This window comes from Microcoleus sp. B4-C2 (assembly GCF_036705265.1).
In the GTDB taxonomy this organism is placed as follows: domain Bacteria; phylum Cyanobacteriota; class Cyanobacteriia; order Cyanobacteriales; family Microcoleaceae; genus Microcoleus.
This window is the reverse complement of the sequence record NZ_JAUBUB010000005.1, coordinates 31,760-89,430: the sequence shown is the minus strand read 5'-3', so window position 1 is coordinate 89,430 and position 57,671 is coordinate 31,760. Positions and strand designations below refer to the sequence as shown.

At 45.9% G+C, this 57,671-nt stretch carries 45 protein-coding genes (1 of these 45 cut by a window edge); 21 read left to right on the top strand and 24 right to left on the bottom strand.

Annotation, left to right across the window (positions count from 1 at the left end; translation table 11 throughout):
- The 6 genes from QUB20_RS03380 to QUB20_RS03355 all read right to left on the bottom strand — a co-directional run.
- Positions 1-1,563, bottom strand: the 5' portion of a protein-coding gene (locus QUB20_RS03380) for a DUF4335 domain-containing protein (protein ID WP_333244722.1). The gene continues 33 nt to the left of window position 1, outside the view; the window shows 1,563 of its 1,596 coding nt (coding positions 1-1,563); its start codon is at positions 1,561-1,563; the stop codon falls past the left edge of the window.
- Positions 1,469-1,693, bottom strand: coding sequence for a hypothetical protein (locus tag QUB20_RS03375; RefSeq protein WP_333291164.1), 225 nt, complete (start codon positions 1,691-1,693; stop codon positions 1,469-1,471). The genes QUB20_RS03380 and QUB20_RS03375 overlap by 95 nt, the downstream gene beginning before the upstream one ends.
- Before the next feature lie 47 nt (positions 1,694-1,740).
- Positions 1,741-2,346, bottom strand: a complete 606-nt coding sequence (locus tag QUB20_RS03370) for a DUF3038 domain-containing protein (protein WP_333244719.1) — start codon at positions 2,344-2,346, stop codon at positions 1,741-1,743.
- Positions 2,347-2,563: 217 nt separating this feature from the next.
- Complete coding sequence (locus tag QUB20_RS03365) at positions 2,564-3,655, bottom strand: RNA-guided endonuclease TnpB family protein (protein WP_333244714.1); 1,092 nt, start codon at positions 3,653-3,655, stop codon at positions 2,564-2,566.
- 11 nt (positions 3,656-3,666) lie between these two features.
- Entirely contained in the window at positions 3,667-3,855 is a 189-nt protein-coding gene (locus tag QUB20_RS03360) for a hypothetical protein (protein WP_333244712.1), read from the bottom strand.
- A gap of 3 nt (positions 3,856-3,858) precedes the next feature.
- Positions 3,859-6,552 (bottom strand): endonuclease MutS2, encoded by a 2,694-nt coding sequence (locus QUB20_RS03355; protein WP_333244725.1) that lies wholly within the window; start codon positions 6,550-6,552, stop codon positions 3,859-3,861.
- A 614-nt stretch (positions 6,553-7,166) separates the two neighbouring features.
- Here QUB20_RS03355 and QUB20_RS03350 point away from each other — a divergent pair.
- The gene (locus QUB20_RS03350) at positions 7,167-8,414 is read left to right on the top strand and encodes a response regulator (RefSeq protein WP_333244708.1); all 1,248 of its coding nucleotides are present in this window, start codon (positions 7,167-7,169) and stop codon (positions 8,412-8,414) included.
- A 419-nt stretch (positions 8,415-8,833) separates the two neighbouring features.
- Here the strand turns inward: QUB20_RS03350 and thrB are convergent, their stop codons facing one another.
- The 4 genes from thrB to QUB20_RS03330 form a co-directional block, all read right to left on the bottom strand.
- The gene (thrB, locus tag QUB20_RS03345; RefSeq protein ID WP_333244705.1) at positions 8,834-9,865 is read right to left on the bottom strand and encodes a homoserine kinase; all 1,032 of its coding nucleotides are present in this window, start codon (positions 9,863-9,865) and stop codon (positions 8,834-8,836) included.
- A gap of 90 nt (positions 9,866-9,955) precedes the next feature.
- Positions 9,956-10,450, bottom strand: coding sequence for a tetratricopeptide repeat protein (locus tag QUB20_RS03340; protein ID WP_333244702.1), 495 nt, complete (start codon positions 10,448-10,450; stop codon positions 9,956-9,958).
- A 3-nt stretch (positions 10,451-10,453) separates the two neighbouring features.
- Complete coding sequence (locus QUB20_RS03335; protein ID WP_333244699.1) at positions 10,454-11,020, bottom strand: Uma2 family endonuclease; 567 nt, start codon at positions 11,018-11,020, stop codon at positions 10,454-10,456.
- Positions 11,021-11,242: 222 nt separating this feature from the next.
- On the bottom strand, positions 11,243-12,478 hold the full coding sequence (locus QUB20_RS03330) for a VWA domain-containing protein (RefSeq protein ID WP_333055701.1): 1,236 nt from the start codon (positions 12,476-12,478) through the stop codon (positions 11,243-11,245).
- Positions 12,479-12,883: 405 nt separating this feature from the next.
- Here QUB20_RS03330 and QUB20_RS03325 point away from each other — a divergent pair, with 405 nt between their 5' ends.
- The 3 genes from QUB20_RS03325 (at position 12,884) to QUB20_RS03315 (ending at position 15,056) form a co-directional block, all read left to right on the top strand.
- Positions 12,884-13,543: an ATP-dependent Clp protease proteolytic subunit gene (locus tag QUB20_RS03325; protein WP_333055700.1), complete on the top strand. Its 660-nt coding sequence runs from the start codon at positions 12,884-12,886 to the stop codon at positions 13,541-13,543.
- 161 nt (positions 13,544-13,704) lie between these two features.
- The gene (locus QUB20_RS03320; protein WP_333055699.1) at positions 13,705-14,298 is read left to right on the top strand and encodes an ATP-dependent Clp protease proteolytic subunit; all 594 of its coding nucleotides are present in this window, start codon (positions 13,705-13,707) and stop codon (positions 14,296-14,298) included.
- A gap of 131 nt (positions 14,299-14,429) precedes the next feature.
- On the top strand, positions 14,430-15,056 hold the full coding sequence (locus tag QUB20_RS03315) for a DnaJ domain-containing protein (protein WP_333055698.1): 627 nt from the start codon (positions 14,430-14,432) through the stop codon (positions 15,054-15,056).
- Here the strand turns inward: QUB20_RS03315 and QUB20_RS03310 are convergent.
- From QUB20_RS03310 to QUB20_RS03295, 4 genes are all read right to left on the bottom strand, one after another.
- Positions 15,050-15,979 (bottom strand): serine/threonine-protein kinase, encoded by a 930-nt coding sequence (locus tag QUB20_RS03310; protein WP_333244695.1) that lies wholly within the window; start codon positions 15,977-15,979, stop codon positions 15,050-15,052. The genes QUB20_RS03315 and QUB20_RS03310 overlap by 7 nt on opposite strands.
- 115 nt (positions 15,980-16,094) lie before the next feature.
- Positions 16,095-16,415 carry a DUF7873 family protein gene (locus tag QUB20_RS03305; protein ID WP_333233796.1) on the bottom strand — a complete coding sequence of 107 codons (321 nt, stop codon included), beginning with the start codon at positions 16,413-16,415 and terminating at the stop codon, positions 16,095-16,097.
- Between the two features lie 171 nt (positions 16,416-16,586).
- Positions 16,587-17,540 carry a hypothetical protein gene (locus tag QUB20_RS03300; RefSeq protein WP_333055695.1) on the bottom strand — a complete coding sequence of 318 codons (954 nt, stop codon included), beginning with the start codon at positions 17,538-17,540 and terminating at the stop codon, positions 16,587-16,589.
- A 10-nt stretch (positions 17,541-17,550) separates the two neighbouring features.
- Complete coding sequence (locus QUB20_RS03295) at positions 17,551-19,056, bottom strand: MBOAT family O-acyltransferase (RefSeq protein ID WP_333244692.1); 1,506 nt, start codon at positions 19,054-19,056, stop codon at positions 17,551-17,553.
- Positions 19,057-19,061: 5 nt separating this feature from the next.
- On the opposite strand from QUB20_RS03295, the gene QUB20_RS03290 reads away from it, so the two are divergent.
- Positions 19,062-19,214, top strand: a complete 153-nt coding sequence (locus QUB20_RS03290; protein ID WP_333207676.1) for a hypothetical protein — start codon at positions 19,062-19,064, stop codon at positions 19,212-19,214.
- A gap of 149 nt (positions 19,215-19,363) precedes the next feature.
- Positions 19,364-19,618 (top strand): hypothetical protein, encoded by a 255-nt coding sequence (locus tag QUB20_RS03285; protein ID WP_333207675.1) that lies wholly within the window; start codon positions 19,364-19,366, stop codon positions 19,616-19,618.
- A gap of 3 nt (positions 19,619-19,621) precedes the next feature.
- Here QUB20_RS03285 and QUB20_RS03280 read toward each other — a convergent pair whose 3' ends face one another.
- Positions 19,622-20,515, bottom strand: coding sequence for an EI24 domain-containing protein (locus QUB20_RS03280; RefSeq protein ID WP_333244690.1), 894 nt, complete (start codon positions 20,513-20,515; stop codon positions 19,622-19,624).
- Positions 20,516-20,604: 89 nt separating this feature from the next.
- On the opposite strand from QUB20_RS03280, the gene QUB20_RS03275 reads away from it, so the two are divergent.
- Positions 20,605-21,396, top strand: coding sequence for a 2-phosphosulfolactate phosphatase family protein (locus QUB20_RS03275; protein ID WP_333244687.1), 792 nt, complete (start codon positions 20,605-20,607; stop codon positions 21,394-21,396).
- Between the two features lie 351 nt (positions 21,397-21,747).
- Here the strand turns inward: QUB20_RS03275 and QUB20_RS03270 are convergent, their stop codons facing one another.
- The 4 genes from QUB20_RS03270 to QUB20_RS03255 form a co-directional block, all read right to left on the bottom strand.
- Positions 21,748-23,130, bottom strand: coding sequence for a lipid-A-disaccharide synthase-related protein (locus QUB20_RS03270; protein ID WP_333291161.1), 1,383 nt, complete (start codon positions 23,128-23,130; stop codon positions 21,748-21,750).
- Between the two features lie 570 nt (positions 23,131-23,700).
- On the bottom strand, positions 23,701-28,896 hold the full coding sequence (locus QUB20_RS03265; RefSeq protein ID WP_333244681.1) for a PAS domain S-box protein: 5,196 nt from the start codon (positions 28,894-28,896) through the stop codon (positions 23,701-23,703).
- Between the two features lie 419 nt (positions 28,897-29,315).
- Positions 29,316-30,608, bottom strand: coding sequence for an ATP-binding protein (locus QUB20_RS03260; RefSeq protein WP_333244678.1), 1,293 nt, complete (start codon positions 30,606-30,608; stop codon positions 29,316-29,318).
- Between the two features lie 182 nt (positions 30,609-30,790).
- Entirely contained in the window at positions 30,791-33,109 is a 2,319-nt protein-coding gene (locus QUB20_RS03255) for a tetratricopeptide repeat protein (RefSeq protein ID WP_333244675.1), read from the bottom strand.
- A gap of 160 nt (positions 33,110-33,269) precedes the next feature.
- On the opposite strand from QUB20_RS03255, the gene QUB20_RS03250 reads away from it, so the two are divergent.
- From QUB20_RS03250 to QUB20_RS03240, 3 genes are all read left to right on the top strand, one after another.
- Positions 33,270-35,816: a glycosyltransferase gene (locus QUB20_RS03250; RefSeq protein ID WP_333244672.1), complete on the top strand. Its 2,547-nt coding sequence runs from the start codon at positions 33,270-33,272 to the stop codon at positions 35,814-35,816.
- Positions 35,817-35,959: 143 nt separating this feature from the next.
- Positions 35,960-39,466, top strand: a complete 3,507-nt coding sequence (locus tag QUB20_RS03245) for a glycosyltransferase (RefSeq protein ID WP_333244669.1) — start codon at positions 35,960-35,962, stop codon at positions 39,464-39,466.
- Between the two features lie 73 nt (positions 39,467-39,539).
- Positions 39,540-40,868 (top strand): GH39 family glycosyl hydrolase, encoded by a 1,329-nt coding sequence (locus QUB20_RS03240; protein WP_333244666.1) that lies wholly within the window; start codon positions 39,540-39,542, stop codon positions 40,866-40,868.
- Between the two features lie 334 nt (positions 40,869-41,202).
- Here the strand turns inward: QUB20_RS03240 and QUB20_RS03235 are convergent, their stop codons facing one another.
- Both QUB20_RS03235 and QUB20_RS03230 read right to left on the bottom strand, forming a co-directional pair.
- Entirely contained in the window at positions 41,203-41,502 is a 300-nt protein-coding gene (locus QUB20_RS03235; RefSeq protein WP_333244663.1) for a contact-dependent growth inhibition system immunity protein, read from the bottom strand.
- On the bottom strand, positions 41,499-42,038 hold the full coding sequence (locus QUB20_RS03230) for an RNase A-like domain-containing protein (RefSeq protein ID WP_333244660.1): 540 nt from the start codon (positions 42,036-42,038) through the stop codon (positions 41,499-41,501). Before QUB20_RS03230 ends, QUB20_RS03235 begins: the two co-directional genes overlap by 4 nt.
- Before the next feature lie 925 nt (positions 42,039-42,963).
- Between QUB20_RS03230 and rfbF the strand changes: the two genes are divergently transcribed.
- From rfbF to QUB20_RS03205, 5 genes are all read left to right on the top strand, one after another.
- On the top strand, positions 42,964-43,740 hold the full coding sequence (gene rfbF / locus QUB20_RS03225) for a glucose-1-phosphate cytidylyltransferase (RefSeq protein WP_333244657.1): 777 nt from the start codon (positions 42,964-42,966) through the stop codon (positions 43,738-43,740).
- A 203-nt stretch (positions 43,741-43,943) separates the two neighbouring features.
- The gene (locus QUB20_RS03220; protein ID WP_333244654.1) at positions 43,944-45,008 is read left to right on the top strand and encodes an acyl-CoA dehydrogenase family protein; all 1,065 of its coding nucleotides are present in this window, start codon (positions 43,944-43,946) and stop codon (positions 45,006-45,008) included.
- A 197-nt stretch (positions 45,009-45,205) separates the two neighbouring features.
- Positions 45,206-45,937 carry a cyclase family protein gene (locus tag QUB20_RS03215; RefSeq protein ID WP_333244651.1) on the top strand — a complete coding sequence of 244 codons (732 nt, stop codon included), beginning with the start codon at positions 45,206-45,208 and terminating at the stop codon, positions 45,935-45,937.
- Between the two features lie 177 nt (positions 45,938-46,114).
- Complete coding sequence (locus QUB20_RS03210; protein WP_333244648.1) at positions 46,115-46,861, top strand: DUF1995 family protein; 747 nt, start codon at positions 46,115-46,117, stop codon at positions 46,859-46,861.
- A gap of 329 nt (positions 46,862-47,190) precedes the next feature.
- Positions 47,191-47,961, top strand: a complete 771-nt coding sequence (locus QUB20_RS03205; RefSeq protein ID WP_333244645.1) for a metallophosphoesterase family protein — start codon at positions 47,191-47,193, stop codon at positions 47,959-47,961.
- Positions 47,962-48,269: 308 nt separating this feature from the next.
- Here QUB20_RS03205 and QUB20_RS03200 read toward each other — a convergent pair whose 3' ends face one another.
- On the bottom strand, positions 48,270-49,121 hold the full coding sequence (locus QUB20_RS03200; protein WP_333244642.1) for a M48 family metallopeptidase: 852 nt from the start codon (positions 49,119-49,121) through the stop codon (positions 48,270-48,272).
- A 102-nt stretch (positions 49,122-49,223) separates the two neighbouring features.
- On the opposite strand from QUB20_RS03200, the gene QUB20_RS03195 reads away from it, so the two are divergent.
- A complete protein-coding gene (locus QUB20_RS03195; protein ID WP_333244640.1) occupies positions 49,224-49,346 on the top strand; it encodes a hypothetical protein in 123 nt (40 codons plus the stop codon).
- Positions 49,347-49,494: 148 nt separating this feature from the next.
- On the top strand, positions 49,495-50,019 hold the full coding sequence (locus QUB20_RS03190; protein WP_333055675.1) for a DUF4330 domain-containing protein: 525 nt from the start codon (positions 49,495-49,497) through the stop codon (positions 50,017-50,019).
- A gap of 136 nt (positions 50,020-50,155) precedes the next feature.
- Here the strand turns inward: QUB20_RS03190 and QUB20_RS03185 are convergent, their stop codons facing one another.
- Positions 50,156-51,061 carry an alpha/beta hydrolase gene (locus tag QUB20_RS03185; RefSeq protein ID WP_333244635.1) on the bottom strand — a complete coding sequence of 302 codons (906 nt, stop codon included), beginning with the start codon at positions 51,059-51,061 and terminating at the stop codon, positions 50,156-50,158.
- A 529-nt stretch (positions 51,062-51,590) separates the two neighbouring features.
- On the opposite strand from QUB20_RS03185, the gene QUB20_RS03180 reads away from it, so the two are divergent.
- The gene (locus QUB20_RS03180; protein WP_333291159.1) at positions 51,591-52,205 is read left to right on the top strand and encodes a hypothetical protein; all 615 of its coding nucleotides are present in this window, start codon (positions 51,591-51,593) and stop codon (positions 52,203-52,205) included.
- Here QUB20_RS03180 and QUB20_RS03175 read toward each other — a convergent pair.
- Positions 52,173-53,105: a hypothetical protein gene (locus QUB20_RS03175; RefSeq protein WP_333244629.1), complete on the bottom strand. Its 933-nt coding sequence runs from the start codon at positions 53,103-53,105 to the stop codon at positions 52,173-52,175. The two genes, QUB20_RS03180 and QUB20_RS03175, sit on opposite strands and share 33 nt — an antisense overlap.
- Positions 53,106-54,023: 918 nt before the next feature.
- On the opposite strand from QUB20_RS03175, the gene QUB20_RS03170 reads away from it, so the two are divergent.
- From QUB20_RS03170 to QUB20_RS03160, 3 genes are all read left to right on the top strand, one after another.
- Positions 54,024-54,926, top strand: coding sequence for an MBL fold metallo-hydrolase (locus tag QUB20_RS03170; protein WP_333244626.1), 903 nt, complete (start codon positions 54,024-54,026; stop codon positions 54,924-54,926).
- A 234-nt stretch (positions 54,927-55,160) separates the two neighbouring features.
- Entirely contained in the window at positions 55,161-56,375 is a 1,215-nt protein-coding gene (locus tag QUB20_RS03165; RefSeq protein WP_333244623.1) for a bifunctional riboflavin kinase/FAD synthetase, read from the top strand.
- 178 nt (positions 56,376-56,553) lie between these two features.
- Positions 56,554-57,462, top strand: coding sequence for a MoxR family ATPase (locus QUB20_RS03160; protein ID WP_333057199.1), 909 nt, complete (start codon positions 56,554-56,556; stop codon positions 57,460-57,462).
- The last annotated feature ends 209 nt before the right edge of the window (positions 57,463-57,671 follow it).

The following is a 57,671-nucleotide window of genomic DNA, read 5'->3' as shown; positions in this document are numbered from 1 at the left end:
ACCGTTCGGTCGCAAAACAACTCGAATTTTAGGGTTTTTTCCATTAGAAACAGCAGAAACAAACGGCTCGCCGGCTAATGGCATATTAATTTGCTCGATATAATCTGCTGCTGCTTTTCCCATCGGCATAATACTTTCAACTGACCCATTTTCATCGATCAGCACGCTGTATTCCAAAGTTTGTTCCATTCCTTCAGGAGGCTTCCAGCGTTCCTCAAAGTAAGTTCTAGCTTCTGAAACTTGAGGAATAGTATCAAATAAAGTGTGGTTTTTTCTGCTGGCTGCGACCTGGTTGTTGTCCTCGGACTCGGCGGTTGGTTGAGCGTCCTCAAGGGGTGGGAGTTCGGTACTGGCTGGGGGGACAATCGGCTCGATGGGGCGGGGGAAGGGTTGCGGCGGGGGAACGGGAAATCGGGAAGCAGACAGGGATGGAGGCAGGGGGGGCGGTACGGCGGGAGCCAGTCTAGGCGGTAGTGGGGGCAGCACGTAGGGTACTGGTGCGGGTGCTTGGGGGGCGGAAATGGAGGGTTCTTCGGGGGCGGGAATAGTGATTGTTTGCCCTTGAGGGAAAGCTGGGGCGCTCTGTGGGGCGCTGGCTGCGCTGCCGTTGGCGGGAAATAGCAGGGGTGGCTGCTGGATGGGGCTGGGTCTGTTGGTGGGGGGAGTTGGCGCGAGGGCGATGGGGGGCAAGCTGGGGCTGGGAGAGGCGGCGGTGTTGATGGGCGGGGGCGGCAGGGGCGGTAAAGCGGGTGTGGCTGCGGGTGTTGGTGCTGGGGGTGTGGGTAGGGCGGGAACTGGACTGGGGGAAACGCCTGCAGCTAGCTGGGGGTTTCCTGGAGCGGTGTTCAATTGTGGATTGGCGGGGGCTGTGGCGGGGGCTGTGGCGGTTTGCGGGGAGGTGGCGGTTCGATCGAGCATTTTGATAGTTCCTGTCGTCAGACCGGCGCCCGCGACCAGCAATGCTGCCACCTTGAGCCAGGGTGAGGACAGTGGCCGTCGGGACTCGCGGTTGAGGTTGGGAAGCGCCATCACTTCGGCGGCGCAGTCATCTAGTGCTGTGGCCAAGTCAAACAGTTGCAGGGTGCTCAAGGGCACTACTGGCCCGGATTCTGCGGCGCTCAAAGAGCCTAAAAACAAGTTATGGGCAAGCAAGCCGCGGGGTTCTAAGCGGGGGGGAACCGGAAGGTAGGCTGTGTTTGGGGCGGAGGTTGCTAGTTCGGAAGTGTTGACGGCTCGATCGAATATAACGGCATTACCCGCGGCTTGTGGCGAGTCTGGGCCTGCTGCGGTACCATCGGTTTGAGAGTTGAGGTTGCTTTCCCAATCGCGGGATTCGCCGAGCAAGTTTTGGACGTAGTTGCTGACAGCTTCGTGGAGGGTTTCGAGTTGAATTCGATCGCCCCTGAGAGTAACGTGTTCGGTATCTGGCAACCTGGGGTCGTCGAGTCGCAGCTCGAAACTTAAAGATTTAAACACCGGTTGGCCCGCCCAGCGAGATAGAGGCGAACTTTTGGCTGTGATTTCCAGCGTGCAAGTGGGGGGCGTGTACCGTTTGAGAACCATAGCAGCAAGCAAGAAGGAAGAGGGAATAACTATGTTTTATCTGATATTTGGCAGTATTCTCAACAAGCTTTTTTAGCAACAGGCAAGATGCCTGTTCCACAATAAATAAATTTTTTGGTGGAACAGGCATCTTGCCTGTTCCGGATCTTTGTCATTCTCGTTCCCATTATGCTTAGCTTAATTTTTAGCGCGGTCTAGAAGAGCCAGCCAGAGGCGGCGGTGGCCGCCGGGACTGCTGTAAAACAGCAAATCGATCAGGAGTTTGAGGGCCAAATCAGTCAACTCTCGGGCTGATAAATTTTCTCCATCTTCCATGCGCGAGCCATAAGTGTTGCTGAACCTGTCAATATAATCTCCCAGCAAAGCGATGGTGTGAGGTTCGCGGTTTTGTTCTGCCATTTGTTCGAGCAAAGCAACAGCGCGGCGGATTAAAGCTTGGTGCTGTTTTGCCAAATGACAGCTTATCAAAACGAGCGATCGAGCTTCCTCCACATCTAGTTTTTTGCGCCCTCCGTGGCCTTTCCGCAGCGGGTTAGATTGGCGCAGCCGCCACAAAGCTACCCGATCGGCTACCATTGGCTCTAAATTCAGTTCGGCTGCTACCTTGAGCATCGCCTCTGATCCTATTTCTGCCAGTGCTTCTAGGGCTAACAGCACTAAATCCAGTTGGGCTTTAATGTTGTCCAACTGGGTAGGTTCTGGTGCTTTTTGGGTCAATTCTGCCCAGTTGGGAGATGGGCCCGTTTCGTTTGTGGGAGCGGAGGGCTTTACGGTCGAGCGCATGGCTTCAGCACGGGAAATTAAGACAGGTTGAGGCAGGATATCAAACAGTATGCAGTGATGAAAGCTTTGCGGCCTGTGGGCAACAGCATATCTGTTAATTGGTCTGCTTTGTAAAACTTATCTAAACTTGTCTAAACTCATTTTTAGACACAATTTCGTGTTCACTTCCTACGCTGTTGGATAGACGGCTAATCCCAAGGTAAGTAGGCTATCCCCCTCAAGCCGAGGGTTCCCAGTTCAAAATGTTCAGACTTGCATTCAAATCGCGTTCTAAAGATATACCACAAGCAGGACAGTCGAAAGTCCGAACGCTTAGTGGCATATCTTTTTTAGTGCCACAATTCGAGCAAGTCTTAGTGCTAGGGAACCATTGGTCTACCAGCACTAAATGTGCCCCATACATTTTGCACTTATAATCGAGTTGACGCTTAAATTCGTAAAAACCTAGATCCGATATTGCCCCAGCCAGCTTGTGATTCGCCATCATGCCCTGAACGTTCAAACTTTCAATCTTGATTAGCTTGAAAGTTTGGGCTAAATAAGTTGTTAGCTTGTGAAGGAAATCTAAACGAATACGAGCTATCCGCGCGTGAAGTCTGCTGATTTTATTGTAGGTTTTGCGCTGGTTTTGGGAGCCTCTTACCTGTTTTGATGCTTGGCGCTGTAAGGTAGCAAGTTTGGTTTTCGCTTGCTTTAACGGCTTTGGTGCATCAAAGACCTGTTGGTTTGACAGTGTTGCAAAAGATTTAATGCCTACATCAATCCCTACAGAACTTTCAGGCTGCTGAACAGGTAGACGTTCTGCATCAACGCAGAATGAGACAAACCAGCGATTTCCTTCTTTTGAAATCGTGAAAGTTTGAGAGACGAAGCTACATTCTAGAGGTTCAAAAAGTCGAAAAGTTCCCAGCGTAGGAATCTTGATCGTTCTGCCAGCGTTTAGCAAAACTTTGCCGTTAGACGAATCGACCGTAAAAGATTGACCGTCTCTGCGACTAGCGAATTTCGGATGACCTGCTTGAACAGAACGATAACGACTAAACGCATCTTTTAGATCGATTAACGCATTCTGGTAAACTCGACTAGACAACTGGTTCATCCAGCCGAATTCAGGCTTTTTCTTGACGTAGTTGGTGAGAACTTTCTTGACTTCGTTGATGACCTTCGAGTCTGTAAATTGTCCCTCGCCATACATTTGAGTTCGCAAGCTCAACCCAAAGTTGAAAACTACGCGCCGGAATCCTGCGTGTTTTGCCATCAACGTCGCTTCTTTGTTATTTAATTTGAGCGCTCGTTTAATAGCAAACACAAAACTTCCTCTCAATAATCAACTATGGAGAATTTTAGCAAACTATTTGGCACTTTAGTCAAGCTCGTTGCTTTGATTCCGGCCATCCTAACTGCTGGACGGATTTGCGGGTGAAAAGTTGCGGCTTCAAGTTCGATCGATCGCAATCCGCAAAACCCAGATATTTTTACTTTTAACCATGCTACGCCACCGGCTGCCACAAATCAATGTAAATAAACCACCGTCACACCTGCACCTCCTTCTTTTTGACTGGCGAGTTCAAAGCGGGAAACCTGCGGGTGAGAAGCAAGGAACTCGTGAACGCCGCGCCGCAACTGTCCCGTGCCTTTACCGTGAATTATCCATAGCACTCCGTATTCCACGGCTTTGGAAAGAGCTCTGTCTATTTCGATTTCTGCGTCTGAGACTCTCGCACCCCGTAGGTCGATCGAATTATTAGCAGTGCGAATGGCAATTTCGGGATTGGGTTTTGCAGGTTCCGCCGCTGCTTGCTTAGCTTTAGCCGTAGCGAGTGCTTGGGCTTGGGCTGCAACCTTGGCTAATTGAGCTTTAGTTTCCGGTTTTTGACCGTCGAGGGATTCAATTTCTCCTAGTTTGACAGTCATTTTCATAATCCCAAACCGAACGCTCAACTCTTCGTTAGCATCGGGGCCGCTGAGGACTTCGGCTGTTTGGCCCAAGCTGGGAATGCGGATGCGATCGCCCACTTTCGGCATAAAACTCGGTTTGGGTTTAGCCGGTTGCTGTCGAGAGGGCAGGTGTTTTTGGGAAATTTGATTTAAGGTTTCTGTCGCTTGTTGGGCATTTTGAGCCGTCTGGTTGCCCGACTGCAAGCGACGAATGATTTGAGCAATTTCTGATTTTGCCGACCCGATCGCCTCATTTACTGCCACTTCCTGAGCTATTTTTAGTTCTCGCTCCCGCTCTTGCAAAGCGGCTGCTTTTTGAGAAACTTCTCTGTGCAGTTTTTCGGTTTGGTGTAGCAGTTGAGTTGCTTCTCTGGCCTTGGTTTCCTGTTTCCGGCGCTGTGCTTCGAGTCCAGCAATCACTTGATTGACATCTTGAGAGGCTCCCCCGACATAGGTTTGAGCTTCTTCGACAATTTCTGTTAGCAAACCGAGTCTTTTGGCAATGGTGAGGGCGTTGGAACGTCCGGGAATTCCCCACAGCAAGCGATAGGTTGGCTGCATGGAATTGTCGTCAAATTCTACTGAGGCATTTTCAAAGCGGGAGTCTTGATATTTGAGGGCTTTGAGTTCGCCAAAGTGGGTAGTTGCAACTGTTAATAGGGAATGTTGGGCGAGGTATTTCAACAGGGCGATCGCCAATGCACTGCCTTCAGATGGGTCTGTCCCCGCTCCTACTTCGTCTAACAAAACTAAAGATTTGGGAATTGGTAATTGGGAATTGGTAATTGGGATTTGGGGTTTGGGAATTTGTAATTTAGGTTTGAGAATTGGGAGAGCAGAAACAGTGTTCTGCGTATCTGTGGCTTCTTCGTCTTGCTGTTGGGAATTAGTAATTTGAAGGTTTGAATTTTCTTCCCCTTGGGCCTGCGATTTATTTTGTAAAACTTCTAAAATGCGGCTGATGCGGCGGATATGACCGGAGAAAGTAGACAAACTTTGCTGCAAAGATTGTTCGTCACCAATATCGGCCAAAATATTGTCGAACCAAGGCAATTCTACGGGTTCGCGGGCAGCAACAAACATTCCTGCTTTCGCCATTAAAGCTGCCAAGCCCAAGGTTTTGAGGGTGACAGTTTTGCCGCCTGTGTTGGGGCCTGTGATGGCGACGACGCGGATGTGCGGCCCGATCGTTAAATCGACCGGCACGACTGGAAAGCCTTGCTCGTGCTGTTGCTGCCAAACTAATAACGGATGGCGCAACTGGCGCAGGGTAATTTGCGATCGCAGGTTGCGAATTAATAATTGACTGTTTTCTGAGTTTTCCTCATCTTCTTTTTCCTCATCTTCTGTTTCGGGATTTTTGGGTGCTAATTCTGGCTCTCCCAATTCGATAAATTTCGGCGGATTTGCTTGCAACCAAAAACTATAACGCGCTTTAGCGGCCGCTAAATCTAAAGTTGTAACTACCACCACCAATCTGTCTAAATCGGGTTTTACTGCTGCGACTTGCTCCGTGAGGGCGCGGCGGACTGCTTCTTCTTCGGCTTGTTCTTGCCGGAGCAACTGCCGCATTTGGTTGTTAAGATTGACTGTGCTGTGGGGCTCTACGTAAAGAGTCGCGCCGCTGGCCGAGGAGTCATGAACGATGCCCGGTATGGCATCTTTTTGGGGAGCTTTGACGGGAATGACAAAGCGTCCGCTTCTTTGGGTAATTAGCTGTTCTTGTACGGCGTTGGATTGGCGCTGCAAAATCCCCTGCAATATTTGATAAATGCGATCGCGCAACTGTCGCATTTGAACTCGAATTCCTGCTAATTTAGGAGTGGCTCTGTCTGCTACTTGAGCGCGATCGTCTATACAGCGATGGATTTCTTGCTCTAGTTCGGGATAAGTCCGCAATTGGGCTGCCAGTTCTTTGAGCGCCGGCACATCTGCCTGAGAGTCAATTATCCGGCGCAATTGCCTTGCTCCGGCCAGGGTAGTAGCAATTGCCAGCAATTCTTCGCCGCTGAGCAAACCTTGAAGTTCGGCTCGCTGCAGAGAAGTGCCGATGTCTTGGATTCCTTCAAAACTCAAAGCACCGCCAGCGCGGCTCTCTAACTGATAAGTTTCCTGAGTTTGGGCGAGGAGTTCGGCTGTTTGAGCTTGAGTTGCCGGGATTGCGAGGTCAAGGGCGGCGGCGACGCCGAGTTTGGTGGCCGCGAAGGTAGCCAAGTGCTGACACAGGCGCGGCCATTCTAATAGTTCTAGTGTTTCGGCTTGAATCAAAGTTGAGGTGGTGTTGGTAATTGGCATTCCCAGGCGCTGACCGAGAAGGTGAATTTAACGATACTATTAATTAATTTTAAAGTTTTTTATTGTTTCCTGGCGCAATTTGAGAAAGTATCTGCGATCGCCCTCCGCAGTCTTTCTGCCGAAAGCTCTGATGTAACATTATTACGAAGGAGAAAATTGGCATTTTTGCATTACCCGTCTAAAATTATACCTTCTCGTGATACCATTTCCCAAAAAATATGCAACTTTAGGCAAGCTCCCAACTATTATACAGTAAGTCAATCGATTTTAGATTTTAGATTTTAGATTTTAGATTAAAGAATTGAAGCATTGACTTGCGCGAGATAAATTCGGGGGGCAAGTTTCTCGGATACACGTTTCTAATTTCTCTACGGATGAATCACGTGGCGGGTATCCTGGATGTTTTCGGTCATTACCAATTTTTTACTCTAAAATATAAAATCTAAAATGGTATGGGCTATTTTTGGTTTTGAGGGAGCGGGTATGGGCTGTTTTTTGATGTAATTGAACTATTTTGGAATTTTAAATCTGTCAGCGCAATTCTGGCGGTTGTATCCTAAAAAGTAATTTGTGGAGATGATAGAAGTATGGCAAAGATTCTGGCGATCGTCGCGGATACTGTGACTTTTCAAGTTGTGAAAGAGTTACTCAGCCAAGAGGGACATCAGGTGAGAGTCGTTTCCGACGACAAGGAGGGTTTAGACTTGGCGAAGGAATTGTCCCCCGATGCGATAATTTGCGACGGGACTTCGCGTCAAATCAACTTTTTGGAGGTGTGCCGGCTGGTGAAAGCCGAGCGAGAATTGGCGGCAGCCTATTTTATTCTGCTGACAACACCGGAGCAATTTGATGAAGTTCAAGCATTGGATGAGCCCTTTGACGATTTTCTGTTTAAACCGATAGTTAAGCAGGAATTATTGGCGCGGGTGCGCGCGTCTAAGCGATCGCACGAGTTGAGGGCGCGGTTGGAGTTAACCCAGCAAGAATTGGATCTGTCGCGCGATCGAATGCTGCAAAATGAAAAAATGTCTAGTTTGGGCGAATTGGTGTCTGGGATAGCCCACGAAATTAACAACCCCATTACTTTTATTTACAGCAATCTAACTCACGTCCAAAGCTACGCAACCGATTTAATTGAACTCCTGCGATTGTATCAAAAAGAGCTAGTCAATCCCGGAGCGGAAATTCTGCAAAAGCAGCAAGATATGGATGTGGAATTCGTTCTGGACGATTTATTAAAAATTGTGAGTTCCATGCGTACCGGGAGCGATCGCATCCGCCAAATAATCTTGTCGCTACAGGATTTTTCCCGCAGCGATCGATCGGGCTGGCAGTTATTTGATGTTTCCGACGGTTTAGAAAATACTCTGTTGTTGTTGCAGCACCGCTTGCCGGCTCGCGAGGGAAGGCGAGACATCAAGGTGATCAAACAATTCGGCAATTTGCCACAGATTGAGTGTTATGCAGGTCTGCTAAATCAAGCTTTTCTGAATATCATCAATCATGCGATCGATGCTTTGGAAGAGTCGGCTCAAGAGTTGGAAGAGTTGGAATCCATCAAATTTAAGCCTGTGATTTTGATTACCACTCAGGTAGTCGATGCTCAGCGAATTTCGATTGAGATTGCTGATAACGACATCGCACATAGCAAAGATATCACAGCCAAAATTTCCGATCCATTTTTGGGATCAAAACCTGCGGAACCACCCATATCATCGGGACTTGCTCTCAGCTATCGGATAATTGTAGAGCAGCACAAAGGAGAGTTCAAGTGTTTTTCAGAACCGGGGAAAGGCACTAAAATTCAGATAGAGATTCCGCTGCGTCACAGTTAGGAATGAGAATTAAATAACTTACAATGCGTGATGGTTCTTGTGGGATGGGCCTGAAAGCCCGTCCAGAAAGGGCGAGCTAAGAGTGCCCAACCCCTAGTCCCCACAAACTTGTGTAAATTATTTAATTCGCGATCCTTAATAGTATTTACCGTTGGTGGGGGCGGATTTTTGAGATTGTTGGTTTTAGCCTGAGATTATGGTGAATCCGCCCCTACAATGACTGCCTTTTTTTTAAATGTAAAATTTTGTAGAGGGAATGGCAGAAGTTATCGAGAAGAGACTTAAGTTGATCTTCAAGAGATTTGAAGGAGAGAGGAAGAGAATAGAAATATGAATAATGCCACGGAGAGGGGCAACCACGGGGGGTTGCCCCTACAAAACACGGTGATGTAGATGTTGTGTGTCTAGGAGTGGAATAACTAAAGGGAGACTTGCGCGCCTTGAGTATCGAGGCCGATCGCACGCACCTCAGCCTTTACCCCAAATTCCATCCAAGCAGCCGCCATCGCTTTCTCAACCGCATCAGCATTAGTAACATCCGTTAAAGCCAAAAGCGTCGGCCCCGCACCGCTAATTACCATCCCACAAGCCCCTGCATTCAGGGCAGCTTGCTGCACCGCTTCATATCCCTTAATCAGAGATTGGCGGTAAGGTTGGTGAATTTTGTCTTGGAGGGCGCAGCGCAGCCAGTTTTCATTGCCAGTTTCCAAAGCCCGCACTAGCAAACCGAGGTGTGCAGCATTAAAAATCGCGTCAGCCCGACTGTAATCTGCTGGCAAAACTTTGCGGGCTTCGGCTGTAGACAGTTCAAAATCGGGGATGGCTACCACGGGCACAATATTTGGATGCCAGGGAATATCGCAAATTTGCCAGGAACCCCCCCCCTGCCCCCCCTTGCTAAGGGGGGGTGATTGTGTGAGCCCCGCGTCGGTAAGGGGGAATTCTTCTCTTAGCCCCCCCTTACTAAGGGGGGGTTGGGGGGGTGCATTGCTAGCAGCGAGGCGACATCCTCCCAATAAAGCGGGGACAACGTTGTCGGGATGTCCTTCAAGTTCGATCGCCAATTGCATCACTTCCACCTGACTCAAAGGCTTTCCGGCTAATTCATTTGCACCGACTAACCCACCGATAATAGCTGTGGCGGAACTTCCTAAACCTCTAGCCAGCGGCACTTGCATATCTATATGTATGGCTACGGGCGGTGGTGATTGGTTCAGGTATCCGTATAACTTTATAAATGCTTGATAAGCGAGATTGCTGTCGTCTGTCTTGACTTTGGGGGCTTCTTGGCCCGTAACTGTAATTTTTAGTTTCTCGGTTGCTGAGGGTTCGAGTCGGGAGAATTGGAAGCGGTTGTAGAGGCTTAAAGCGGCGCCGATGCAGTCGAAGCCGGGGCCTAAATTGGCGGTTGTAGCGGGTACAGTAACGGTAACGGTGGAAGTTTCGGGCATTTTTTGAATAGTTAATTTGGAATGTTTAACCGCCGATGAATGCGGATGAACGCCGATCGCAGGATATTATACTATGTTTTCAAAAGCACTCTATTTTTGCAGAATTTGAAGATGCTGTATGGCATCTTGATAATCGTTGGTATTCCCGTCTTTTTGATAAAGTTCCGCTGCTTTTTGATAATCAGCGATCGCCCCCGGTTTGTCTTCTAAGAACTCGCGGACTCTGGCGCGGTTGTAGTAGGCATCGCCGTAGTTGGGGTTGATTTCAATTGCGCGATCGAAATCTGCTTTAGCTGCTGGGTAATCTTTGAGATTGCGGCCGTGGATGATGCCGCGTTTGTTGTGGGCTTTGGCGTAGTTTGGGTTGAGGCGGATGGCTTCGGTGTAATCGGCGATCGCCCCTTGAATGTCTCCCGCCTCTGATTTGGCTAAAGCACTATTGAATAAATCTTCAGCAGGATTTTGAACAATCGTTTTTTGAGCTATTAATATTGCTGAGGATTTAGCAGAGACAGCAAGGGATATATTACCAAAGATAGTAAAGATTACTAGAGTAGCAATTAAATTGTAAAATGATGATTTCATAATTTAGGCAAAAATTTGAGCGACAGAACAACTAAAACCGGGCAACAAAGGCGAAGTTAGTTCATCATTGCTCAACAGCGTAGCAATGAGCCTTAAACTTGCTAGTTCCCTGCGATAAACTTCTATTTGCTGCAATTGCCAATTCACAACCCAGTATTCCTGCACTCCTCGCACTGAATAGAGTCTAAGTTTCAAATCTCGATCGCGTCTCTGATTGTCTGCACCGGGGGATAACACTTCAACAATTAACTCGGGTGCGGCGGTTAAATGGCCGGCTTCGTCTAGCAAGATAGCCAAGCGTTCATTACTCGCCCAAACTACATCAGGAATGACGTTATCAGCGTCCGTGAAAATAAGACCCGGATTGATGGCGGCTCGTCCCAAACCAGTAGACATCGACCAAGTATCAAGGCAAGAAAAAAATCTGCCACAAGTCTGTTGATGCCCCCAATGCGGTGCTCTAGTCATAAATAGCTCCCCATCAATAATTTCATAGCGATCGCCGTTATCGGGCAATAGTTCTAAATCGGCGGTAGTCCAGCGTACTTTATCAGATATTGTCTGGTTCATACAAGCACTCTTGATAGGTGATAGAAACATTCTAAACCATCGAGCTTCTTGTCGATCCACAGCTTGAAACAATCCGGCTACACTGACTTTCGCTTTTTGCAGGCGAGACTCAGAATATTGAAACCCGCCTGGGCGCGGGTTTCGTTTTTGTAGGGGCGATTTCGCATCGCCAAATTGTCCGATCGCCCAATTTAAAATTATTGAAAATTTAAAATCGCGCGATTACTTCAAAATAGTTTTAGAAGCAATCCGAGTTTTCTTGCGATCGGCTTCACTCAATTGTTCGCCAGACTGCAAGCGAGTAGCAGAGGTTTGGAGCACAGTTGCGGCACTTTTATCGCCCATTTGCAGAGCAGTTTTAGCTGCAGTTTGCAGCATTGTCGCCGCGCCGGCTCGATCGCCCTGTTGCAATCTAGTTTCGGCCAGTTGAGTTTGGCGGTATTTAGCCAAAGCTAAAATGTGCTGCTGCACCATTGGGTTAAGTGCCGGCTGATAAACTTTCACGACATTAGCGGAAAGTGCAACAGGATCGGAAAGCAAACCTTGGCCGACACTCGGATCGTCGTAGCGAATTTGCAATTGCCCGATCGCCTGTGTACCTTCGGGCAACTGTCCAATATAAATATTAGCCAAAACTACTCGCTCTATATCCTTCATTAAATCTCCCAGGCGTACCATAAAACGATCGCCCTCTTGCTGTACCGGTAATTCGATCGTATCCGGGGCAACTTGGGCGATCGGTTTGAGTTCGGCTAACCGTACTTTTGGCATCAGTGAAAATAGCAAATAAGCATTAGTCAAACCTACACCTTGGATGCGAGTAAATAGTTTGCTAAACTCGTCAACCGCATCTTCGGGACGCTGAATGTGAGCCAGAGCACCGCCACCAGCATCAGCAATCTTTTCCAAAATATCCTGGTTCCAGTTATCGCCAAATCCTAGAGAATTTAAAGTCATGTTGTAGTCGGCAGCCAATTTAGCCAACTTCAAACAGCGGCTGTCGTCGCCGTGTTCGTTTTCGCCGTCAGTCAGCAGAAACGCCTGAGATATAGCTTCTTTTTTGCCTTTGCCCAACTCTTCAATACCTAACTTAATGCCCTCATCAATTGCTGTGCCGCCGGCCGATCGCAATTGCTCAATTTGCCGTTTAATACTGCTGGGGTCTCCCACAATTTGATTGGGGACGAGGACTTTGGCTTTATGATCGAAAGCCACCGCGCAAAAGCGATCCCCGGGCTTCAACCTGTCCAGCAACCGTCCGGCGGCTTGTTTGACTGTTTCCAAGGGGCGTCCGCCCATCGAACCGCTGTGGTCGAGAATCAGGCACAGGTTTAAGGGTACGCTGGAGTCGATCGAGCTTGCCGTCGCAGACACCGAAATCGCTAGCTGGCGCTGCGTTGAGGGCGCAGCAGCGTCAAGGTTAGGGTCGTTTAAAACCGGGAGCAAACTAACTTTCATGCGGGATACCTAAAGATTGCGTTAGTATTTCTTTAAGAATAGCTCCATCAGTTCAGGCAACATTTCGGTTATGTCAGGAACCTCAGCCTAAGTGCATGAGGCTTGTAAGAGATTCTTGCGAGCCGTCCTGACCAGCCTAAGACTTTCGAGGTCTACGTTTTTTGAGTCATGACACCCTGGGATGCGAAGCTAGTCCCCTGCCCTGTCATTTGCAGTTAAACAGTTTTAAGGTCACTGAAACAGTGCTGCAAGTTTAACAAGCTCTAAAAACATTGGCGAAGCTAACTTTACCCGTAAGGGAGTTTTGGAGAAGACCACATCTCCACGGAGGGGCAACCATACCCCTCCACCCCAATCCAATGTAAAGCCGTCCTAGAAGGACGGGGTTTCAGACTCATTTTTCTGATGAACACACCCATTAAAGCAGTGCAATCGCCATACTACGGGGAAGGGAACTCTCGGACGCCACCTCCCGATTTGCCATCCCTGTTGCTGAAGGAGCGGATCGTTTATCTGGGGATGCCTCTGGTGCCTGCGGTAACAGAACTGATTATTGCTGAACTGTTGTTCTTGCAGTACGAAGACCCCGAGAAGCCGATCAAAATCTACATCAACTCGACCGGCACTTCTGGTTACAGTGGCGAACCCGTCGGCTTTGAAACAGAAGCCTTCGCTATCTGCGATACGATCAGGTACATTAAGCCGCCCGTACACACTATTTGCCTCGGTTCGGCAATGGGGATGTCTGCGATGCTGTTAGCGGCTGGTACAAAAGGCTTTCGAGCGAGTTTGCCCCACGCTTCCATTGTGTTGCACCAACCCAAGGCTTACACGCGGGGTCAAGCAAGCGACATTCAAATTCGCGCTAAGGAAGTGCTGGCAAATAAAGCGACGATGCTTGATATTTTTGCAAGCTGTACTGGCCAACCGATCGAAAAGATTACTAAAGATATGGATCGGTTGCTGTACCTGACGCCCCAGGAAGCTAAAGAATACGGTTTGATCGATCGCGTTCTTGAAAGTTCTGAAGAATTGCCGAAACCGCTGCCGGCTGGAGTCCTCTAATTCGGTTAGGGGGTATTAGTTATTAGTTATTAGTTATTGGTTAGGGTTTATTGGTCATTATAACCACAAACTAAAAAACCGGAAATAACAACTAACAAATAACTAATAAACCATAACCAATTGCCCGATCACCAATTACCAACTAAACGGAGTTCCGAATTATGCCTATCGGTGTGCCAAAAGTTCCCTACAAGATGCCGGGGGGTTATGATACTCAGTGGATTAATATCTACGATCGCCTCTACCGGGAACGGATTATTTTCTTGGGCAGGGACGTTGACGATGAAATTGCCAATCAAATCATCGCTGTGATGCTCTATCTTGATTCGGAAGATTCAGGTAAGGATATTATTTTATACATCAATTCCCCAGGCGGGATGGTGTCGGCAGGCATGGCTATTTTTGATACCATGCAGCACATTAAATCAGACGTGGTGACGATTTGTGTGGGCTTGGCTGCTTCGATGGGTTCTTTCCTGTTAGCTGCCGGTGCGAAGGGGAAACGGTTAGCTTTGCCTCACTCGCGCATCATGATTCACCAGCCTTCTGGGGGCACGCGGGGACAAGCAACGGATATTCAGATTGAGGCCAAAGAGATTCTGCGACTGCGCCACCAACTCAACGGTATCTATGCTAAGAATACTGGCAAGCCGATCGAGAAAATCGAGAAGGACATGGATCGCGACTATTTCATGTCCGCTGAGGAAGCCAAGGAATACGGCTTGATTGACAGAGTGATCGAAGATCGTCCGTAAGTTATTTTTGCGCTACCGTAGTGCGGGCAAGCCTCGCACTACAACCCAGTTTTTCGGTAAATTTTGGCAGAATCTTTACATTGAAGGATTCTGCCATATTTAATGGTACTATCAACGCTCATTCATGCTAGATGGATATTGCAGATTATTACCGACAGTTAGGGCTGAGGTTAGGTGCGAGTTTATCGCAAGTTAAGACCTCTTATCGGCAGTTAGCGAGACAGTATCACCCCGATGTGAATCCGGGAAACGAACAGGCTAAAAATAAGTTTATTGCTATTACTGAGGCTTATAAGTTCCTGGTGAATGTTGCCCCCCACCATGTTGCGGAGTCGAAAGTTGCCAATTCCACTGTGCCGCCTAGTTCGACACCGCCGGATCGGGGGGTGAAAGCTCAACCGCAGGCAGTTAAGGTGACTCGAAAAGAGGCTGCGGTTCAATCTCATGCGGATCTGTCGGCGGTGGAACAAAAGTTAAAGCAAGATGCTTATGTTGAGTTGCAGCAGTTGCTGAAATATCACAGGTTCCCGCGGGCGATCGCCTTGATTGAGGGTTTGGCCCAGCGGGTTCCCGAAGATTTGGAGGTGCGTCAGTGGCAGGCGATCGCCTATCAGCGCTGGGGACGGCATTTGATCGGAGAAAAGCAGGTTGATAAGGCGAGAATTTATTTGAAAAAGGCTGTGAAAACTGACCCTCACAATCGGGCTTTGTGGGCGGAAGTTGAGCGGGATTTTCGCAGGTTGGAAGAGATTTATTGAAGCGATGTTGCGTCCCCCTTTTGCAGGGGGTCTGCGTCGTGAATTTTTAATTTTTCTAAAATAACTTGGGTATTTTCAGGTCTGTTTTCTGGTAGCGGTTCCATCAATTCGTCGATCGACTCTAGAAGTAACGGGTCAATATCTACAGCCTGGTTCCTCCAATTAATTTTACCAGTTTTTTCATTAACGGGAAAGTCGATCGGCTGTATGCCTGTTAATAAATGTACAAAAGTACGTCCCAGGGCAAAAAAGTCCGATCGCACGCCTGCTTTACCTAGAATTTGTTCCGGTGCAGCGTATCCAGCAGAACCTATGGGTGCGGTCTCTATCTCTGCTTCTGTGGCGGCGCCGAAGTCAATTAATCTCAATTTTCCATTGGCTTCAACCATCAGGTTGGATGGTTTAATATCCCGATGCACTACATGATATCTGTGGATTTCCTGCAAAATGTGAAGCATTTGTTGCAGCCAATCAAGGGCGAGCTTTTGAGAAACGTAGTGTTTTTTAGTTAATAATTCTGCCAAGTTTTCTCCGCTAATTTTTTCCATCACCAAACAAGACAATTTCTGGAAGTTCTGGGGGATTTTAATTGGGAAATAACCGTCTGGTTCGACTTGGGGAACAGATCCCTTTCCGGCCAGCCAAATCAAAACTCGCGCTTCTTGCTTGAACAAGCGAACTAAATCGGGGTTGTGGGCGTGTTTCAAGACTTTTAAAATTTTGACAGTGCCCCATTCGTTTTCCCCGGTTCCCAAATCTTCAACTTCAAAGATGTCTGTGGGGCGTGCGGGATTGGGCGATCGCACTGGTTTAAGGATGCGATAGCGATCGGCAATTAACAAATCCGTGCCACAAGCTTGACAATTTTGAGCAGCAGCAGGATTTTCGCGTTGTTCGCATTGAGGATTGATGCAGTAAATCATACCATTTTAGATTTTAGATTTTAGATTTTAGATTGGAAATGACGGACGCTGTATCGGTTTAGAGCTTGGTTTTGCATTTTTTTTTTGGGGAAGTCGTATCACTTTGATTGATAAATTACCATAAAACCCAGCAGTTCTGATCGTCTACAGTTATGTCAGCGCGGGCGCTACAATTTGTCCAATCTTTGGTTGCGGTTACGTCGAAGAGTTTGGTCAAAAATTCAGTCATTTTGCGGATAATCTCTTCGGCTTTGACTTCAACTTTTTTGGACTCTGGCGGCAGTTGTTCGCCTTCTTCGTCTTTGGGGCGGTAAGTACGGGAGATTCCAGAAAGCACAGCGGGCTTCTGGAGTGCTTTTTGAGCTTCTGCGAGTTCTTGGACGGATCGGCTTTTGATGCCTTTTTCGATCGCAATAATCTGATTTAAGCGTGCCATTGTTCGATTTTATTGACGCTGAACTCATATCAAGCCGGGTTGATACTGATCATCAAATTGTTTATGCTGTGGCTTTTAGGGCTTTGATAACTCTCCCTCATCAGTACAAACCTCACGATCGTTCTTGAACCAAACTTGCTCATCATGTAGTATTCCATAATTCAATATAAATTACAAGCTTTCTTTTCTAGGCGCGGTGCCAACAGAGCCCGTCGCTACCGTACTCAGCAATTTATCTCTCAAAAACTCGGCAAAATCTCTAGCGTCGCTGCGGATCAAGTGGATGCCATCATTGGTACGCCATTCTCGCTCTTTCGGGGGTGGCAGCCACTCAAAACGATCGGACGGAAACAGCTTTTTAGCCAATTCTTGGACTTGTTTTCTCCTGATTGCAGCGTTAACTCGTGACTCTTGCGGTATGTCAAATAAAACTACTTTTGCCCCGCTATTTTTTTGGATTTCTGCGATTTGAATTTTAATAAACTCAGCTTCTTTTTTTATAGCTTCTGCATCTTGTTCAGACAAAGGTTGACTTTGAATATCTACTATCGTTTGGATAGCTTTTTGGGATAAGTCGGGAGTAAGATATCGACCTTCTAATCTGTCTAGAGCCTCTCGCGTCACTTTTTGACTCGGCTTCGATCGACTTTTAAAAACATCCACAAAAATGCTAATCGGACGGTATTCCTCTCTCATCATTGGTAGATACTGGCGTAACCAATAAAAAAGAGGATGATACAAAGAATCCATTAATTCTGTATCTATTTTCCGAACAATAGTATCGTTAATTTCCACCAAAACAATAGGAGGCTTGGTTTTACTTCTTTTAACTATTTCTAAACCTGTTTGGCTCGCTCCTCCCCCCAAGGCTATGCTCTTTACGCCCTCTCCAATGTCTTTAATATTAAGGTTTGCAGCTAGAGAACTACCTACCATTACCATTTTTAGATCGGAATTATCCTGATATACATACCTTTGAGTTTTAACAATATTATTTTGAAGCAGGCTAACTCCATCGGAAGCAGGCAAAACTCCGCCGCTGACGAGCGCTTGATAAAAACTCATTATAAACAGAAAAATTAGTACCGGGCGCAAAATCGGTCGCAACGGGAATTTGACAAACATAGAACACCTTCTAGAATTGGAAATAAATAAATTGTTTCGAGCTGCCACTGTTGAGGAATATCATTGCTAGCATAATTCCTAAAGCTAAATCTTGATAAACGCTCCAGACTTTTTGGCCGTTTTTATTTGAATCCTGTTTCATCAGATTTTGCCAAGTGGGAAAATGGGGAATGTGATAAATCACTACTGGTAGGGAAAAAATTAGCGTCGGAATAATGTGACTCCAACCGGGCTTGATTTTATAGTTGCGAACTAAAGTAACTGCGAAGTCAACCGCTTCTTCAAATCGAGGCAGTTTGAAAAGCAGCCATCCCACGGAAACAAAAGAGAAAATGCCTAAAACGCTAAGGCTGTCCAATAATAATTGCTGCCAGATTGGTTTGGTTTTTGCTTGATTTGGTTCTGGCAATTTGTTTTTGGATTTGTCGAAGCCAAAAAAGCGTTCTACGGCTAAACCCAAGCCGTGATAAATTCCCCAAACTGCATAACTCCAAGCAGCCCCATGCCATAATCCTCCTAAAGTCATTACTATCATTAAGTTAACATAAGTTCTGATTCTGCCTTTGCGGTTTCCGCCGAGGGGAAAGTATAGATAATCTCGGAGCCAAGTTGAGAGGGAAATGTGCCACCTTCTCCAGAATTCGGAGAGGGAACGAGAGATGTAAGGAAAGTCGAAGTTGTCGGGAATTCTGTAACCCAAAGCGGCTGCAAAACCGATCGCAATTAAGGAGTAACCGGCAAAATCGGCGAAAATTTGGATTGAGTAGCCAAACAGCAGTGTCAGGTTGGTAATCGTTCCAAATCCTTGGTAGTAGGGAAAGCTGATCCAGAAGGTATAGTCTTTTAAGTTGTCGGCGATGACCATTTTTAGGAAGTAGCCGACAACGAGCGAGCGAAAAATGAAATTCCAAGGAATATCTTTAAAGTATTTAGGAACAATCTGGGGATAAAAAGTCTTGGATTTTAAAATCGGGCCTGACAGTAAATTGGGGAAAAAGCTAATAAAAAATGAAGTATTTAGCAGGTGTTGGGTGAAGTTGGGCGAGACGTAAGCGTTTGCTTCGGTTTCGCTTTTGTTTTTTTGAGTCAGTACGTCTACGATTAAACTTATGCCTTCAAATGTGTAGAAAGAAATGCCGATAGGCAGAGGCAATTTTAATAATAAATAAGCAATGCTGCCTTCGGAGCGAGCAATATTAAAAACATCGGTAACAAAGTTAGTTAGCAAACCAGCGTATTTAAACAAGCTCAAAATTAATACATTGAGAACGACTCCCGATAAAGCCCAAAAAAATCGCTGTTTCTTGCCAGAAATCCGGGCAACTTGAAAGCTGACTGTAGCGTTGATAAGAATGGAGAGTAGCAGGATCAGCAACAGTGCGGGGGCGCTCCAACTGTAAAAAATAAAGCTGGCAATTATCAGGATGGGAACCTGCAATTTTTGCAACGGAGGGAAATAATATATGGCGAAAACAATCGCAAAAAATACTAAAAATTCAATACTGTTAAATAACATAATTTGTGATTTCGCTCTTTTACGTAGCCTGTGACCCACTATATCAACCGCCTGGGACTAATGGCAAGACTAGCCCAGAACCCGATCGCGATCGCGCATCCTACCAAAGTGTAGCAAATATCACTCTTTATGAGCGCTGCGACTACCTCTTGAGATAGATGCGGAAATACCTCCCAGGGCGCGTTGTCATTTCGGGAAACATTTCTTAACATATAGATAACAAAGGGAATCCGAGGAGACACTAAAAATCCTTAAGCCCTTGGGGTGCCCCGGTTAATCAAACTTTTCGCAAACAAGGGCTAAATTAATGAACAAGCAGCAAAACTCCGAAGTTTCAGCATTTTTGCCCATGCTCCAAAAAGGCATTTGGCTGTTTGGGATTCTCTCTTGGATATTCGGGCTGACAGATAGAAGTATTGCACTATTATCTGACGGATATTTGTCGGCGATCGATATTGTCCAGCTATTTACAGCATCATTTTTCTTCATTAGCTGGCTGTTTTTAAGCCCGTTTTTGGGCCTTAACTCCCAGAGTCAGCCGAAGGAAGAAGCATCTCCCTAGTTTTTAAGTTGTAATGTTAGTTTCTCGATCGCTCTTTCTTTCTTCTGGAGCAAAGCGGGCCGGCCAAATGCGATCGCAAAAAAACAAAGTTCCCGCCGTCACGCACAGCGGAATTGCCAACAAATTCAACAGCGGAATGCTCACCAAACCCAAACAAACCAAACCAAAACTCCCGCTGGCCGGCAAACTCGCCCAAATTATCTCCAACTTCTCCTGAAAAGGTCGCCTCCGCCTCTCCAAAGGTGCATCTAAAAAGTCCAAACAGACAATAGTCGCGCCCAAAGCTACGCCACCCAAACTGCTAAGAATAGAGCCGACACCAGGGATAAAATTTAGCAGCAGCAGAGGTATACCGACGCTCAACAAAATTTGTAGTTTTCGCAGTTCAAAGGCGATCGCCCTTTGAATATCCCCAAAACTACTCGCCAAATTCATTGGTGCTTCTGCGGGCAATTGACCGTTCCGCAGCAGTTCCAATTGTTCGGAAAGTTTGCCGTACCAGGGCGAACCTAAAATCACGCCAAACTGCACTAACAAAAATCCAATTATCAGCAAAAGTCCTGACACTAGGAGTACGCGCAGCAGCCAGCCGAAAGCAACTGTTAACACGCCGAGAAAGCTCAGCCAAGCGGGAAAACTCGCAATTAGAGCATTAAATCGGACGGACAAATCGGCAACTAAAACATCTATCCCAGCCAAACTGGGAAATAGCAAGCTTAAATAAAGACCAATACCAATTATAAAATTTAGCACCACGGGAACTAATACATAAGTCCACAGCTTGGGAGTTTGCAAAATCAGCGTGAAAGCTCGCAAAGGATAGGTGAAACCTGCCAGGAGTCCAATTGGTGCGGTAATGGCGGCGTGGGCGGGGTTTGAATTGAGCTGTTTAGACATATTTTCTGCTTTTGAAGACTCGACTCTATTTTCTATTATCCATTTTCCATTATTATGACTGATGAGGATTTATCGCAGGTTGCCCAAAAGTGAAGCTTTTTATTTACCATACCCCGGAACTTACGCCAGCCGACAAAATGCCGGCTTGCGCGATCGCAGTTGATGTGCTGCGGGCGACTACGACAATGGCAACGGCCCTGAATAATGGGGCGGAAGCTGTCCAAGTTTTCAGCGACTTAGATAAGCTAATGGCAAGCAGCGAAAAATGGCCTGCAGATAAGCGGATTCGCGCTGGAGAGCGCGGCGGCGGGAAAGTTGACGGATTTGACATGGGGAATTCTCCTCTCGACTGCACGCCAGAAAAGGTGAGTGGGAAGCGAATTTTTATCAGCACAACTAATGGTACTCGCGCTCTGGAACGAGTGCAAGCTGCTGCAACTGTGTTAACGGCGGCTTTGATTAACCGCAAATCTGTGGTGCAGTTTTTGTTAAGTAAACAGCCGGAAACTATTTGGATTGTGGGTTCTGGTTGGGAAGGAAGTTATTCGTTGGAAGATACGGTTTGTGCTGGTGCGATCGCCCAAAGTCTGCTAGCAGAAAGCGGTATTCCTGCGAGCGATTTTGCTGGTAACGATGAAGTATTTGGGGCTATTGCTCTTTATTTGCACTGGCAAGATAGGTTGCACGAATTGTTGGAAAGGGCCAGCCACGGCCAGCGCCTCCTCGGTTTAGGTGTTATTGAAGATTTAAAATATTGCGCGCAAACGGATACTTTAGATGTGCTGCCGATGCAGCGAGAACCGGGAGTTTTGGTTAAGTCGGATTTTAAAATTCCTCAAGCTGATTTCTGGGATCAATCTTCGGAACAAACGGCGAATTAAATTTTTCTGCCAGTGGTGTATTAGTAAGGTGCGCGGCCCAGCACACCCTACTCGAACAACCACAATAAAATTGGTTTGCAGCATCGGAATGCAACTCCTCATAAAAATCAGAGGACTTGCATTCCTCACTACATACAACGGAAGTTAGTAGTTATATCATGTCCGGTCGATTACCCGGATTCCTGTAGGGGCCCGTGAGCCAATAATATTTGCCAAAAACGGACAATCTCACAAACCCGCCCCGGCTTATGTATTATGGGCGATCGATCAGACATGATATTAGCGAACAAGATTTTTTTAAAAGAAAGTAGTATTAAAGATACTGGGCAGGAACACAAAATTGTTTTGTTCCTAGTCTATTGCAGGCGGAGAATTGCTGGATTCACCGCCGAATCGCTGAATTAAACACTCGGCAATTCTGGCTGCTGCACCGGGTTCTCCCATGCGGCGCCAGCCATTGTCAGCGATTAGCTGCAACCTGTCGGGGTCGCGGAGCAAAGACTGCACGGCGCCGGCAACTTCGGCGGGATGTTTGACTAAAATTAATGACGGCCCTAACAGGCGACTTTGAGCTTCTGCAAAAGCGAAAGTAAATTGCGGGCCGTTTCCGGGAATGGCGATCGCCGGTTTTCCTAAACCTACAAATTGTTCTGTAGCCGTTCCGGCCATTGCTATTGCTAAATCGGCTTCGTACAAACAATCGTTAAAACTTTGCTGAGTCAAAATCATCGTGGCGTTTCTCTGCACAAATGTCAGGGGCAATAGTAAATTAGGAGATTCTTGCTGAATTTCTTGAGCGCTAGAAACAGGAGGTCGCAAAATACTTGCTTCTCGCCGCTGCGTTCTAGTTTCGCCGTCTTGTCGCCAGCCGAAAAATTCTAAACTAGGTCGCAAAGCTTCTAAGTTTAACTCTGGAGAAATGGCTCCGAAAAATAACAATTTGCGATCGGCAAACAGCGATAAAATTCCGGCTACAGCCTCTACTATTAGCAGCCAATTAGCATAGGCTTCCGGCGCTCTAGAACCGGGGAGTAAGGTGATGATGAGCGATCGCTCGATTTCCCGAAACTCTGCGTCAGGGCCGTAAAAACCGGCGGGGTTTTCCGGTTCGAGTCCGTCCATCATCGGGTTTCCGAGATCGTAAGCGGGAATGCCCAGCTTTTGTAAGGTCTCGGCGGTGAGCGCGTCCCTGGCAAAAACGGCTCGACAGCGCGATCGAGTCATCAACCAGCGCTCCCAAGGCAAATAAACCGATCGCGACCAATTCCACCCACCGCTTACCCTGGATTTGCGAGCCAGAGGCCCGTCCTCGTCCCGCAAATAATACTCGGACTTGGCAGTACCGACAAAGGCATAGGGCGCGCCGCTGAGCCAAGCAAACAGCAGCGGTACAATATCCCCGCAGGCTAAAATAACGCCGTCTTGATTCCCAGACTGTTGTTGAGTCCGCACCCAAGCGCGGATGGCTTTAAACTGAGCGATGGTCAACTGCAGCAGGCCACCTTTGACATCGCGCAAAAATTCCCTTCTGTCCATGTAAATAAAGCCGCCCGAAGGCATTCGCTGCACCGGGCCGATGATGCGGGCGTTTTCTAGTTGAGCGAAAGCTTGCCCTTCACCCACTAGCGGAAACACGGCTAATTCTGGCGGATGCGGGTGCTGTTGCAGTTCCTGCAAGATGCGAAGGGCGATCGCGTCTTCTCCGTGGCCGTTACTGAGGCAAAGTAATTTCAATCCCAACTCTCTCAAAAACTCTCTTGTCAAAAAATAGCCGGCAAACCCTGGGACTTCAGTCTAGGGATGGAAAGCAACTTTCCACTTTAGTTTACCAGAAAAATCTTGTTTGAAAGAGTATAAAACCCGGTAATGGGGAGCCACAGGAGGCGCTCAAAATCTATGAGGCAAAGTAATTTCAATCCCAACTCTCTCAAAAACTCTCTTGTCAAAAATAGCCGGCAAACCCTGGGACTTCAGTCTAGGGATGGAAACCAACTTTCCACTTTAGTTTACCAAAAAAATCTTGTTTGAAAGAGTACAAAACACGGTAGGATCGAACCAGATCCGGCGCTACTCAAAATCTCTGCTTTACCCAAAGATATCTGGCATTTAACAGCAGTTGCTCGGACTCTGGGATACAACTTCTGAAGCGGTAAAATAACTTGTTTAATGTTGGGAGTTACAGCCGCCTGCACTGACAATTGCGCGATCGACAATTGCCAGATATCCGGCTCAATAACGCGGCGGTAAGTTGCTGCACATCTAAATTATCTGTATCCAGCCAAGCTCTCAACCATGATAGTCATACTATTTTTCGTCGATATATTGCTTTAAAATATTCCGAATTTGTTTGAGCTGAAATCCCTTAGCAAGTTGGCGCAGCTTCGAGACAAACGGCATTAAATTAGGTTCTAAACTCTCCAGCTTAGCACTCTCATCAAAAATTTCTTCAATGTCGCCCATAGCTGCGAGTTTCAAAAGTTTTACTACCGACTCAGAAGCCGCAGGTAACAGAGAAGAATAAGCAGGAAAATCAGAGGCTGGTGACAAACTGGGAGGTTTGCGCTTTTTGTTTTCCGAAGATTCCCCATAAATCCATTCTAGTCCCAAACGCACGCGCAACTGTTCCAAAAAGTGATTTGCTTCGATCGGTTTGGGAAGAAAAGCATCGTACCCTGCGAGGATGCTATCTTGCTGCGTAGCCTCGAAAACGCTAGCTGACATAGCGATTAACACAACATCTTTTACTTCCGGCAACTGCCGCAGTCTTCTTGCCGTTTCTAAGCCATCCATTACAGGCATCCGCAAGTCCATTAAAATGACATCCGGTTGAAATTCAACTGTTTTGTAGAGGCATTCTTGGCCGTTTTGGGCTTCTGCCACCTCAAATCCTAAACGTCGCAGCAGCCTGCACAACAAATCGCGATTCTGTTGATTGTCATCCACTATTAACACTTTCCGCTTGTTGCCGATAAAACCGACAAGCCAGCGTTTTTCCTGCAAAGGAGACACCTCCAAGTACCGTTTAGCTGCTGGCAATTCTAAATCTACCCAAAAAGTGCTGCCTTTTCCGAAAGTGCTGTGGACGCGAATTTCGGCACCCATTAGTTTCGCTAATTTCTGGCTAATCGAGAGTCCGAGACCTGTACCTTCAACAAACGTATTGCCTCCTACTTGGTGGAATGGCAAAAATATTTCTTCTAACTTGCTTTGCTCTATTCCCGTGCCGGTATCCTCGACTTGAAAGCGGATTTTTAAAGCGTGTTTGGCTGCGATCGGATTGTGGGAAAAGCGCATATAATTTTGTTTTAGTTCCGAGCTCAAAGTCGAGAACTCATAATTTTCTCCTTGCCCTCGACTCCAGGCCTCTGTGCCGACATAGCCGACTTTAAAAGTCACACCGCCGCTGTTAGTAAACTTAACCGCATTGCTGAGTAAATTTATGAGAATTTGGCGCAATCTTTTTGGATCTACACGAACGCAGCTAGGGAGGGGAGAGACTTGTTCGTAATGGAATAAAATTTCTTTTTGCGAAGCTCGCATCTGAAAGAGATCTGCAATGTTTTTCGTGAAATTTAGAAAATTCAACTCTTCCGGGTAGAGTTCCATTTTTCTAGCTTCAATTTTGGAAAGATCTAAAACATCGTCGATTAACATCAGCAGGTGTTGACCGCACTGTTGAATATTGCTGAGACTTTCTTGGTGATCTGAGTTTAAGTCTTTGTCGGTTTTGAGGATTTGAGTGTAACCTAAAACGCCGTTTAAAGGCGTGCGTAGTTCGTGGCTCATATTGGCCAGAAATTCGCTTTTGGCGCGGTTGGCGCTTTCTGCAGCTAATGCAGCTTGTTGGAGGGCAGATTCTGCAAGTTTGCGATCGGCAATTTCCGTTTGTGCTTGTTGAAATAGCGTCGATTGCTGAATCGCGATCGCCAATTGCACGCACAATTGCCGGAGAGATTCTATTTCTGAGGAATCCCAGGGACGGGGGCCCCTGCAATCCTGGGCTATCAGCAGTCCCCAGAGCTGATTTTCTGCCGTCGGTTGGGTCTGGGAAATGCTTTCTCGTGCTTTTAAAATTGGTACTATTAAGTTAGCTTTTACTTCAATTTTTTCGAGAAATTTCATGTGACATTCCGTCAAATTTTCCCGGTAAATATCTTCCATTGATCTAATACCGCCTTGCTGATAAACTTCAACAAATTTTTCTTTAAAACAGCCATCAATATTGTTAAAATTTAGCAGCGAAATTCTATTTTTTGCCACGGATTCCACAACAACAAAGCCGCTCCAGTCGGGATTAAAGCGGTAAATAACTGTGCGGTCTGTTTGCAAAAATTGCCGCACTTGTTTGACAGCAGTTGTCAGGACTTCTTCTAAATTTAGGGAGGAGCGAATGCGATCGAGCATAGCAACTACTAGCCGTTCTCGCCTTAATTGCTGCTGCAGTGCCATCTCCGCTTGTTTGCGTTCGGTGATGTCGGTAATTACTCCCACTAACCCGATTAAATGACCAGTTTCATCTTTAATGCCGTCGGCGCGAAATAAAGTTGTTACCAGTTCGTTGTTTTTAGTGTTGATTTTGAGTTCGCCTTGCCAAGATTTGCCTTTACGGAGCGTTTTAAACATTTCTAGCAGCACTTTAGTTTGAGGATAAATTGCTGTTAATCCGCCTGCTGTGTTTAGTTCTTCTGCTGTGTAGCCGTACTGTTGAACAAAGGCTTGATTGTGGTAGAGCGATCGCCCTGTCAAGTCAGCAATGCCGATCGCATCGCTGGTGCTTTCCACCGCTTGAGTAACTCGCAGCAAATCTAATTCTGCTTGTTTGCGATCGCTAATATCAGTAATAGTGCCGATATAGCCTTTAATTTCCTGCTTGTCTCCGATTTCTGCAATTGCCTGACCGATCACCCAAATTACCCTACCGTCTGGACGCTGAAATCGGTATTCTGATTTAAAAGGAATTGTATCAATAATTGAGCTATGCCATTCATTTTTTACCCGATCCACATCATCGGGATGTATGGCATTCATCCAGCCAATTTCTGCTGCTAATTCTGCGTTTAATCCCGTAATTTCGCTCCACCGTTGATTCACATAAAGACAATTTCCCAATGTGTCAGTGTGAAATATGCAAACTGGCGATGCTTCTGCTAAAGTTTGGTAGCGGCGCTGGCTCGATCGCAGGGCTGATTCTACCTGTTTTCTATTAGTTATATCGCGGACTATAGAAATAATTTCGCCACCGACAAGCATTGTCAGCGACAATTCTTGAGGAAACTTAGTACCGTCACGGCGCTGACCGGTCGCTTCTATATTGCAGTACCCTTTTTGCAGAAGCATCGGCATTATTTGTAATTCAAAAAATATATTTTCTGCTTTGCTGTAGAGCATTTTCCATTTCTTGCCATACATTTCGCTAGGGCTAGCCAAGCCGTACATTTTGAGATAAGCGTCGTTGGAATAAATACATTCTTTATTATTATTAAAAATAGCGATGCCGTCATAAGCAGCGGCCATTGCTACTGCTTGTCGCTGGAGTTGGGACTCTGCTTGTTTACGAGAGGTAATGTCGTGACCGACTGAGTAGATTAAACCTTCTTCGCTAAATGGCGATGCCGTCCACAGGAAGTATTTGTAAGAACCGTCTTTGCAGATGTAGCGGTTTTCAAAGGAGATACTGGACGTACCCGCTATTAGTTTTGCTCCTTCGGCAGCAGTGACTTTTCGATCGTCTGGATGAACAAAATCGATCATTGGCTTGGCAAACAATTCACTAATACTGTACCCTAAAGCTGTTGACCAAGCTGGGTTTAAACGTTTAAAACGACCATCAAAACCTACAATACAAAGCAAGTCTAAGGAGATAGTGAAAAAACGATCGCGCTCTGTTTGTGCCTGCTTTAATTCAGTGATATCCATCACTAAACCGTCCCAGAGAATATCGCCTTCCCTGCCAGATTTGCTTTCATTAGTGAGCCTTTCTGGTCTCGCAGCTCCTTGCAGCCACTTAACTTTTCCAGATGGCAAAGTCTGTCGCCACTGCTGCTGCCAAGGTTGCAGCGTAGTGGCTGAAATTGCCATTGATGCTTTTAAATCTAAGAGGTCGTCTGGGTGAATTCCATTGGAAATCAGTTCCGCATTTTGCTCTATTGCTTCTGCCTCTAATTCGTAGAGTTGTCGGCTCCCTGAAGAGATGTAAGGGAAAGACATTTTTCCAGTTGCTGACATTCGTAATTGATAAATTGTTCCCGGCAGGTTAGCTACCAATTTTTGAAAGCGAGCTTCGCTTTGTTCCAGGGCTTTTTGTTGCTTTCTGTATTCGGTAAAATCTCTAATTGTACCCACTATTACTTTACTGCCGTCTGCTATTTTGAAGACGCTTTTTTTGGTAGAAATTATGTGTTCTTTTCCGGCAGAGTCTGTGAAGCTTTCTTCGGTTTCCAAGCAGATACCAGGTGTCAATACTTCTTCATCTTTTGTCCAAAAAACAGCAGCTTCTGATTGGGGGAAAAAGTCATAATCTGATTTGCCGAGCAGTTCTTGCCGCGATTTGCCGACCAACTGACAAAAAGCATCATTTAATATCATCCAGCGGTGTTGCTCGTCTTTGACAAAAATTGGGTCTGGCGTAGCATTTATGGTGTGGTTTAAAAATTCTTCTGATGCTCTCAGTTTGGCTTCGTAGCGGTAGCGATCGCTCACGTCCAACACTACTTCTATTATCCGGTCGATAGACCTGTCCAGGCGGCGGATGCAGCGCAGGGAAACTCGCGTGTGAACTATTTCGCCATTTTTTCTGAGCAACCTTTTGTCTAAGATGTAACCGTCGCTCCTACCTGCTAACATCTGAGAAAAATTTTCACAATTAGCCTCCAAATCTTCTGGATGAGTCAACTCTAGCCAATTATTTTGCACGAGTTCGTAGCGCTCATAGCCCAGCAAATTGCACAGGGCATCGTTAACTTCTATCCAGTGGCAATTTAGAGGAATTTCGCTGTCAATAATTGGAGCGATGATTGCAATGCCGATCAGGGAATTTTCCACCACCGAGCGATATTTTTCTTCACTTTTTCGCAAAGCATCTTGACTGTTTTGGCGTTCTATGGCGTAGCGGAGCGATCGAATTAACAGTTCGCTGTCGATTTTTCTTTTTACCAAATAATCCTGTACGCCGACAGAAATCAACCGCAGGGCAAGTTCTTCGTCGTTTTGGGCGGTCAGAACTACGATCGGCACATTTACCCCGTACTCTTGTACCCGAGCAACCGTCTCGATTCCCCGACTATCTGGCAATGAAAGGTCTAATAAAATTATGTCAAAAGTTTCTTGATTCAATCGCTGCTGCGCTTCGCTGAGGCGCTCTACTTTCGTCAGCACTATACGCTGCGCGCCGCCTATTTCTGACAGCAAATCTTCAATCAGCTCAGCTTCATGAGGGTTGTCTTCTACTAACAGAACTTTAAAGCAGATAGGAGGCAAAGCTAAGTTAAAAACTGCTTTCATAATATTTGTTAATCAAGAAAATATTAAAATAACTTGAATTTTACCTTTTATTTTCCGGGCAGTCATTCAATTCCACGTACAGATACATCGATCGTCAGATTGGGGGAGGGTAAGCAAGCTTTACAAAAATATGTTTAATAAGTAAAATTATATCACGCACCAACTAGACTGTCAACGGAAAAGAAGTTTTATTCTAAATTGCCATTTATACCACTTAAAAAAATGAATGCAACTGTAGCCCATATCCCCACCCCGATACTCACACTCCTTCCCAACAATTATTTAATGTTTTTATCTCCCCCTATTAAATGTTTTGAGTTCTACATTATATATTCTACGTGACAACTTCTAATAAATAGAGAAAATGATGGATTTTACAAACATTATAGCTTATCCATTTTGCCGAAATTATGCCTCAATTAAGCGAGAGTAAAGTAAAAAATTGAACCTTGCTCCGGTTCCGATTCCACCCAGATAGATCCGCCGTGAAGTTCCACAATTTTTTGACAAATTGCTAAACCAATACCAGTCCCAGAATATTCTCTTTGAGTATGCAAGCGCTGAAAAATTTGAAAGATACGTGTTTGATGCTGTGGAGCAATCCCAATTCCATTATCTGAGACAGAAATTAACCAGTTTTCCTCCTGTTTGCAAGCGGTAATATGAACCACAGGCGTTGCATCGTGGCGATATTTAATCGCATTGCTGACTAAATTTTGAAATAGTTGTACGAGTTGAGAAATATCCCCCATTACCGCGGGTAATTCGCTGTAGGTGACAACGGCTTTAGTCTCGCGGATCGCCCCTTGCAGGTTCGCGAGTGCTTGCTCGACTGCATGATTGCAATCTGTCAGTTGAAAAGGTTTCCGACTCCTGCCAACGCGGGAATATTCGAGTAAATCGTCAATTAAAGTTTGCATTCTGGTGCAGCCCTGAACGATATTGCCGATAAACTTACTACCTTGGCTGTCGAGTTGGTCTTTGTAGCGTTTTTCTAAAAGTTGAGAGTAACTAGCAATGGTTGCTAAAGGCGCTTGCAAGTCATGAGAAGCCACATAAGCAAATTGTTCTAGTTCCGCATTTGAACGCGCCAATTCTTGGTTAGATTTTAATAGAGCCGATTCGGCGCGCTGGCGGTGGGATATCTCTTGCTGGAGTACCAAATTTTGCTCTTGCAGAGCTTTTTCAACGGCGCGACGGGTGCTGATTTCTTGTTGCAAAATTTGGTTTTTCTCCTGAAGAGTTTTTTCCACTGCTAAGCGGCTCGTAATTTCTTCTTGCAGCAGCATATTTTGTTCTTTTAGCTGCTTTTGTAAATTCCGCAGGCTGAGGTGACTTTCGATGCGGGCCAGCACTTCTTCAAACTGAAATGGCTTGCTGATATAGTCAACAGCTCCCACAGCAAATGCGTTTACTTTGTCAAATACTTCATCTTTAGCGCTGATAAAAATTACCGGAATTTCGCGAGTTTTAGGTTCTAATTTCAAATGCTGACAAACTTCGTAACCGTTCATTTCCGGCATCATTATGTCCAGCAAAATCAAATCTGGTGGATTAGAATTGCACGCTCTCAAAGCCATTTTTCCGTTAATCACGCAGCGGGGGGTGTATCCCCTCTGAGTCAACATCGTAGACAACAGACGCAGGTTTTCTGCTGTATCGTCTACTACTAAAATGTTTCCTAGTGGCGTCTCTGGTTGCTGATTGTTCATTGATTATTTCCCTGTTCCTGTTTTCTTCACAAAAATGTGGGCAGCTATTTTATTTAGGACTTACGGAAAACACCCGGTTTCTAGTAGGAATATTGGGGAAAGAAAACGAGGAATTCGCTCCTAAACCGAGTGTTTAGCCGTTTGTGCACAAGCAAGTCCTGTTATTGTTCGTTTAGCAATCCTCAAATCCCCAGCAGCAGAGTCAGAGCATTATTGTCCCAAGTCAATCCTTTATCTAAAACCTTAAATCCCGCGACTTCGCACATAGCTTCTAAAGCAGTAGCTGTAGGTAGCCACCAGCACGGCGCAAAATTGTCCATGTCAAAAACTGCTTTCTCAGTTATCCCTATAAGTGCGTTGTTGTTGATGAATGGCCGCCAATAAGCTGTTAAAATAGCTCGTTCAGCGTCGTCCAAAGCTGGAATAAACATTACTCCAGAAGCGGGAATTTCATAGCGTCCCAACTCATTTTCTATTACTTGTTGGGTAATAACTGAAGTGAAAATTAAATGCTCGCGAGTTATCTGACGCAAGGCAACTAAAATCTGCAACGGATGGGGGTGATGGTACAAAACTCCTGCACAGTGAGTTATATCGTAAGGCTCGCCAATGTCTGCAAGTTGAATCTGAGTGATATCTTGATTGATACAGTGATAATTAGCAATATTTAAACTTGTCATGCGATCGTGAAAATCTGGCCACCACTGGAGGGATGCCGGCATGGCATCAATCATTGTCAGAGAAACTGCACCGTATTTGCTAGCTACAGATACTTTTTCGCTGACAGTTCCCCACAAGCCGCCGACTTCTGCAAAAGTCTTGCCTTTGACTACTCGGGCAATGTAGCGATCGCGAATATCCTTAGCCTCTAACTCTAATAATAGAGTAGATTCCCCTGTTTGACGCTGTTTTTCTAAAATCTCCTCTAATTTTTGGGATATTTCTGGATCTTTTGGTCTAATTTCTAATGCCATCAAGTACAACATTATGGCTTCGTTAAGCCGATCGCTCTCAGCAAACTTTTGGGCGATTTCGCAGTAAAATTCAGGAGCGTGCAGCGGCTCCATTTGGTGGTGATAGTAGCTAGTTGCTACATCTGAATCTACCGGAGTTCTTTTAGTTAGAGCCTCACCTAATTTTATGTAAATTTTCGGGAGGGACGGCTCGATTTGAAGCGCACAAAGGTAGGCAGCAACAGCATCGTTCCATGCGTGACTTCCACTCAAAGCATCGCCTAAATTGTAATAAGACCAAGAAATAGTGGGATTAAGTTCAATAGCACGTTGGTAAGCGGTAGCTGCGGCTTTCCACTGTTGGGTTTTTAACAGCGCTGCTCCTAAATTGTGGTAAGTCCAAGAGAATTCTGGATTGAGTGCGATCGCCCGCCGATAAGCGAGTGTTGCGGCTTCAAACTTTTGAAGTTTAACTAAAGTCAAAGCTAAGTTATAATGAGACCAAAATAAATCCGCATTTAGTGCGATCGCCTGTTCGTATGCAGCCTCAGCTTCCGACAATTTTTCTAGTTTAACAAGAGCATCTCCTAACTGGTGAAAAGCTGCAAAAAAATTCGGATCTAATTCAGTAGCGCGCTGGTAAGCTGCGGCGGATTCCGACCATTCTTCTAATCGATCGCAAGCTGCACCGATGCTGTAGTAAGACCAAGAATAATCCGGGTTAATTTCCACCGCCGTGCGGTAGGCGATCGCAGCTTCTTGCCATTTTTCTAAATTGAGCAGCACGCTGCCTAAGTTGTAGTATGACAAAAAAGAATTGGGATTTAAATCAATACTTTTTCGGTAGGCTGCCTCCGCTTCGCGCCAGAGTTCCTTAGCTTGCAAAACATTGCCTAATTTGTAATGAAAATCAGAAATCTCCGGCTGGAGTTGAATAGCTTTGCGGTAGTTAACAATAGCTTCGTCCCACTGCTTTAGCTCGCTAGCAGCTTCTGCTAATTGGCAGTAAGCTTCGCAAAAGCTGGGGTTTAAATAAATCGTGCGGTGGTAACAAGTCAGCGCTTTTTCTGGCTTGTTTTGCGCCAACAAAGTATTACCTAAATCGAGATATTCTTCTGCTATCTCTATCGGTTCCACCATGAGTGCTTGATACCAACAATCTGCTGCTTCTTCAGCTTGACCGACTTGGGTAAATATCCGGCTCAAATTACGGTAAAATCCTGCAAAGTTTGGTTGCAGGGAGATGGCTTTTTGGTAACAGGCGATCGCCTCTTGCCACTGTTCCCAAGTAGCGCAGACAGTGCCGAGGTTAGCAAAAGCTTCGGCAAAATCGGGTTGCAGAGCGATCGCAACTTTATACCAATACCTTGCGTCTTCTAGTTTACCCTGAGCTTGCAGCGCCTTTCCCAAGGTCTTGCAAGTCTCTGCTGAATTGGGTTCAGATGCCAAAATTTGTTGGCAAAGTGCGATCGCCCGATCGAAGTTCCCTGTAGCCAAATAAATTTCTGCCTGCTGCTGGAAATTCACTTGCACTGTTTCTGAATTCATTTTTTATTTTCCTTTTGAGTTGTCATTCCATGTAAAATTATATGCTACACTTTGCCAAAATTCAAGTTTGTGTAAGTAGATCAACCGAACACAGAATAATGATGAAAATCCGCCAAATTAATATAAACTAGATAATCATAGGTTAACAGCGAGCTAAATAATGTCAACACCTACTCAAACACCGCAAGTAAGCGTAATTATACCTGTATATAATGGATCTCGCTACATCGTACAAGCGGTGGAGAGCGCCCTAGGTCAAACTTTTACTAATTTGGAGATTATAGTTGTAGATGACGGTTCGACAGATCGCACGCAGCAAGTATTGCAGCCTTATTGTGACAGAATTCGCTACATATACCAGGAAAATCAAGGAGTAGCAGCAGCCAGAAATATTGCTTGCCAACTAGCGCAAGGCGAGTTTTTAGCCTTTCTCGATGCCGATGACTATTTCCTACCATCCAAGCTAGAGAAACAACTAGCTTGCTTTGACGCTGACCCCGCATTAGATATGGTGCAAACAGGTTGGCTGATGGTCGATGAAACAGGGAAAGATATTTTTGAAATGAAGCCTTGGCAGCAAGCGCCTAAATTAGATTTAGAAAGCTTTATTATATTTAAATGCGTGCGTCCTAGTGCGATGATGCTGCGCCGAAAGTGGTGGGAAAAATTGGGCGGTTTCAATGATAATTTTCCCTTGGCTGAAGATTTAGATTTTGCCTTGCGTTTAGCTTTAAAGGGGTGCAAAGCAGTTTGGTTAGAAGAGATTCTTACCTGTTATCGCCAGCACAATTCTAATATCATGTCAAGCGGTTTGCCGCTAATGAAGAATACAGAAATTTTGATGAAAGAATTCTTCAATCGACCTGATTTGCCCCAGTCAATCCGCCAGTTAAAAAACCAGGAACGCTATCTATGCTTCAAGTGGCTGGCATGGCGTATGTACCGCGACGGTCATCTAGCAGAGATGGCCCAGTGTTTGGAAAAATCATTGCACTATACGCCTTTTTCGCCCACAAAAACCGTCTTGAATTGGCTGGAAACTTTTAGGATAGCTTCTGAAGAATACGGTGAAAATTTTGATGCTTATTCGCTGAGTAAGTTAGTGGAATGGCAAGAGATAATTTTGATGGTGATGACTAATCCACCCCAATCTCAACAGAGTTCTCTTCCCACACCTTCAAAAGCGCAAGCGCACATTCTACTCTACAACACGGACGATCCGGGCTTGGGAGGCTTAGCGCAGTACAATCATGCCATTCTCTGTCAGTTAGCCCTATTAGGCTATCGAGTCACTTGCGTGCAAACCAAACATTCTAGCCCCTTGGTTGAGCGAGAACGAGAGTTAGGTATAGAGCACTTGTGGCTGGATTTTAGCGCTCATAAAGATTTACAGAGGCTGTTAAGAAATACTCAGGATGCACAAGAGATTTTTGCTAGTAATAGACCGGATCTGATTATTTTTAGCGATGGTTGGCCATTTTCCAATTTTGCAGCTAAACAGGTAGTTATTGAAATGGGAATACCATACATGATGGTGATCGGGTTAGTTATGCCAGAACACGCAACTTTTGCCTGCGGGGATGTAGTGCCTTATGTAGAAGGAGTGCTCTACCACTGCCTGCAAGCTAGAGCCTTGATTGTTGGCGCTTACGAACATTTAAATTTATTGTGCCAACATTTCAAGTTGCCAAAAGAGCGAGGACAAGTGATTTACTTGGGGCGTTCTCCTGAATATTTTGCACCTCCTAATGCTGCTGCTCGTCAACGCCTGCGGCAAGAAATAGACATTCCTGAAGATTCGATTGTCTGTTTCACATCTGCTCGATTGGCATCGATTAAAGGGCATCGATATCAGATCGAAGCAATCAAGCAGTTGCAGCAGTCTCCTGTGTGGTCTAAACTGTATTTTGTGTGGGCAGGAACTGGTGAGGGAAGCGCTGACAATGTAGAAATAGAATTGAGGGAAACTATTAAAGAGTTAGGGGTGAGCGATCGCGTGAAGGCGATCGGACACCGCTGGGATATCCTAGATTGGCTGGATGCTAGCGACATATTCATTTTGACTTCTGTAGCAGATGCAGCGCCTTCTCTTGCAGTCATGGAAGCGATGGCTAAGGGATTGCCGGTAGTTGCAACGGCTGTGGGCGGCATTCCTGAAGGGCTTGGTGATACTGGGAAATTGTTGCCCGATCCGAATACCGATCCAGAGGGAACCGCGAGGGAATTGGCGAAAACTGTAGAAGCTTGGGCGATGAATCCAGAATTACGGCATCAAATCGGTCAAGCTTGCAAGCAGCGCGCCGAAAAACTATTCAAAGAGGAACGGATGTTGGCAGAGTCGATTGAGGCGATCGAAAAAGCTTTACTTTGCGATGCTCGCCAAAAAGATCCATTTGTTACTCAAAAAAAGGTGCAGAGGTCAATGGCGAAAATAGAAAGCCTGGTCAACTACAGCTCTTTAGTATGGAATGCTTGGCAGTTTTACTGTCAAGAAGATCTAAGCGGAATGCATAATTCGCTTCAAGAATCTTTGAAGTACACACCTTTTTTGACTACAGAAACGCTATTAAACTGGGTAGAATATTTTGGCTATTTTTCCTCAAGCAAAGGGCATAATTTAGATACATATTCTCTAATTAATTCAGCAGAATGGCAACAATTAGTCGAGGAAGTACAGGGTATTGAATCTGTATTTTATGCACGCTAAGATACCAGATTTACCTTTCAAATTCGGATTGCTGTCAGCAGTAGAATTGCATCTGCCTTCTGCCTTCTGCCTGACCTCCGTTACATCCGTTACATCCGTTTCAGAATCCGTTGCCGAACCCTTCCTTATCACCGATAAAATTCATGTCAATAGCAAATCCGACACCGCGAGTAAGTGTAATTATTCCCGCATATAATGGATCTCGCTACATCGCGCAAGCGGTAGAAAGCGTCATCAGCCAAACCTATAAAAACTGGGAAATTATCGTCGTAGACGACGGCTCAACCGATGACACCCGCCAAGCATTGCAGCCTTATTTTGACAAAATTCGCTATGTTTATCAGGAAAACCAAGGAGTAGCGGCCGCTCGCAACCGAGGAATTCAGGAATCCCGAGGTGAATTAATTGCTTTTTTAGATCAAGATGACTTTTTACTGTCAGATAAGTTAGCTGGACAAGTTGCGTTATTTGACGCTCAGCCATCACTAGGAATTGTTAATAGTGGCTGGCGAATAGTTAAAGAGCAAGGCGAAAGTATTTCTGATATAACACTCTGGGAATATTCGCCTCAGCTAGACTTAAAAACCTGGATTGTTTATATGCCCCTACTTCCCAGCGCCATGATGTTTTCGCGGCAGTGGCTGGAACGAGTCGGTGGCTTTGATTCTCAGTATGATTCAGTAGATGATGCCGACTTAATCTTGCGTTTAGCACTATCTGGTTGCGAAGCTGCTTGGTTGCCTCAAGTGACAGTATGCTACCGCCAGCACGGGCAAAATGTGTCCATCCAGAGAGCGCTGAAACAAGCAAGCCTTTCTATTTTATTAAAGCAAAATTTATTCAGCAGATCCGACTTGCCAGAGGACATCCGCCAATTGGAAAAGCCTGCTTTTTATGAGATTCTAACATGGATGGCGTGGCAACTTTACTACAGTGGCTATCCGGTGCAAGCAGTGGAGTATTACCAAAAATCTTTCCTTTATACTTCTTACTCGCCAGAAAAAACAGTAATAGATTGGCTGGCTCGTCTAACAGCAATTTCTAAATCTTACGGAATTGACCCCGACACTCAATCTTTAAGAAACTTACCAGAATGGAAAAAGTTAATGGTTAGCATACTTCCCAAAAGAACAGCGCGAGTCAGCGTAATTATCCCGGCTTACAACTGCGATCGCTACATTGTCAGAGCCGTAGAGAGTGTTCTTGACCAGACTTATCACAACTGGGAAATTATCGTCGTAGACGACGGATCAACTGACAACACTCGCCAAGTTTTATCACCTTACTTCGATTTAATTCAATACATCTATCAAGATAACCAAGGAGCAGCAATTGCTCGGAATCGTGCTTGCAAATTAGCAAAAGGGGAATTTTTAGCTTTTCTAGATGCTGACGACTTCTTCTTACCAGAAAAACTAGAAAAACAAGTAGCTTGCTTTGAGGCTGATCCCACATTAGATATGGTGCAAACAGGTTGGGTTATTGTTGGCAAAAACGACGAAGGTATCTATGGAGTCAAGCCTTGGGAAGAAGAACCAAAATTAGATTTAGAAGCCTTTGTTTTCTACAAATCAGTGCGTCCCAGCGCCATGATGCTGCGGCGAGAGTGGTGGGAACGCTTGGGCGGTTTCGATCATCGCTTGCCGCCAACCGAAGATTTAGATTTTGTGCTACGTTTAGGTTTAAAAGGCTGCAAGTCAGTTTGGTTAAAAGACATATTAACGGGCTATCGTCAGCACGATACCAATCTTATGTCCAACGGCTCCAAATTAATGAAAAATACGGAAATTTTGATGGAGCAATTTTTTGCGAGGCCAGATTTGCCTCAGCACATCCGCGACTTGAAACGCGCGGAACGTTACAAGTGTTTAGTATGGATAGCATGGCGGATGTACTGCAACGGATATTTGCCAGAAATGGTCGAAAGTCTGGAAAAATCTTTGTATTACACTCATTTGACAGGCACTGAAACTGTTTTTAATTGGCTGGAAACTTTTAAGGGGGTTTCGGAACAGTACGGCTACAACTTTGATGCCTATGCCTTAACCAATTTACAGGAATGGCAAGACATAGTGGCGATCGCAGCTAACAATTCTTATCAGTTTAAACCCGATCCCAGTTCAACTTCTCGGCAGCCAAGACAGCACGTACTCCTGTACACAGAAGACTCAGGAGTCGGCGGATTGGCTCAGTTCAACCACTCGCTGATGTGTAAATTAGCGGCGGATGGCTACCGAGTAACCAGCGTTCAAAGTCAAGCTTCTAATCCTTTAATTACCGAACAAAAACAGCTAGGTATCGAACATATTTGGCTAGAGTTCGACACGATGAAAGAGTTTTTGCGAATAGCTTACAATTTGGATGATGCTCAAAAGATTTACGCCCAGGCTCGACCGGATTTAATTATATTTAGTGACGGCTGGCCGATGGCTAACTTTGCAGCTAAACAAGTTGCGATCGAGCAAAATATACCGTACATCATCAGTCTGGGTTATATCAATCGCAATTATGAAACCTTCGATCGCGGCGATCAAATCCCCTATTTCGATGCAGTTGCCTACCAGTACATTGTAGCCAAAGCAGCAGTAGCAGTTTCCCACGAGAATTTAAACTTGTTCCGAAGTCTATTTAAAGCGCCTCTAGAACGAGGAAAAGTAATCTATTATGGCAGACCAAATAGTTATTTTGAGTCACCGAATCTTTCCACTCGCCAACGCCTGCGTCAAGAACAAGGAATCCCTGAAAATGCTGTCGTTTGTTTTACGGCGGCGAGATTGACTCCAATTAAAGGATATCAGTATCAATTGCAGGCGATCGCCCAATTGAAAAATCGTCCAATTTGGCCCCAAATTTACTTTGTTTGGGCCGGGCCGGGGTCTACTACTCACGACAATATGGAACCTGAATTAAGAGCAACTGTGAGCCAATTGGGAGTAGAAGAACAGGTTAAATTCTTAGGACAGCGCTGGGATATTGCCGATTGGCTAGACGCCAGCGACATCTTTATTTTATCTTCCCAAGCAGAAGGAATGCCGCTAGCAATTATGGAAGCAATGGCGAAAGGATTGCCCGTAATTGCCACAGCAGTCAGCGGGATTCCTGAAGAATTGGGAGATACGGGAAAGTTGCTCCCCGATCCTACAATCGACCCAGAAGGAACAGTAAAAGAGTTGGTACAAACGGTGGAAATTTGGGCAGAAAATCCCGAATCGCGCAGACTTGCAGGACAAGCGTGCAAAGCGCGAGCCCAAGAACTATTCAAAGAAGAACGGATGCTTCGGGAATATGGAGAAATAATTGAACAGGCATTTGTAAGCGACGATGAGAGCGACAGTTTCTCTATTAGTCCGAAACTCAAAAAGCAGGTACAGCAAGTGGATAGCTTGCTGAAATACTATTATTTAGTGTGGAAAGCTTGGGAGGCTTACGATCGGGGAGATATGTCCGAGATGGTGAATAATTTGCAATCTGCTTGGGCCTGCACACCTTATTTTACCACGGAAACTATCTTTGATTGGGTGAAAAACTTTGGTATTTTCGCAGCCGAAAAAGGCGTTACGTTCGATACCCACGAGCTGATCAACTCCCGGTCGTGGCAACAAGTGATAGAATCAATACAGGGTTTTGAAGTGTTTTCATCGGTTCGTTAAAACAGAGCTCTTGTAGCATTCTTAGGAACGGGATCTCCGGCCCATTCCACAAAACATCAACCAAAGAAAAGATATGCAATTTACATTCAAGTTCCCACGGATTAATAAACTGCTGCCAATTTGTTTAGCTATTGTCACTGTTCTGTTAATAGCCTATTTGGGACAGCAACCAACTGTTGCCCAACTGCGATCGAACGTCACAGTAGATTTTGGACAGCCAGCCACCGGTACAATTTCCATGAGCGGCATCCTGCACGGAATCGATACCAGCCAGCCGCCGGATAGTTCTATCAAACCCTTGCAGCCCAAACTTTGGCGGGCGGGGAGACTCGATATTTACGATCGCATAATCGCCAGCGGAGCCGAGTTTCAGTTAGTAGTCAGCGACTTGTGGGGCTACGGTAGCAATCCCAATGGCTGGCCCTATCAAAACTACCCCGCATGGGAAGCATTCGTGCGGCAATTAGCTCAGCAAAATAAAGGCAAGAAAATTATTTGGGATGTATGGAATGAGCCAGATTGGAAAGATCCATTTTGGAACGGAAGCAGAGAACAATTCTTTGAAACTTACAAAAGAGCTTACAAAATTTTGCGGGAAGAATTGGGGCCGTCAGCAATGATTGGCGGGCCCAGCCTCGGCCGCTACAGCAAAGAATATCTCGCCGCTTTTTTGGATTACTGCAAGGCTAACAAACTTGAAGTAAATTTCCTCTCGTGGCACGAACTTAACGACACGATGATCTTATTTGTTGACGATCACGTAATTGAGGCTAAACGCAATTTTCAGCAAAGTCCCTCTTACAAGGAACTGAAATTGCAAAAAATTTACGTCAACGAAATTGTCGGCAACTTAGCGCAGTACCAGCCGGGGGAAATCTTAGGTTATTTGTATAACTTAGAGTATGCAAAAGCTGACGGTGCTTGCAGAGCTTGTTGGGATACTCAAGGGCCAAATAAAGTTAGCAATTGCTTCAACAATACGCTGAGTGGGATGGTCACGCCTAATACTTTTGAGCCGAGAGCTGCTTGGTGGACTTACAAAGCTTATGCTGACGGAGTTAATTCGCGGGTGCGGAGTTGGTCAAATAACAATCGCCTTGTCGCTTTAGCCAGCAAGTCCAATCCTGAAGGTAAAGCACAGATACTTTTAGGTTATTTCGACCCCAATTTTTCCTCAGCAACAACGGTAACATTAACCATCGGCAATTTGGAGCAGCTAGGTATTCAAAGAGGTCAGAAAATCACTCTAAAATTAGAAAAGATTCCCAACAATCAAGAAGGAGCCGTGCCACAGCTTGTCACAGTTAAAGAAGAAAGTTTTTCGGTTGGTAGCGGCAGCTTGGCTTATGTTATCCCTAATTTCAACGTCCACGAAGGCTACTTATTGACGGTTAGCAAGTGAGCTAGCAATCCTATTAGATTGTGAACAAATTGTAGGGACACGGCACTGCCTTTCGTCGTGTCAACTTAACGTTAAACCGATAGTCCGACAGGGGTTGAAACCCCTGCCTCAAAGCTGAAGTCCTCTAAAAGAGGACTAATGAATTATTCAGTCCTCTTTTAGAGGACTTTGACTATTAGACAGGGAATTCATTCCCTGGCGGACTGGCGGGTAGGCGCGAGGACTAGCGGACGAAAAGCTTAATTTGACACGCATTGGGCACTGCCGTGTCCTTACAAATATATAGACAAATTGTGGGACAGGGCACTGCCGCGTCCTTACAAATATATAAAGTTTAGCTAGGATTATTCAAAGATTTTTGCACAGATTCCAACCATTCTCTGACTGTTTGATTTTCGGATTGTGGATCGTAGTAACACCCTAATTCATCGAGGATGAATGCTTCTAAATCGGCTGGGGCGATCGGCATTTCGAGCAGTTTGCTGAGCTCTTGCGATGCAGCTTCAACACTTGCGGGCGGTTCGCTGCTGCGGTAGTTGTTCACTACATCGCTGGGAGTGTCAGCTTCTAACGGCCAGTCTTGGTGAAAGTAGGAACTGAAAAATTGGGTTAAATGAGGAAATTGATTGATCATTGGGGATAGGCTGTGAGAATAAAGTATCCGGGAGGTAATTTGGCGCTGCGCTGGAGGACGATTCTCAGGCGAGATGTTGAAGTTGCTTTGGATGCGCGGCGACGCAGAGTAATGCCAATTATTCTGTTGGCGTTGTAGTCGATCGTATAACGATTACCTCGACTTTTCACCCAAGAGTCGATCGCACTTTGATTTCTGTTCATTGCTTCTGCAATAGCCGCTTCGGCGACGGAACGATCGATAAAAGAAGATGCAGCAGAAATTCTCGTTTCGCTTGCGAGTCGCTGTGCTAGTTGTGCTTCTGTTTTACCAACGTGTCTCTCTAAAGTGTGTCCTCCTGCTGATTCGTGAAATTCTAATCCCCCGCCCGGTATGTTGGGTACAAAAGCTATGGTGGTTTGTGGTATCGTTGAGCCTTCCGGTGCAACAACCGTGGCGTAAACACCAGGTATAGCCGATTGGAATAATATAATTATGGAGGCGATCGCACAGAGGATACCTAAAAAATTTTTTAGGCGATCGAGTTGAGTTTTCATTTCTGTTGAATCTCTTACTTACAGAATATTCCATATATATACAGTACACACACTCTTGTCGTAAGCATCGGTGCGTCGCCACCAGTCAATCTGCAAGTTTCATTAAACATGAGCAGATCCGCGCCCTACATAACAATGTACAAACAATTAAGGCGGATACTGTACTTCATGAACCACCGAATATGCTGTATATTTAGTATAGATGTTTGATTTGTTTGTCTATTTCCTAATCTACCATTCCTAAGTTAGAAATTGCGCGCTATATTTTAATAGACGGTGCGCCTCGGCGCACTCTACGATTATTCATAGTAGTTCGTGATACCTGTGGTTTAAGCTGTGGAGCATTTAAACCAGTAAGCTAATACGCATTTAAATTGCATGGGGAAATAAATTTTCCTTCTTGTGGGGAGTAGGGGTTGGGCCGGAAAGCCCGCCCTCAACATACAATTTAAATGCACAACAGCTTAACGAGGCTTGTATGGTGCGTCAATCGATTTGAGATTTGAGATTTGAGATTAAAGAATTGACCCCAGGGATAAATGCTCTTTCTTGAGGATTTTAGATTTGAGATTTTGGATTGATTCCACGGATAAATTACGTGGCGGGTACCACCTTTGAAATTCCTGGTCAGCAGTAAACACTTACGCGCTTATGCGGGAAACACTTGTGTAATGACGCACCCTACTATCGTCTTTTAAATGTCGAACAGCTTACAAAGCTTCACTCACTATGAAAAAATGTTAATAATTCTTTGAAAAAATTACTAATGATTGATGATACATTAATTGATTATCTTTAGTCTTGGACACACGAGTGGTCAGAAACCGGGTGTTTTGCGAAATACTTCGTTACACCCGCAGAAACGGCAAAAAACCCGGTTTCTTGGGTTTTGATGCGTAACTCCCGATCTTTAAAAATTAAAAAAATGCAAGTAGTTATCCTAGCAGGTGGTCTCGGTACTCGTCTCAGAGAAGAAACAGAATTTCGTCCCAAACCCTTAGTGGAGGTGGGGGGACATCCAATTATTTGGCACATCATGAAGATATATGCACACTACGGTTTCCAAAACTTTATTGTGTGCTTGGGCTATCGCGGCAACATGATTAAAGAATATTTCCTTAATTATGAAGCCATGAACAATGACTTTACTATCTGTCTGGGACGGCAAAATACCATCACTTATCACGAGGAACATCTGGAACAAGATTTTCAGGTGACACTGGCTGAAACTGGCGCGGAAAGCATGACAGGAGGGCGGGTAAAACGGATAGAAAAATATATCGATCGCGAGAATTTCATGGTGACATACGGCGATGGAGTAGCTGATGTCAATATTGAGGCTTTAGTCGATTTCCACAAGTCTCATGGTAAGCTGGCAACTGTCACCACATTCCGTCCGATTTCTCGCTTTGGAATTTTGGATGTAGACAGCGATAGCCGCGTAGTACAGTTTTCTGAAAAACCTCAAATAGATGGCTGGATCAGTGTTGGATATATGATATTTAACCGCCGGGTATTTGAGTATTTGGGGGGAGATGATTGTATTTTAGAACAGGAGCCGATGCAGCGTTTAGCTGCAGACGGACAGTTGATGGCTTACCGTCATGATGGCTTCTTCTTTGCGATGGATACTTATCGAGAATACAAGTATTTAAACGAACTTTGGGATGAAGGAAAGGCTCCTTGGAAAATGTGGAAATAAATTAGTTTTGGGTATTCTCAGTAAGCCTTTTATGAACGGGCTCTCCGGCCCGTTCCACAACAAATTTACTTTTTGTGGAACAGGCCGGAGAGCCTGTTCTAGAGACTGGTGCAAAATGTGAGTAAATAAGTTAGTTTGAGGGCAGATTTTTAGGCTGGTTCACAATGATTTAGAGAAAAACAGCTATAAAATAATTATATAAAATGGATTCCCCATATATTCTCAACAGCACAGAAAGTTACCTGCAAAAGTGCGTTTCACCCCACGCGGAAATTATCGACAGCGACTCGGAAGCGCTAGAAACAGCATTTGCGGGATTGGAAGATCGATCGCTCTTAGCATTGCGAGTTCCCCAAAAATGGGGCGGTGCTGAAATTGCACTCCCGATTTTTTACCAATATCAAGAATTGACGGCTCGATATTCCGGCGCTTTGTCTTTCCTGCAAACTCAGCACCACAGCGCAACTGGGATGATTGCCAACAGCGACAATGAAATGCTAAAAAGCAGATACTTGCCCGCGATCGCCCAAAAAGAGTTACGCTTGGGTATTGGGTTTTCGCATTTGAGGCGATCGGGCAATCCGGCCGTCACCGCAACTCCCACAAAAGTGGGCTATTTACTGTCAGGAAAAGTTCCTTGGGTAACAGGTTTTGGATTGTTTCAAAAGTTTATTGTAGCGGCGGTACTTCCTGACGAACGCGCTGTTTTCGGTTTAGTGCCTTTTGCCAATATTGAACGCGAATCGGGTAAAATAGCTTTTAGCGAAATCATGCAGTTAATCGCCATGAACTCGACTAATACTGTGACAGCCACTCTCGATAATTGGTGGCTGCATGAATCGGAAATAATTTCAGTTAAACCTGTGGGCTGGATTTCGGAAAACGACACCAAAAATATACTGAATTTTGTTCCGGCTACTTTTGGCTGTATTCGAGCGGGATTGGATGTAATTGCAGCAGCCGGGGCTGCTAAGAATTCACCTTTTATAACGGCGGCTTGCCAAAAACTAGAGCAAAAGCTCGATCGGCTAAAACAGAATTTCCCACAATCTCAACATAGCTCGAAAGCAGAACAATTAGCGCTGCGAGCTCAAGCCATTGATTTAGCGGTGCGTTGCGGGCACGCTGCGGTAGCAGTTTCTAGCGGTGCTGCTAACGGTGCGGTACACCCGGCGGGGAGAGTTTATCGAGAAGCTTTGGTGTATACTGTTTCCGGGCAAACCAAGGATGTGATGCAAGCAACGCTCGATCGACTAAGCGAATTTTAGATTTTAGATTTTAGATTTTAGATTTTAGATTGAGAGTGCAGACGGTCAAAAAATCAACCATGTCTAATAAATAATCAATCTACTTTACCTAATGATATCAAATCCATTCGTATCCGAATTATCCATCCCTCTCTTCTCTAACTCTGCGCCCTCTGCGCCCTCTGCGGTTAAATACTTCAAAAACAATCGCCAACGATATGACAAACCAATTAAAGTTAAATAATCTCAAAACGATCGCCTATAGCACAATTGTAGACTTAACCCATGCAATTCACCCAAATATTCCCATTTGGCCAGGAGATCCAGCGACAGAAATTGCCCCAGTATCTCAAATAGAAACAGACGGGTATTTCCTGCGAAAATTCTCAATGGGAGAACACAGCGGCACTCACATTAACGCACCCAACAGCTTTTATGCAGGAGGCGCCAGCATTGATAATTATTCCCCGCAGTCGCTCGTTGTGCCGGCAATTGCGATCGACATCCGAAAGCAAAGTCTTGCCAATCCCGACTACACTTTAACAATTGATGATATATTGACTTGGGAACGGCAGCACAAACTTATAGAACCGGGAAATCTAGTTTTATTGTATACTGGCTGGCAAGAAAAATGGGATGACGAGGGAGCCTTTTTCAACCGAGACGATCGCGGAATTTGCCACTTTCCGGGATTTGGCAAAGCAGCAACTCAATTTTTGCTAGAAGAACGCTCTATCGCGGGAATTGGCACCGACACTCACGGAGTCGATACCGGGCGAGATGAAAGTTTTGCGGTTAACAAATTGGTATTGGAAAAGCAGCGAATAGTGCTGGAAAATATAGCAAATCTCGACTTGTTACCTGCGGATGAAATCATTTTAGTTATCGGAATATTGCGCCTTGTGGGAGGTTCAGGTTCGCCCGTGTCGGTCTTAGCTTTTGTTGCTTAATGCGGTAAAACTTACATCTTGTACTATGCTCAAGAACGGGCATCTTGCCCGTTCCACAAAGAGTAAATTTTTTTTGTGGAACAGGCATCTTGCCTGTTCCTAAACAGGTAATTGAGAATGGTGCAATATCTCAGGTAAAATTAGATTGAGAGAAGTCGAGTAAAAACAATTAAATTAATGACAGAACTGCCCAAGGATCTCAACGAGGCGATCGCCCAATCCCGCATTGCCACCGCCGCTGCCCTCTCGGACGGCAAAACTCTACTGCAAGTCGAATTAGTATTTCCAGAAATCGCCCTGCAAGCACAGTCTATCACCCTACAATTTCTCCCAGAATTTGAGGAAATATACCCCGGAGTAAAAGTCTTTTTTCCCGACACCGGTGCGGCAGCCCTCGCGCGTCGCGACTGGGGAGAAACACCGTTTAAAGTCACTGATTTGGGTAGCAGTCGCACCCCTGTTGAAGATAAAATATCACCGGAAGATCAACTTTTCATTTTGATCAATCCAGCCGCCGTAGAAGTTGCCCAAGTTGAAAAAATTTATATAGCTGCGGCCGGTCGCCCAGTAATTCTACTCAACCCGCGTCTGGAAGATGTTGCCACCATAGGTATAGGCTATGCGGGCCGCCAATTGCGCGATCGATTCCTCAGCAAAATTGAATCCTGCTACTATATCAGACCCCTAGACACTGCTGCTTTATTCCGCTGCTACCCCCAATCGTGGCAAGTGTGGTTGGAAACAAACGACGAATACAAACTAATTTCTGAAACCGCCCAAAAACCTGTCGGAGACGATTTAGAGCGGATTTTAGCCGGTTCTCTCCCAAGCGCCGATCCTGACTCCACCACACCTGCCAAACCCTTAAAAAAGAAAGGTTTTTTGGCAGAACTCCAAACATTCCTCAAAGCTTTGACTCAGTGACAATCGTTAAGGCTCGATCGTATTTTACGGTGTGTCAGCTAGGATTATTTTCGACTTAATCCGTCGGCTAATCGCTGATGCACCCTAAAGCGTGAAATAACTCAAAGCTTTGCCTCAGTAACAGCAGTTGCAGAAGCAGAATTAGCAGCTTGCCTGTGTTTCTACCAGTAGCTAAGCAAACAGATACTGGTGAGCTTTACAGAATCTTTATAAAAAGCACTATAATGGGTGACACCCCTCCACCGTAAAAGAGGGGAGGCAAATAACAGCAAAATCAGATGCTATAAGCTAGAGATGGGGCTTTTGAGTCAGGGAAGCGGATAAACACAATGGAGCACCGGCGCATTGTTATCGGGGACGTACACGGGCATTACGACGGGTTAATGACCCTGCTAGAGGCACTTGCCCCCGGCTTGGACGATCGCGTCTATTTTTTGGGAGACTTAATCGATCGTGGCCCCAAAAGCGCTCAGGTATTAGATTTTGTGCAGCAAAGCCCCTACCACACTCTGTTGGGCAACCACGAACAACTGATGCTGGAGGCTTTGTCGGGAACGCCGATGGATATGCGAGCGTGGCAATCTTGGCTATACAGTGGTGGCGATGCGACAGTAGCGAGCTACAGAGATACAGGGATGATGCCGTATAAACACTTAGAGTGGCTGCGATCGCTCCCCACGCACCTGGACTTAGGGGACATCTGGCTGGTTCACGCCGGCGTTGACCCCCATCTGTCGATCGATGAACAATCGATCGAACAACTGTGTTGGATTCGCAGGGAATTTCACACCATGTCGAAACCCTATTTTCCCAATAAATTAATTATCACCGGTCACACGATCACCTTTACCTTTCATGGGGTCAGACCGGGCGAATTAGTCAGGGGCGAAGGGTGGTTGGATATTGACACGGGTGCTTATCATCCCAAAAGCGGCTGGCTGACAGGATTTGACCTCAGCTACCGCAGAGTTTATCAAGTAAATGTATTTAACCATCAAGTCCGAATTTTGCCGTTTGACGAAGTTGTCAGGCAATTGAAGCCGCAGCCGATTGCGCCCCCGGAACCTGCGATCGATTCTGTTGTTCAACAGCAGTGTTAAATCAATTTGTAGTTTTAGGGTGCGTCAGTTTAAGTTCGATCTATCTTATATCTTGCACCATTGTCAATAATTCTTTTATGAACAGGCAAGATGCCTGTTCATAAAAGAAAATTTATCTCTTGTGGAACGGGCCGGAGATCCCGTTCTTGAGAATGGTGCAAGATGTGATATCTATTAAATCGAAATTAACTTGCTGCTGACTTACCCTAGTAACTGGATTTATTTTTTAACGAACCGCGAAGACGCGAAGATCGCGAAGTAAGAAAAGAGAAGAGAAAATAAGAGAGCCCCTGACAGATTGAGAATTGCTACGAACCTAAAAGCCTGCGGATTTCTAGCCTGTAATCCTCATTATCCAAACCTTCACCGCTAGCAAGATCCGGATCTATAGCCTGCGAAATAGCAGCAATACGATCGCCAGTTGCCGGGTGAGTGCTCAAAATGCTAGGAGGAGAAGGCTTGTTGAGCAACTTTTTCATAAAATCAACCATCCCAGATTGAGCGTAGCCTGCTCGCCCCATAGTTTGCAATCCCAACTGATCGGCTTCATACTCAGCTTGGCGACTGTGGGGACGGCGCAAAGCCAATTCCACCCCAATCTGAACCGCCTGAGATCGATCGAGCCCAGTGGCGGAAGCTACGCCTGAAGCGATGGCCATTTGACGCATTTGTTGAATCGCGTGGCGAGCATTAATGTGAGCGATTTCGTGGGCGATCACACTTGCCAATTCTGCCTCATTGTCCGCCGCTGTCATCAAGCCTTTATTCACATAAACAAAACCGCCCATAGTTGCAAAAGCATTAATCGCGTCGTCGTCAATCACTTGAAAAGTATAAGGAATATTGGGGCGAGTGCTTTCTTGAGCGAGTCGTTGACCGATACGGTTAATATATTCTGTAGTGTCCCGATCGCGGTCAATCTTAAACTGGCTCCTGGTTAACTGCTGATTAATTTGTCGGCCAATAGTCACCTCTTGGCGATCGGACATATTCGACAATTGAATCACTTGAATGCCCCGAAAAATCAGTTCAGGCAAAGAAAATGCTTGAGTCGGTTCCGGGGAAACCACCCAGATACCCGCAGCCACCATCAGGGACAGAAACAGATAAATCCCCCGGCCACAAGTACGCCGGCAAGTCAACCAAAAACTTTTTAACATGATTGATACGTGGGAGAAGTTAGATAAAATTTGAGGAAAAACTCGAAAAGTCACTCAATAGGCAGACGTAATTTGAGGCTGCTTAGTTGCTATTCTAGCTTTTTGTCAATTTTTAACCGCGCCACCAGCTTCTGGGCGATCGACCCGCAGGCCAACCAACCGCCGTCAACTGCCTTCTGGGTTAAGTGCCCCAGTCATGCGGATTTGGGGCGATCGTTGTGGTAATATCTTTTAGCTTCAGGACTTACGCATCAATAAAGTATGTCATTGCCAGCGGTAGCCAAGCAATCACAGCATCTGTTTTTCATCGATTTCTGTGTAAGTCCTGAGCTTGTAAACATACTCCTGTCGCTATCAGTATAATAGGCGATTTATGAAAATTTTAGATTCTCAAGGCCGACTGTTCGGCAAACTCAGCATTCTAGACGTAGCTGCCGCTCTGATCGTACTGCTAGTTGCAGTCGGAATCTTTTTCTTTCCCGGCACTTCTGGCGGTTCCGTCGCCCAAGTCGGCACCAGTATCAAACCTGTAGAGATTGATGCAATTGCGATCGGTCTCAAAGGAACAAACGTTCCAGAGTTGTTCAAAACAGGTGATAAAATCAATGTGGTGATCCGCAATCAACCGTCCGGTCAGATTACCATCAAATCGGTCAAAACTCTCACCAGAACCCTAGCAGTTCCTCAGCCCAACGGCACTCTGAAAGCTCTCCCCGATCCCAGAGAAGAAGAAGCCTTCAGCAGAAATATGATGTTTACCTTAGAGGGAAAAGGTCAACTTACTGAAAATGGCCCGGTTTTAGGTAATACGAAAGTCAAAATTGGCACTACGCTAGAGCTTGAAGGCAACAAGTACATTTTCAACGCCAGCGTTATCGACGTGCGAGTAAAAGAATAATTAGTAGTCAGTAGTCAGTAGTCAGTAGTCAGTAGTCATTGCTAATGGGAAGAGGGAATTCATATTCCTTCTTCCTTCTATCCTTTACATCCTTTACATCCGTTACATCCGTTACAAAATCCGTTGCCGAACTTCTTTACCCTTCCGAAAGCAATTTTAAGTATTGCCTAATTAAGCCAATCGTGACAGCCGGAATTTCTAACTGCGGAGTCAAACCTACGTTTTCCAGAGGTTGAAAAACTTTGATTGCTTCGGGGTTGAGGTTTGCCAACCGCTGGCCGATATCGGGCCCGGTAAACTGCGATTTTTCTCCCCAAATAATCGCTGTCGGCGTTGTTAGCTGAGTGATGTACAGCGACAAGTCAAAGCACAAATCTCCCCGCACAAAAGACAGGGCGGCATATTCTGCATTGGGTTCCAAAGCAGATTGGAGGTAAGCATCAACAATTTCTTGGTAAACGCGACGCGAATCAGCAAATTGGCGTTGTTCTAGGAAGCTACGGATGCCACCGTCTGTGGCGATTCCGGTACTGTAGAGCAAGCGATCTAAAATCGGCGTGTTGACTAGCTTAGCGAAGAAACTGCTGCCGTAATCTTGTCCGAAATCCGACAAACCGCTGGGTATGGTCAAAATCAGTGATTTGAAGAGATCCGGCCGTGCGATCGCAGCTCGAATCGCGATCGCCCCTGTCAGCGAAGAAGCAATCACCTCTGTCGGACTGCCACAAGTTTTTTCGAGAAATTCGATCAAAGTTGTGATATAATCTTCAACCTGATAATTTTTTGCCGGATGTTCCGATCGCCCCCAACCGATTAAATCCGGTGCTAAAATTCGATATTCTGCGGCAAAAGCCGGATAAACTTTCGACCATTCGTAGGCACTCGACCCGCCGCCAAAACCGTGAAAAAATACTAAGTTCGGCTTATTTTCCGAAGTTGAGGTCGGCAACCCCATCCAAGGCATTTTTTCAGCAGTGTAGTAAACCATTCTGCCGAGAGAAGTAACTATTGATCGCTGACCGAAGCCGAGGGGTACAAGCATAAACTAACCTTAATCGCTGTTATATTTTAGATTCTTTTCCGTCGCCCCGTCTTTGTTTAAAAAACTTGCAAAGCTGGTGGCGTTTTTGTAAAGATTGAGTAATGATTTAAATCTATTTTAGTACAGGTGAAGCGTGAAACTACAGACAGCAAGTAAGTTTTGCGATTTGGGCAATTCGGCTGTGTAGTTATCCTTACTGTTGCAAACTACCGCCGATCGGAGATAATAGCAAAATGATGGGTGAGACCCCTCAACAAAATAGAGTCTGTTCGCTAACCCCGAAAGCAGGCGCTCGGAAAGGAGGACTATTAGAACTCGCTTTCAGGCAGGCGGCAGGTTGGCCGACGCTCGCCAATCACAAATCATTAATCACGATATTTTGCGGAGCAGTGGCTTTTGAGGTCGAAAGTCTTTGTTGGAGGGCGGGCAATGGGGTTTCGATTCCTAATTGCAGGTTTGGCAATCACGGGCCTCGCCGTTATCAATTCCAAAACACAAGAAATAACTAATCTCAGGGAGGTCTACTAAAATGCAACTGCTCAGAAAAAGGGATCGCGAGGGTTTTATGGTTGATGCGAAAAGTCTTCAATCAGACGGGTTGGCAGAGTTTGACACAGCCTGTCGAAGCATGGATTTAAACGGCAAAAAGTCTGTTGTCGCCACTCCAGAACGCTCAGGCGCCGGGTCAGAGGTGCGATCGCGCGCCACGGTACCTGCGATCGTCCGGGTAGCTTTAGAAGACTTGAAATGCTTTGAAGTAGTAGAACACCAGTTTGCACATTGGGGGGTGACTTTTAGCAATGCCGTCGCCATCCAACCTTCAAACCCAGCATTTTTCACTGGTTCTGGGGCAACAGTGTTAATGGGGGCCCCCAAAAGCGGACTGATAGAAGTAACTTTTAAGTATCCAGTTCGCTGGGTGTCAGGACTTGTCACCAGTTCGCGACGAACTGTTTTATCTGCTTGTGACATTGACGGCAACCCAATTGTTCAGGATGAAATGCCGGCGCCCAATCTGGTGGGGTCTAATTCTCCGATCGACCCTAGGACTCCCCTGCGCGTAAAAGCTCCGAATATTCATAAAATTACTTTTTACGCTTTTGACGGTCAGCTAATAGTCGATGACTTGATTTTTGGATTTTAAAGCCATACCATAAGTAGCGTCCCAAGTCTGCAAACCTTCGAGAAGGGCATTGCGGACTACAGATTCTGGTTCCCGACTCAGCATCAGGCGAAAGCACTCGGCAGCGCGGGAACGGGCTATGGAACTTTTGACCGAGCTCACAGGGCCAAACCCACCCTGATTCACCAAATCGGTCATTTGCCGCACAGCAATCAAACGCTTCACGGGGTCAGCATCAGTCAAATCCGCCAAGATGCGATCGATCGCATCTTCATCTTTTGCTGCCCCCAGACTCAACCCTTGCCGCAGCAACACCCCTGCAATCGCGATCGTACCCAAATTCTGCAAAATTAGGCTCAAAGCCATCCAGTGGCTCTCAGAGTCCGCCCAAATCGCCAAACTCATGTAAGCGCCCAAGGTAGCAATGCCGCCGGTGCCGACGGCTAAAACGAACCGACGGTTCGGGCCCTCCCAAAATTGCTCGCCTTTTGCTCGCAGCAATTGCCAGTCCCACGACTGCCCTCGGTAAACCACCATCATCGCTGCTATCCCCAGGCCTGTGGAAAACAGTAATTCACTGTTCCACCACCCCCAAACTGCTGCCAGGGTGATAACTGCCAGCCAACCTTTGGATCGAGTCAAACTCTCTAGCAGCCATTTGAGAAACGCAGTAGAAACCACAGGCGATCGGGCCCAGGAGGTCTTACCATCTACCCTCCGACGCCTTGTTTCGGCAGTCCGGCCTGTGACTGTTGGGGTTGCCGGCGGGCGATCGTCCGAACTCAATTCTCTCAAAGCTTGACCATCAGTTATTTCTAAAGACAGGTCGCTCAAGGGAAGATTACCGAGTTCCAAAGTGCGATCGGACACTTTCACAGGCGATCTATTCAGCTTGGTTGTAGTTTTTTTAACTTGATTCATACTGACTTTTTTGAAAAATAACTTAAAGTTATCCAGGCTTTTTTAGCACTGATTTAGATTCTCGGCAAATAAGACTCTAAGCTTCTATGATACCGGAAATTCAAACCCGTGGCGAGTACCGCAACTGCGCTGAATTCCGAGAAATCTTTACCAAAAATAGAGCGATTGAAGATGCTTGAGAAAAGCACCACAGGTTAACAGGGAATATTTCTGCATCGCTCTTGAGACAGAATGGCGATCGGAGTTGGCATGATAGCCAAAAAGCGAAATTTTTTAATTTCCGAAAATAGGGGAATTTTGAGTGATTCAATTCGTCCGCCAAGAAATGCACGACGAAAATTTAGCCTTTTGCCCGCCGGCCCGGACTCTCGCTGCTACCCCCGGTGTCAGATGAGGCTGGGTTCAGCTTGACCGCTAGGTTAGGGCACCGCAGCCTCCGGGCGGGCTGAGAATCCCGACACAGACAAGTATTGTTGGATAATTAGCAGGAGCATTCCTAAACTGCTAAGATTTTTGAATTAATGGGAGTTGAGGAAGCCCATCATCCGGGTTCAAACCGGTAAAGCAGCAAGGCAAGCAACTGACCGCGCAATCCGGTTCGGCAATTGCGGAGGCTGGAGAAACAGCGGCTTTTGACCAAACTCAGACAGAACTACTGCCCCAAAGTGTGTCTGCGGAGGTTAGGCTAGTGAAGAGACGAAAAGAATAGTTACGATCGAGACTTCCAACGTCTACTTTGTAATTTATTGCTCAGTTGTCAAGCCCAACAGTTTTGCATTCTCGCGATGAGCGAGACTCTTGGCAGTTCCCACAAGTGGGGAACTCGACCGTCAAAGAACTTGGGTTTGATGGTAAAGCCCTTAGTAATATGTAAACACCTTATCGATAACTCGCCGGAACAATCTTGCAAGAAAACCCATGTCTAGTATGCACAACCAATTCACGGTTCACTTCTGGGGCGTTAGAGGTAGCATAGCGTCTCCCGGGGCAGAAACAGTACGTTACGGGGGCAACACGCCCTGTGTAGAAATGCGAGTGGGTGAGAGTCGCCTAATTTTCGATGGCGGTACTGGATTGCGGGTTTTGGGACAAACTCTCCTGTCCCAGATGCCCGTAAAAGCTCATATGTTTTTTACTCACTCTCACTGGGATCACATTCAAGGATTCCCATTTTTTGTCCCAGCTTTTATTCCTGGGAACTGCTTTCACATCTATGGGGCTATTGCTCCTAATAAGGCTACTATCCAGCAGCGCCTCCACGACCAGATGCTGCACCCCAATTTTCCGGTACCCCTGCAAATTATGGGGGCAGACCTGAAATTTAACGATATAGAAGTGGGCAAACCGCTGGAAATCGGAGAGATTAAGGTGGAAACTGCTTTGCTGAACCATCCGGGCGAAGCTATAGGCTACCGCGTAAACTGGCGGGGGTATTCGGCTGCTTACGTGACTGATACCGAACATTTTCCCGATCGTTTAGACGAAAATGTGCTGTATTTGGCTCAGGATGCTGAGGTGCTGATCTACGACGCTACTTATACCGATGAGGAGTATTATGCGGAGAAGAGCAGCAAGGTCGGCTGGGGACATTCGACTTGGCAGGAAGCGGTGAAGGTGGCAAAGGCTGCTAATGTCAAAAAGTTGGTGATTTTTCACCACGACCCGCTGCACAATGACGAGTTTTTAGACAGGGTGGGAGAACAAGTGGCTCAAAGATTCCCGAATAGTTTGATGGCGCGGGAAGGTTTGTCGTTACAATTGCTGCCTCCTGATAATGATTTGTCTGAAGTGTCGGTGCAAGCGCCTCAAGTTTCTGTCTGAGGGATGTGAGATTGTCAGATGGTGCTGAAATCTTGATCGGTGAAATCTGACATTTAAGCGAGGGCTGACCTCACTCAAAGACGGATACCGTGCCACGTACTCCTGTCGTGGAAAACCAAAAAGTTTAGACCAAAGTTCAAGCTTCCAGATTTATCTGTGGAGTCAATTCTAAAATCTAAAATCTAAAATCTAACATCGACTGGCGATCGCACTAAGTATGTCAAAATTTTAAGCGTGTGGGTAACTTCTTCTTGTACCGCTGCTCTGACTCCAACTTCTGTTGCCTTGGGAAACTTTGATGGTTTGCACCTAGGGCATCGACAAGTCGTGCAGCCAATTTTAAATCGATCGCCTGGGCAAAATTCTGCCAGGGTGATTGCGTCGGGGCAAAACTTGCGCTCAAACGTTGGCACAGATCAAAATTGGGAAACAGAACATCCGGCGACCTGCGAAAATGACTCAGCAGCACCGCCGGATCGAGCCGACAGCCGCCATAAGTTCGAGGGTTTGATAGGCGCTCGGGCCGACGGCAACAGCCTTTCTGGAATCGATTCTGATGGGGTCGATCGACTTTACAGCACTGTGGTGACATTCGATCCGCACCCGCAAGAATTTTTTACGGGTCAACCGAAAAAACTGCTGACACCTCTGGCAGAAAAGGTAGAATTGCTCGCAGCCATGGGCGTCGAGCAACTTGTGCTGCTGCCGTTCGATCGAGAATTAGCGGCTTTGACTGCTTGTGAGTTTGTCGAGGAAATTTTGGTGCGGCAACTAAAAGCGAGTCGAATTAGTGTGGGGGTTGATTTTCGGTTTGGGCGGGGACGCGCTGGGACGGCTGTGGATTTGCAGTCGATCGCCTCTGGTTACGGTATTGATGTTGCTCTTGTACCGCTGCACAATTGCGGTGAGGGCGATCGGATCAGCAGTTCTGCAATCCGCGAAGGTCTGGCATCCGGCGACCTCAGAAGAGCGAATCAGTTGCTGGGGCGACCTTACAGTTTAGTCGGAACTGTGGTTGGGGGACAGCGGCTGGGTAGGACGATCGGATTTCCTACTGCTAATATCGAACTGCCGCCGGAAAAATTTTTGCCACGTTTTGGCGTGTATGCAGTGCGAGTCTCGCTGAAGCATGGATGGGAAAATATGAAAGAGGAAAGTTCTTCCTATCAGCGGGAAAACCCCAAATCTGTAATCCCCGGCACAGCATCCAATTTATCTTTTGTCAATGGGGTGATGAATGTTGGCTGCCGCCCGACGGTAGACGGTCTGCAACCCACTGTGGAAGTTCACCTGTTAGATTGGTCTGGGGATTTGTATGGTCAAACCTTGAGTGCGAGTTTGGTAGAGTTTTTGCGACCCGAACAAAAATTCGCTTCTCTGGATGCTCTCAAAACTCAAATTCAGGCAGATTGCGATATTGCTAGAAGCCTCTTAACTGCTAAAGTCTAATAATTATGTGATCTAGAACAGGCGATCGCTTTTAAAAATGGTGCAAGATGAGTCAGACTAAATTCTAGTTGTACAAATACGAAGTCCGCAAGGCAAAGACTCAAGAATTTGGCAATCTTGATATCTTTTCAACAATTAGCAATTAGCAATTCGCAATTAACAATTAGAAATCAGGGATATGAGACAACATATTGAGCGGCTCAAACAAAATCTAGGCAAAACTATGGTTGGCAAAGCGGATGCTATTCGCTTGGTGCTGGTAGCCGTGTTTTCGGGCGGACACGCGCTGCTGGAAGACGTGCCTGGTGTGGGAAAAACGCTGCTGGCGAAGTCTTTGGCGCGATCGATCGATGGGAAGTTTCAGCGGATTCAGTGCACTCCCGATTTGTTACCGACGGATGTCACCGGTACTAATATTTGGAATCCGCGCAGCGGAGAGTTTGAGTTTTTGCCCGGCCCAGTTTTTGCTAATGTTTTGCTTGCTGATGAAATCAATCGGGCGACGCCGCGAACTCAGTCAGCTTTGCTGGAAGTGATGGAAGAAAAGCAGGTGACAGTAGATGGAGTTTCTCGGAATGTTCCGACGCCGTTTTTTGTGATTGCGACTCAGAACCCGATCGAATATCAAGGCACTTTTCCGCTACCGGAAGCGCAAATGGATCGGTTTACTTTGTCTTTGACTTTGGGCTATCCCGCTGCGTTGGAAGAGTTGCAAATGTTGGAACGGCTTTCTGATAGTTTTGCTGTTGAAGATTTGCAGCCTTGTATTTCTTTGGCAGAAGTGCAGGAATTGCGTCGTTTGTGCGCTGGTGTGAAGGTGGAAGGCTCTTTGAAACAGTATATTGTAGATTTGGTGCGATCGACGCGGGAAGATGAGGAGATTACTCTGGGGGTGAGTCCCCGGGGTGCGGTGGCTTTGCACCGGGCGTCGCAGGCTTTGGCGTTTATTTCGGGGCGGGATTTTGCTACCCCGGATGATGTGAAGGATTTGGCGCCGCACGTACTGTCTCACAGGTTGATTCCGGCGGGGGGAAGGAGGGCTAAAACGATTGTTGACAAGTTGTTGCGATCGGTTCCTATTCCTTAAAAAGTTTGTAAGTAGTTGTTTTAATTAAAGGAACAGGCAAGATGCCTGTTCCACAAACAATTACAGCTTAATTCAAGGAACAGGCAAGATGCCTGTTCCACAAACAATAAAGAATTACAGCTTAATTAAACAAACAGGCAAGATGCCTGTTCCACAAAGAATTACAGCTTAATTCAAGGAACAGGCAAGATGCCTGTTCCACAAACAAT

Bases quoted from the DNA above. Each gene is read 5' to 3' on its own strand.
- QUB20_RS03375 (WP_333291164.1), bottom strand. From the start codon at position 1,693: ATGCCTGTTCCACCAAAAAATTTATTTATTGTGGAACAGGCATCTTGC.
- QUB20_RS03370 (WP_333244719.1), bottom strand. From the start codon at position 2,346: ATGCGCTCGACCGTAAAGCCCTCCGCTCCCACAAACGAAACGGGCCCA.
- QUB20_RS03350 (WP_333244708.1), top strand. From the start codon at position 7,167: ATGGCAAAGATTCTGGCGATCGTCGCGGATACTGTGACTTTTCAAGTT.
- thrB (WP_333244705.1), bottom strand. From the start codon at position 9,865: ATGCCCGAAACTTCCACCGTTACCGTTACTGTACCCGCTACAACCGCC.
- QUB20_RS03340 (WP_333244702.1), bottom strand. From the start codon at position 10,450: ATGAAATCATCATTTTACAATTTAATTGCTACTCTAGTAATCTTTACT.
- QUB20_RS03335 (WP_333244699.1), bottom strand. From the start codon at position 11,020: ATGAACCAGACAATATCTGATAAAGTACGCTGGACTACCGCCGATTTA.
- QUB20_RS03330 (WP_333055701.1), bottom strand. From the start codon at position 12,478: ATGAAAGTTAGTTTGCTCCCGGTTTTAAACGACCCTAACCTTGACGCT.
- QUB20_RS03325 (WP_333055700.1), top strand. From the start codon at position 12,884: ATGAACACACCCATTAAAGCAGTGCAATCGCCATACTACGGGGAAGGG.
- QUB20_RS03320 (WP_333055699.1), top strand. From the start codon at position 13,705: ATGCCTATCGGTGTGCCAAAAGTTCCCTACAAGATGCCGGGGGGTTAT.
- QUB20_RS03315 (WP_333055698.1), top strand. From the start codon at position 14,430: ATGGATATTGCAGATTATTACCGACAGTTAGGGCTGAGGTTAGGTGCG.
- QUB20_RS03310 (WP_333244695.1), bottom strand. From the start codon at position 15,979: ATGATTTACTGCATCAATCCTCAATGCGAACAACGCGAAAATCCTGCT.
- QUB20_RS03305 (WP_333233796.1), bottom strand. From the start codon at position 16,415: ATGGCACGCTTAAATCAGATTATTGCGATCGAAAAAGGCATCAAAAGC.
- QUB20_RS03300 (WP_333055695.1), bottom strand. From the start codon at position 17,540: ATGTTTGTCAAATTCCCGTTGCGACCGATTTTGCGCCCGGTACTAATT.
- QUB20_RS03295 (WP_333244692.1), bottom strand. From the start codon at position 19,056: ATGTTATTTAACAGTATTGAATTTTTAGTATTTTTTGCGATTGTTTTC.
- QUB20_RS03285 (WP_333207675.1), top strand. From the start codon at position 19,364: ATGAACAAGCAGCAAAACTCCGAAGTTTCAGCATTTTTGCCCATGCTC.
- QUB20_RS03280 (WP_333244690.1), bottom strand. From the start codon at position 20,515: ATGTCTAAACAGCTCAATTCAAACCCCGCCCACGCCGCCATTACCGCA.
- QUB20_RS03265 (WP_333244681.1), bottom strand. From the start codon at position 28,896: ATGAAAGCAGTTTTTAACTTAGCTTTGCCTCCTATCTGCTTTAAAGTT.
- QUB20_RS03260 (WP_333244678.1), bottom strand. From the start codon at position 30,608: ATGAACAATCAGCAACCAGAGACGCCACTAGGAAACATTTTAGTAGTA.
- QUB20_RS03255 (WP_333244675.1), bottom strand. From the start codon at position 33,109: ATGAATTCAGAAACAGTGCAAGTGAATTTCCAGCAGCAGGCAGAAATT.
- QUB20_RS03250 (WP_333244672.1), top strand. From the start codon at position 33,270: ATGTCAACACCTACTCAAACACCGCAAGTAAGCGTAATTATACCTGTA.
- QUB20_RS03245 (WP_333244669.1), top strand. From the start codon at position 35,960: ATGTCAATAGCAAATCCGACACCGCGAGTAAGTGTAATTATTCCCGCA.
- QUB20_RS03240 (WP_333244666.1), top strand. From the start codon at position 39,540: ATGCAATTTACATTCAAGTTCCCACGGATTAATAAACTGCTGCCAATT.
- QUB20_RS03235 (WP_333244663.1), bottom strand. From the start codon at position 41,502: ATGATCAATCAATTTCCTCATTTAACCCAATTTTTCAGTTCCTACTTT.
- QUB20_RS03230 (WP_333244660.1), bottom strand. From the start codon at position 42,038: ATGAAAACTCAACTCGATCGCCTAAAAAATTTTTTAGGTATCCTCTGT.
- rfbF (WP_333244657.1), top strand. From the start codon at position 42,964: ATGCAAGTAGTTATCCTAGCAGGTGGTCTCGGTACTCGTCTCAGAGAA.
- QUB20_RS03220 (WP_333244654.1), top strand. From the start codon at position 43,944: ATGGATTCCCCATATATTCTCAACAGCACAGAAAGTTACCTGCAAAAG.
- QUB20_RS03215 (WP_333244651.1), top strand. From the start codon at position 45,206: ATGACAAACCAATTAAAGTTAAATAATCTCAAAACGATCGCCTATAGC.
- QUB20_RS03210 (WP_333244648.1), top strand. From the start codon at position 46,115: ATGACAGAACTGCCCAAGGATCTCAACGAGGCGATCGCCCAATCCCGC.
- QUB20_RS03205 (WP_333244645.1), top strand. From the start codon at position 47,191: ATGGAGCACCGGCGCATTGTTATCGGGGACGTACACGGGCATTACGAC.
- QUB20_RS03200 (WP_333244642.1), bottom strand. From the start codon at position 49,121: ATGTTAAAAAGTTTTTGGTTGACTTGCCGGCGTACTTGTGGCCGGGGG.
- QUB20_RS03190 (WP_333055675.1), top strand. From the start codon at position 49,495: ATGAAAATTTTAGATTCTCAAGGCCGACTGTTCGGCAAACTCAGCATT.
- QUB20_RS03185 (WP_333244635.1), bottom strand. From the start codon at position 51,061: ATGCTTGTACCCCTCGGCTTCGGTCAGCGATCAATAGTTACTTCTCTC.
- QUB20_RS03180 (WP_333291159.1), top strand. From the start codon at position 51,591: ATGCAACTGCTCAGAAAAAGGGATCGCGAGGGTTTTATGGTTGATGCG.
- QUB20_RS03175 (WP_333244629.1), bottom strand. From the start codon at position 53,105: ATGAATCAAGTTAAAAAAACTACAACCAAGCTGAATAGATCGCCTGTG.
- QUB20_RS03170 (WP_333244626.1), top strand. From the start codon at position 54,024: ATGTCTAGTATGCACAACCAATTCACGGTTCACTTCTGGGGCGTTAGA.
- QUB20_RS03160 (WP_333057199.1), top strand. From the start codon at position 56,554: ATGAGACAACATATTGAGCGGCTCAAACAAAATCTAGGCAAAACTATG.